Source organism: Streptomyces sp. TRM68416, from assembly GCF_014596915.1.
Classification (GTDB): Bacteria; Actinomycetota; Actinomycetes; order Streptomycetales; family Streptomycetaceae; genus Streptomyces.
In genome coordinates this window covers 1-57246 of sequence record NZ_JACVWU010000035.1, presented here as the reverse complement: position 1 = coordinate 57246, position 57246 = coordinate 1, and the positions used below count along the sequence as shown (strand labels likewise).

Below are 57246 nucleotides of genomic sequence, written 5' to 3'. Positions count from 1 at the left end.
CATGGACGCCATGTGGAGCGCAGCCACGAAGAAGGTCATCGGTGTCGGGATCGACGACGCCAAGTTCGCCCAGGACATCAGCAGCCTGACCGGCGCGCACTACGTCGAGCGCGGCTCCTACTCCAAGAGCAAGGACGGCGGCAGCCGGAGCTGGAGCGAGCAGCGCGAGCAGGTCCTCGACCCCGCCGAGATCCGCGCCATGCGCAAGGGCACGGCCCTGCTGATGTCCACCGGCATGCCGGTCGCGCAGATCAGCCTGCGCCCCTGGTACGCGGAGAAGGCGATGGCGCACATCGGGCCGCAGATGCGCGAGGAGGAGGCCGCCATCACCAAGCGCGCCGTGGGCGCCTACGAGCTGCGGAAGGCGACGCGCAGTGGCCGATGATGCCGAGGACATCCCGGAGCTGGACGTGCCCGTCGGCATGTTCCAGGACATCGAAGACCTCAAGGCCCAGGTCGCCAGCCTGAAGACCCTGGTCAACCAGCTCACCGCGGGAGAGGAGGGAGAGCCGGGCGAGGCCCTGGCCGACGAGGAGGAGACGGCCGGCGGGGAGACCGCCGCCGAGGACGAGTGGCAGTACCCGCCGTTCATCCTGCTGCTCGACCCGCCGCAGTACGACGACGAGCTGAGGGCCCTGATCGAATGGGTCGAGGGCGTCCTCGTGCCCGGCTACCTCGCCGAGCCGTCGGCCGATGCCCGCTGGTGCCACCTCTGGTTCGAGCACCCCGTCGCCGTCGCCCGCCTCCACGCATGCTGGCTGGCCTGGCAGGAACTCACCGACCCCGCCACCTGCGGATACACCGGCCCCAGCGTCTGGCACCGCGACCACCTGGACCCCTGCGTGCGCGAACTGCGCGGCTCCAGCGGCCCCTTCGGCGGATGCACCAAGGGAGAGCATCAGATCGGCCACCGGATGCCCATCACCGTTCCCAGCGCCTGGAGGCACGCCGATGACTGACGAGGCGAACCCGGTGACGTACTGGGCCTGGTCGGTGCGGTTCGACGCGATGACGGCCACGGGGCTGCGGAAGGTCGAGGGACCGCGCGCGGGACTGCCGCAGTCGCTGGTGCCGGGCATCCTGGAGGACCTGTACCGCGAGGCGCCGCAGCTCCGCGAGCAGGAGCATCACGACTTCTCTGCAACGGAGATCAGCGCGACGGAGTATCGCGCCCGGGAGGCCGAGCATCTGCAGGCGCTGGTGGACGGGCCTAGCCAGGTCCCCGTCAACCCTGGGGTTGATAGGCGTTGGGTCTCGACCGCCTGCGCGGTGGACCCATGCGAGGCTGCGGCACCAGCCTCAGCTGATCAGCGCTTCTTGGGGCTTTCGTCTTGGCGCCATCGGGGTGGCAGGCCCGTGTGCACGCCTACCCCCAGGTCTGACGGCACAGATCCACGATCTCGGAGGACGCAACTCCGTCCGCCTGGCGGCATAGATCGCGCATCTGCTGCGGCTGCGGCTGCGGTCGGGCCGGCGGCGTCTTCGGGGCCGGGCGCTGCGCCTTCGGTCGGGGCTGTGTGCGGGGCTGCGCGGGGCGCTGCGGCACGGCCGGGCGGACGCGGGGTGCGGGCCGCTGCGGGGGAGCCTCGGCGCGGGGCCGCTGCGGGGGAGCGTCGATGTGCCGCTCGGGAGCGTGGTCCCGAGCGTGCCTGGGCTTGCTGCGCGGCCGGTCGGGCCCGGTTCGCACCAGAGCGGATTCCCCGGAGGGAGGGGCAACCGGCAGGAGGGGTGAAGGCGATTGCGGCCGGTCGGGAGCGGCCGGGCCCCGCGCGCCCTGCGGGCGGTCGTTCGCCGGAGGGGCGCCGGGCGTCACCGTGGTGCAGCCCGTGACGCTCAGCAGGGCCAGGAGCAGGGAGGCCAGCGGGCGTGATCGCACCGCCCCACTGTGCGCCACCGCGGGCGCCGGCGGGCGGCACCGCGCGGCCGGTCACTGCAAGGAGGGACCGATCCAGGGAGTCTGTTGACGCACCCCTATCCGCCCCCTGGTGACGGCTCGGCCAGCCGCCCAGTGGACCCGAGTTGGGGCAGTGTGCCGCCAACTCACCCCAGAAACTCACCTCTTAAGAGGTGAGTTTTGGCTAGGGTGGAGCCATGTCTACCGAAGCCGTCGCCGTCATCCCCGAGCCCGCGCCCGCCCCGTCTCTGGAGGTCGTGCCCGACCTGCCCGCCGAGGTCACGGTCGCCAAGATTGCCGCCGGAGTCACCTCCGCCCTGGTGGACGCCTGGGGCGCGATCCGCGCCCGCCACCCGGATGTCCCCGAGGCGGTCATCAGCATGGCCACCGGCGGCCGCGTGAGCGCGGTCGAGCTGGCGCACTTCGCGCCCCGCCGGTGGAAGCTGCGCGAGGGCGACGAGCGCCACCACGAGGTGTTCGTCACCGCCGAGTCGCTTGCCGACGGCGCCCCCAAGGTCTTCGGCTACCTCGTGCACGAGGCCGTCCACGCGGCCAACGAGGCGCGCGGCGTCAACGACTGCTCCGCGAGCCAGTATCACAACAAGGAGTTCCGGAAGACGGCCGAGGCCATGGGGCTCGTCCAGCGCCCCGACGTCAGCGAGAAGTGGAAGAAGAAGTACGGGTTCGCCGGTACGGAGCTGGGGGACGAGGCGGCGAAGACGTACGCCAAGGAGATCGCCGCACTCGACAAGGCGATGCGCGCCACCCGCACCCCCGACATCTTCGCTACCCGGACCCGAGGCGGCGGCGGGAGCAAGGGCGGGACCACCGACGATGCGGACACCGCAGACGCCGGCGGGGACGGCGAGGCGCCGACCGGGAAGAAGGAGAAGGAGGACCGCAACTACGTCAAGGCGGTCTGCCAGTGCGAGCCGCCCGCCGTCATCCGGGTGTCCCCGAAGACGCTGGAGCGCCGCAACATCATGTGCGGCGACTGCAAGGAGAAGTTCGCGCCGGAGGAGTCCGGCTGACACAGGTGGTCTATCTGGCCAGATAACCCGCGGGCCCCGGCGGTCCCCTTTCGAGGGGGAGCCGGGGCCCGCGTCGTCGTGTTCCTCACCGCCGTGGTGCACCAGGTCCAGCGCCTACGGCAGGGGGGCACCCTTCTCGCCCGCAGGCGGCTGTGCCACCACGGTGTCGCGGCGGGCGTCCCAGCCGGTGCAGTGCGTCGTCTTCCGGCCGTCCTGGTCGAACCGGACGGTGATGTCCCACACGGGCCAGGTGCCGAGCGGGCGCGGGCCGCGCTCGATCGCGAGGACCTCGTACGCGCTCGCGGCGTCGCCGTGGTTGTACCGGCCGCCGACGACGCGGGGGCCGATCTGGGTGGCGATCCACTCCTCGTAGGTCATCTCGAACCCCTCCTCGCGGTCGCCCAGCAGCTCGGCGGGCATCGTGCCGTCGCACTCGTTGCAGTTGCTGCGGGCGGAGGGGTTGACGGTGCCGCAGGCCGCGCAGGTCCACGACGGGCAGCCGCAGTCGTGGCAGGCGTCGTACGTCGCCGGGTTGTCGGCTCCGCACGTGCAGCCCCACGCCGTGCGCGAGCGCTTCGCGGCGGCAAGGTCGGTCTCGTAGGTACCCATGGATCTCCTTCTCGTGCGGGCCGGGGGAGTCCCGGCCCTGAAATGTGGTCTATCTGGCCAGATAAACCGCGCTACACGGCCCGCAGGCGGCGCGGGGAGCGGGCCGGGGGCGGGTTGCCCGGGTCGGGCCAGTCGTCGGCGGAGAGGCCGTACGTGGGCGGCTTCCAGCTCGCCGGGGCGTAGTGCCGGTAGACGTCCTCCCACGGCGCCTTGAAGTACGACGGCAGTAGACCGCCGCGGTTCGGGATCGGCTCGGGCGCCGCGGCGTTCTGCTCGCGGACCTGCTCGGCGACGCGTTCGGCGTGGTCGACGTGCCGCTTGCAGAACCAGTGCGGGAGCACCCAGCCGGTTCGCGGGTCCAGCTCCAGCACCTTGTGGTGGGAGTCGGCGCCGCAGATCTGCCGCTCGTTGCGGACGTCGACCGGAGGGACGTAGCCCGGGTCGACGTGCACGACCGGCTCGGGCAGTGGCCGCAGCGGCACCGCGGCCGCCGCGTCCCCGCTTGTGGCGGTTCGGCGCGGCCGGTAGACGTACGGCCGCAGGCGCGGCGCCTCGCAGCCCGGCGCCTGCCCGGGGCCCCAGTCGGCCGCCGTACGGGGCGGCTCGTAGCGGGGCGCGTCGTCGGCGACCAGGGCGTCGAACCGGGGGCGTCCGGTCGCTGTGCTCCGGCCCAAGGCCCGGGCGGCGGTGTTCAGCACGCGCCCGGGGTCGCCCGGGGCGACGAAGAGGGCGTACGCCACGGCCAGCAGCAGCTCCCGCGCCGGCGGGGCGGCCCGGCGGTCGCCGTAGATCCGGTGCACGGTCTTCGCGTGCGTCTCCGCCCGCTCCAGCCGGGGGAGTTCGTCCGGCGCGCTCACTCCGGCTCCCCGTCGGCGGGCCGGGCGACGAAGGACAGGCGCGCGGCGCGGTCAGTGGGGCTCTCCTCGGGCGCGCTCACGCGAACACCTCCACCAGCCGGACCGTCACCGCGTCCTCGTGCAGCCGCTGACGCTTCAGGTAGTGGTTCCAGGTGCGGTTGTCGCAGCGCTGGGGGACGCCGTCGCCCGGGTCGAAGTCGACCAGGCAGTCGAGGTGCACGTCCTGTGTGAGGACGGCGGTCAGGTCGTTGGTGTCGTACATCGGCTCCAGGCCGTGGAAGACGCGCTGCCGGTCGACCCGGGCGCGCGCCGAGGCAGTGCGCACCTCCAGGGCGAGCGGGGAGAGCGCGGCCCACTCCAGCAGCACGTCGCCGTGGCACGGCTCGCCGGGCTCGCACGGGCAGGCCAGGTCCATGCCCGACAGCTCCGGCAGCCGGGCGAGGATCTTCTCCCGGCGCCGGTCGCTCTCGTCGGCGGTCCAGTTGGCGCGGCTTCCGCGCAGCCACGGACGGAACTCGGCGACGGCCGTCGCGCGGGCCTCCGGCTCCTTGTAGCCGATGTCCATGAGCTGCGCGACGGTGAACGGGTTGCCGAAGCCGGAGGTGCGGTCCACGATCATGCACCGTTCAGGCTTGCGCCAGCCGCGGTCGCGGCGGCGCTGGATGCGGGTGCAGGTACGCATCGGATACGGTCCTTTCGCTGGTCAGATGCGGGAAGGGTCAGTGCGTCGGCCGCGCGTGGATCGGGATGTGGATCTCCCCGCCGCCGCAGTCGAAGTCGGACCACTCGTGCTCGGGGGCGAGCGCCCATCCGTTGTCCGTCGCGGCGCGCACCGTCTCCTGGACCGCCTCGCTCCTGCTGGCGTAGTCCCCCAGGGCCACGGACGCGAGCGGCATGCCGAGGTCGGCGGTGTAGGTGTCCACCGAGGCCAGCCACCTCCCGCCGCTCTGGAGGAGCAGGAGGTGCGTGGCCACCAGACCGGCGCGGGCGGCGAGTTCGAGGTAGCGGGCGTGGTCGGTCTGCATCACCAGCCCCTCGTACTCCGGGAAGTAGGCGGCGAGGTCCTGGTGCGCGTCCTGGTCGCCTTCCTGCGCCTTGCGCAGTACGGCAACGGCGTCTGCGATCCTCTCGGGGGCGAGGGCGTCGTTGGGGGCAGTGGCTGTTGCCGCCTGCGTGACGCTCTCCCGGAGCAGGGCGGGGACGGGCGGACGCGGAACGGCGGGGAGGTTCCAGTTGACCCACTGGCCGTTCTCGACCGAGCCGACCTGCACCATCACCGGACCGTCGTTCTCCTGCCGGGCGTGGGAGATCCACACCCGAGTCTCGTTGTAGACCGTGGGGTCGATCGTGGGGTCGGCGAACTCCGTCTCGAACGGTGTGACGGTGAGGTCGTCCTCGCGCTGGTACGCGGCCACGAGGCGGTCGAAGTCCTCCTCGGCGGTGGCGAGGAAGTAGGCGTGCCGTCGGGTCGGGTCGGTGACGCAGGCGAAGCGGACGTTCGGTGCGGGAGGCGGGTACACGGTGGCTCCTGTCGGGGTGGGTTCGATGTGGTGCACGGCGGTGAAGTCGTCGGGCATGCGCCGGTTGGCCGGCCGCAGCGCGTTCCGGGTCATGCAGGTGCCGACGTCGGGCACAACAGGAAGCCCGTGGTCGCCGTCACCCCTGCCTTCCGGTCATCCGTTCCACGGCGGCCGCCAGTTCGCCGCGCTCGGCGGCCTCCTCCGCCTCGGTCAGCCGCCGCAAGGCGTCCGCGACGGTGACCTTCGGGTCGACGCGGGCGGCCTCCGTGAGCGGCTGGTTCAGCGCCTCGTACCCGGTGGTGTAGCCCTCGTGGTAGCGGCACAGCCGGTCGAGTTCGCCACAGGCCGGGCAGTTCTCCCAGTCGGCGGCGTCGTACGGCTCGATCTCCATGGGCACGTCGCCGGTGGGCGGCAGCTCCAGCGCGGCGTGCGGCCGGGCAACGCCGAGGACGCGCTGGGACCAGTCCTCGGGCAGGGCGCGCACCTGCATGGCGAGCGCGGCGGCGATGGCGGGCTGGTGCTCGATGAGGTGCTGCCACAGCGTGTCTGCCGTGGTCAGAGCGTCGGTCGATAACGTCATGTCCTCTCCTTCGGGACGGAGTTGGCGGGGGAAGGCAGGTTGATGCGGACCCGGGAGGCCGGGCGGGCACGGCCGCAGACGAGGCAGTCGGCGTCCGCCCGGCGGGCGTTGTTGGTGTCGCAGTCGGGGCACTTCCAGGCGGGTTCCGTCGGCGCCCCCTCCGGCTGCACGCGCAGGTCGGGAAGACCGTGCTCGCGCATCACGTCGGACGCGGTCTCGATCAGGGCGCCGGACAGCTCGATCTCCAGCGCGTCGACCACCTCCGGGTGGTCCTCGGCACGGTGGCCCCACTCGGCCAGGAGGTTCGCGGCGACGTCGCGCATGCCGGTCATCGGCGACCAGTAGCAGGCCCGCAGCCACTCGAACTCGCCCCGGGGCAGGCACACGTACGCCGGGTCTTGGGTGATGTCGTAGGTCATCCCAGCCCCCAGCGGCGCCCGACGAGGTAGCCCAGGACGGCACTGCCGCTGATCTGGACGACCAGCCAGAGCGCGCACCCGAGCAGGAGGCGCGTCCAGGACAGGTCATCGCCGCCGGGCAGCCACACGGCGGCCGCCGCGGCGATGCCGAGCAGTCCGGCTGGCAGCACCGCGAGCAGGATCACGCGGGGGCTCATGCCTGCCCCTCCTTCGCGGTCTCGGGCAGCGGCTCCCACTTGCCGGTCAGCCGGTCCAGGGCCACCCACGTGCCGTCCGCGCGGCGGTCGGCGTAGGCGTTGGTCTGCTGGCTGCTCGCGGTCCACACGGAGACGCCGCCCGGGACACCGAGGTCGTCCAGGAACTTCCGCGCCTCACGGAAGGTGGTGGAGCGCTGCTCGCGCCCGGCGCACCGGATGACCTCCCCGTCCGGCTTGGTCCGGGTCGTGCTCTCAGTGGCGTAGAAGACCCGCTTGGCGTTGCGCGGGATGCGGGTGGTCACGGCTGCTGGCCCTCCTCGTTCTGGTCGTCGTCGGCCGGGGCAGGGAGCGAACCCCCTTCCAGGTCAACGAGGTTGTGGCCCTTGAGCATCGACGGGTCGGGCGCCCAGGACATGGACGTCTTGCCCGCGCCGCTGAGGTGCAGACCCGCCGCCCGGGCGGCCTGCTGCGTGGAGGCGAGGCGGGCGAAGGCCGAGCGGAAGATGGGCACGAGGTCCCGGCTCATCACGTACGCCTCGGCCTTCTGCCAGGACGGGTGATCGGGGTCGTCCACCTTCTCGATCGGGGCCGGGGTGCCCTCCGGCCACCACCCCTCGCGCACCCCGCGCGGCATCGCGCGGGACAGGGCGACGGTGGGACCGTTGAGCTTGCCGAGGGCCGCGCGCAGGGTGTCGGCGTCGGCGCGGCCGTCGCCGTCGACCACGACGAGCCGGGCGAAGGTCCGGGCGCCGGCGGGCAGGGAGCGGAGGTAGCGCTCGGCGCGCTCCGCCGTCCACCCGGTCTCGACCGTGCGGATGGTCAGGTTCGCGCCCTGCTGCGCGGCGAGGCTGAGCACCTCCCGGGCGAATTCCTCGCTCGCGCCCTCAATGGTGATCTTCATGCGAGCCTTCCGACGAATTCTTACCCCGTTCTCCGGGGTCTGCTCACCGAGTCTGCCCCTCCGGCCCCTCCCTGTCTACACCCCGGAGAATCTGGCCAGAAATCTAGACACGTTCGGGTGATGCGGTAGCCGTCGGCATCTCGGCTCGGATAACGTGCCATATCCGAGGCGACAACCCGGACATGACGCCGCGTCAGCGCACCGGCCCGCCGAGACGAGAGGAATCGAACGCCTGTGTCATCCGCTCCCGAACCGCCGCGGCTCCACGTCGTGGACCTCACCGCCGCCGACGGCGAGGCCGTCCTCGCCTTCCTCGCGCCGCGCCTGCGCGCCCAGATGGACGCGCACTACGGCACCGAGACCCACAAGACGGCCTCCGCGCTGGACGCCCTCCTGCGCAGCGCGGAGCACACCGTCCGCCACCAGTCCCAGGCGCTGGCCGCGGACAGCTTCCACGACGGCCGCGCGCGGCTGCGCTGCCTCCACGCCCTCCAGGACGCCTGGAACACGCTGTGGCGGGCCGTCTTCCCGTGGCGGGACGAGGAGGGCTACGACCACGCCCGCTGGGTGCACGTCGAGTACCACGACGCCGAGGACGCCGCGCGCTACGACGCGATGAAGGCGGAGGTCGCCGCGGAACTGGACGCCGAAGCGGCGGCCGCCGACCCGGGGGCGGACACGTTCGGCGCCGGCGAGACCGGCGTGGACACCTACCGGCTGGCCCGCGGGAGGAACGCGTGATGCCGACCTTCCTGATCGTCACCGCCGTGGCGGCCGCCGCGTTCATGGCCTGGTTCTGCGTGGGCCTCATGCGGATGCACTCCGGGCGGGCGAAGAACGTGGTCGAGGGGATGACGCCGCAGCGGATCGTCTACCGCCGCCTGAGCCGCCAGATCCGACGGGAGCACGGCCGATGAGCGCCCCCGCCGCGACGCCGGCGCTGAACGTGCCGCTCATCCTTGTCCCTGGACAGCCGAGCAGTTTCTACACAGTCCACATCCACCGTGTTCGCTGGGATGACGCCAAGCTCAAGGAACTCGGCTCCCGCTCCATGGTGGCGCTGCAGGATGCTGCCCGCGAGGACCTGCCCCGCGTCTCCGGGTGTATCTCCGCGGAACTCATGGATGTCGACCTGGCCGTCATCCACCACCCCGACGGGGCCACGGCCGTGGCGCGCGTGCTATGCGAGTCCGAGTCCTGCACCCTCGCTGCTACGCGCCACCAGCGTGATGCTGGCGAGGAGTCTGCTGCAGAGTCCGCCCGGGATTGGGCAGCCGAGAAGCTAGGGGCTCGCCATCTGCAAATCCTTCGTTCGTGCGATGAGTTGAGCGCCTGATGCCCGGCGAGACGCAGGCAACTCCCCTGTGCCCGGGGCAGCTTGAGCTGTTCCGCATGCGGAGCCGCCCGCACCTCACCCTCGACTACGTCCGCCCCGACGGCGGCCCGCTCACCGCCGCCGACTTCGACCACCTCGCCCGGATCGCCCGGGCCGCCACCACCCGGAAGGGCGACTGACGCATGCCGCTGAACGTGCCCGTGACCCTCACCGTGCCGCCGACAGACCGGTCGTTCACGGTGCACACCGAACGCCAGCGCTGGAGCGCCGAGCAGCTCGCCGCCGAGCCCGACGGCCGCGCCGCGCTGGAGGCGGCGGTCCGCGAGGGTGTCCGCAAGGCCGCCGCCACCTGCGCCTACGCCCAGCTCACCGAGCCGGACATCGACACCGCCGCGCACCCGGACGGGTCGGTGACGATGACCGGCCGGGTGCTGTGCGATGAGGCCGACTGCCACACCGCCGCCCAGCGCCACCACTTCGACGCCGCCGAGTCGATCGAGGCCAGGGCCGCCGCCGACTGGGTCGCGCAGAAGGAACTGGACCTCGCCCCCGGCGAACTCACGGTCGTGCAGGAGCGCGTCGCCACCGGCCACGACCGGCGCCAGCGCCGCGCGTCGTTCGGCTTCGTGCTGGCCGGGGCGGTCTGCGCGGCCGCCGGCGGGGCCATGAGCCAGTACGACTACACCAAGCCCGAGGGCACCTCCCCCGGCACCAGCATCAACGTGTGGATCTGGACGAACGTCGACTCCCTCTGCAACCACCTGGCGTTCCCCGCGGTCATCGCCGGAACGCTCCTCGTCCTGTACGGCGTCGCCCGGCTCGCCGTCCCCAACGCCAAGTAGATCGAGAGGTCACCCCCATGCCGCCCGCACCGCTCACCCCTGACCGCCTCGGCACGGAGACGGACACCGAGGACTTCGCCCTGGCCGTACAGCTCGCCGCCCAGTCCGGCGGGCACGTCTCCCAGGCGACACTGCAGCGCCGCCTGCGCATCGGCTACCGCGCCGCCGCCGCGCTCCAGGACCGCCTGCTGGCCGACGGGCACCTCACCGGCACGGCCCTGGCCGCCGAACGGGAGGAGCACCGGGCCAAGGCGCTGCGGGCCCACTCCGAGGCCACCGCCGCGATGGCCGCCTACGAGGCGTCCGGCCGGTACGACCTGCCCCGCGACGGCTGGAGCTGCTACCAGGACGCCGCCCAGGCGGCCCGGGACGCGCTGGCGGCCGCGCGCTTCTACACCGCCCCCGGCGCCCCGCAGGCGCCCAACGCCGAGAGGCCGATCCCCACATGCCGCTGAGTGTTCCCCTGCTGCTGGTCCCGGGCGAGCCGGACCGCCACTACACCGTCCACCTGCACCGCGTGCGCTGGAGCGTCGGCGCGGTCTCCCGGCGGCTCACCGCCGACCACCTGAAGGCGCTGGAGGCCAACGCCCGCAGGTGCCTGCGGATGGTCTCCGAGTGCATCGCCGCCGAGCTGTCCGAGCCCGACGTCGAAGTCACCGAGAACCCCGACGGCTCCGCCGAGGCCGTGGCCCGCGTGCTGTGCACCGAGGACGAGTGCGCCGCCGTCGCCGAGCGCTACCGCCGCGACGCCGACGAGGACGCCGAGGCCGAGGCCGCCCGCACGTGGGCCGCCGCCCGGCTCCAGGACCAGACCGTGGAACTCCTCAAGCTCCGCGCCGAGCTGGAGAGGACCACCCCCGGCAAGACGGCCGCCGACATGCTCACCGCGCTGCTGGCCGTCCAGCAGGAGCGCACCGGAGGCGCGACCGACCGCGTCGTCCTGATGCTGGACGAGGCCGCCGCCCTGTTCCGGGAGGCCGGGCTGTTCCCCGACCGGTCCCCGGAGGGCGTCCGCAGAGAGCTGGACCGGCTGATCCGGCAGAACCGGGCTCCGTACCCGGTCGCATCCGACGACGACGCGGCCCCGCTCGTTGAGAAGCCGGGCAACGCCCCCCGCCTGGACCTGGACCAGGCCCTCAGCATGCCGAACTGGGCAGGCCCGGCATGGGGGTCGATGACCCCGAGGCTCACCGCCGAAGGGCGGGCCCACCTGGACCTGCCGAACGCCCGCTACATGGCGCCTGAGCACCTGGTGCGCGAGACCGAGACGCTGGCCCGTTCCGTCGCTGCGGGCGAGACCCGCAGCCTCGGCGTGCGGCGGCTCGCGGAGCTGTGCACGGAACTGGCCCGCCGCCACGGCGCCGAACCGCAGCCCCGGCCGTGCCCGGGCGGATGCACCGAGGACGACGACGCGGCCCACGACCTGGTGCACCGGACCGGGTACCGGCCCCGCGCCGTGCGGGCAGGGGAGGTACGGACCGCCCGCATCATCCTCGCGCCGGAGCGACGGGTGGACACCCTCCCGGCCGAACTCCCCGACGACGACCAGGCCTTCGTCCTCGTCTACCGCGAGGACACCCCGGGCCTCGCCCTGGTCGAGGCCATCCGCGCGGGCGACGACGAGGCCGCCCGCGACGCCGTCACCGGCGCACTGCGCTGGCTCACCGCGGACGGGAAGTGACGGCCGATGAGTAGTTCCGACGCCATCGCCGCCCACCTGGACTGGCAGCCGGTCGCCCACCGGGCGGACTGCGCCAAGCCCGTCTGGGAGATCGACCAGCAGACCGAGGCCGACAAGCGGCGCCCCCGCCGGGAGGGCCCGGAGCACTCCTGCCCCAACGAGGAGTGCGCCCACCGCGACCACTACGACCGGATCACCGTGCGGGTGCTGTGCCGGTCCTGCGGCACCGTCCACCTGATCAGCGGCGAGGAGTACACCACCCGGACGACCACCACGGTGCGCACCGGGTACGGCCAGCCCCCGAAGCGGGTGGCCGGGCTGTGGCTCTACCCCGGCCCGCCGCTGCTCGATCTGCGGGGGTACGACTCGCCCGGCGCCTACCTCTGCTCCCGGGAGAAGGTCGACCGGCTGTCGGAGGACGACATCGTCGGTGCCGTCACCGAGGGCCGAGGCAAGCGCGGCGGCACCGTTTGGTACGCGGCCATCGGGCCCGACTTCTTCCCGCCCTCCCGTGGCCTCACGGGCTACGCGACGTGGGCGAAGAACAGCGGCGAGAAGCCGTTCACCAGCGTCACCGCGGCGGCGAAGTGGGTGGCGGCGGAGCTGGACGCGGCCGCCGCGACCGAGACGAAGGAGGACCAGGAGCAGTGAGCGCCACCGAGCAGATCGACGGCACGACCGTCGTCACCACGTACTTCGAGGACCGGATCGCCGCGGCGGAGAAGGAGGTCGAGGATGCCCGGGCCGTGCTCGCCGCCGCCGAGGCCAAGGTCGAGCAGCGACAGACCGAGCGGGACACGTTCGTCCGGGACGGCTCTCTGCCCCCGGCCACGTACAACAGCGACACCGGTCAGCCGGAGTGGGAGTTGTGCCAGTGGGCGCAGACCCGCAGCGCCCGCTTGGCCTTCAAGGACCTGACGCCCGCCGGTGACACCGCCTTCAAGCGGCTGCGGGCCGAGGAGAAGGCGGTCCACCAGTGGCTGCGCGAGCACGGCCGCACCGTCCCCGCACCGTTCGGAGAGAAGGCATGAACGACCAGCACACCACCCCAGACGAGGCGTTCATGGCCGCCGAGATCCACCGGCCCGGCGACGTTCCGGCCGGCACGCCGCTCACCTCCCTCGCGCAGAAGCACGCCGAGGCCGGTCTGCGGCTGCTGAACAACCAGCTCCCCGACGACTTCCCGCACCAGGTCGACCGGGGCGACGCCGGGGACGCCCTGACGCAGCTCGCGTTGGGCGAGGCGATCCGCCGGACCGTCCGCAGCCAGCGCGGCAGCACGGTCGCGCAGGCGTTGCGGCTCGGGGCGACGTGGGAGCAGGTGGCGGCCGCGCTCGACACCACCGAACTCGCGGCGGCGGACGACCTGCGGGTGTGGGCGGAGGGGCAGCGCACCCTCTACCACCAGCTCCTTGCGGAGAACCCGGACAACCGGATCGGGCTGAACGACGACGCGTACCACGAGGTGATGCGCCAGGTGGCGTTCGCTCTGGGACAGGCCGCGGTCGACGCCCGCGACACCCACGCGGAGCAGGCGCCCCGGCTGCGGGCGGCGGTCGCCGCGGCGCCGATGGTCGACACCGTCGGGGAGCTGCGGGCCCTGCTGGAGCAGCTCCCCGACGAGATGCCGCTGTCCCTGGATGACCACCACCGGGCCATGCCCGGCGAGCCGGACCAGGTGCACACCATCCACCCCCGGCTGGTGGCCGTGGTCTCCGGGCTCGCCACCGAGGCGGAGAGCAAGCAGCCCGGGCTGATGCTCACCCAGGTGTACGTGCCCTTCCCCGCCGAGGACGAGGAGCAGGCCGCCGTCGCCACCCGCGACGACCTCCCCGCGTACGGCGAACTCCCGCGCGCCGCCTACCACCTGGAGCGCGGGGAGCTGCGCGCCGGGCTGAAGGACGTCACCGAGGTCCTGGAGGAGCTGGCCCACCTGGTGGGCGAGGTCGCAGCGGACTGCACGGAGCACGACGAGGACGGTTCCCAGCTCAGGGTCGAGGCGAAGCGGATCACCCACGCCGCCGAGCGGGTCGGCAAGCTCGCCGACACGGTGGAGGAGGTCGCCGAGTGACGACCACCCAGGAGCACGGGACCGAGCTGGAGCCGGTGGAGGTGGTCGACGCCGAGCTGGTCGAGGACGACGACGCCCCCGGCGCCGACGCGGTCGCCGTGCCCGACCCGGTGGACGCCGTCCTCAAGGCCCTGGACGCGAACGCCGAGGAGCACCTGAACGACATCCGGCCGAAGAAGACCAAGGACGGCTACGCGCGGGACTGGGAGATCTGGGGAGAGTTCCACGACTGGCTCGCCGAGCGGACCGGCATCCGCCTGCCGCTCAGCAAGATCACCGTGGGCACCTTCGTGTCGTTCGTGACCTACCTCGATCAGGTGGTCGAGGCCCCGCCGAACACCATCGAGCGCAGGATCACCGGCGTCACCTCGGAGGCCCGCAGGCACGGCTACACCGTGCCGAAGGAGGCCACCGAGGCGGCCCGGCGGGCGCTGAAGCCGCTGAAGCTGGACAAGCGGCGCCAGCAGCGCGGCCGCGGCAAGGCCGCCGCCGTCACCCCGAAGGACCTGCGGCAGATGGCCAACGCGCCGCGCGAGCGCGCACCCCAGCCCGGCGCCCGGCGGCGGCGCACCATCGTGGTCCCGGAGCTGACCCGGCTGCGCGACAAGGCGCTCAACTCCCTGAAGTTCGCGGTCGCGGGCCGCAACGAGGAGATGTCCGAGCTGGACGACCCGGACATCAAGCCCGTGGACGAGGGCCTGATGGTGCACGTGCCCTCGGTGAAGGGCCGTCCTGAGCGGGACGTGCCCGTCACCTACGGCGAGGACATCGACACCTGCCCGGTGCGCTGCTGGCGCGCGTACCAGGAGGCCAAGTTGGCCGCCGGTGCCGCCCCGGGGGGACCGGCGTTCCTGCCCGTCGACCAGTGGGGCAACCAGGGCACCGCCCGCCTGTCGCCGGACGGCGTCGGCCGGGCGCTCGCACGCTGCGCGAAGTACGCGGGTCTGACCGGGCGCCGGATCACCGGGCACTCCGCCCGGCGCGGTCTGGTCACCACCGGGCGCAAGAAGGGCAAGCGCGTCGAGAAGCTGCGCCGCCAGGGCGGCTGGTCGCCCAATTCCCCTGTGTTCTGGGAGTACGTGGACGAAGGGGAGGCGTTCGAGGACGCCGCGACCGAGGGGATCGGCCTGTGAAGTCGACTCCATCCCGCTCTGACGCCCGATCACGCCCGCCGGACGGCACAGGCCGCGGTGCCGTCCGGCGCGCACCCAGCGGACCCCCCCACTTCCTGCCCGCGCCGGTCGGTGCCGCGGGGAGCGGGGGTCTGGGGGCCGGCGAAGGCCCCCAGCGACCACTCTCCCCAGCCCACTTGTCAGTGCCGTGCGCTGTGCTGTGCCTACGACCGTCGATCGTCTGGAGGTTCTCGTGACCACGTCTGTGCCTGCAAAGTCGGAGTCCCTGCCCGTGTACGAGCGCAGGGACATCCCAGCGGATCAGCAGCACCTGCGGACGATGACGGAACTCAAGAGTCTGCGGTTGAAGCCAGCTCCCGGCCAGGAACCGGTGGCGTTCGTGCGTGTGTACCGGCGTGGCCACGGATGGGGGAACTTCCCGCTCTACGATCCGGCGGCCGCCGCGAAGATGCGGCCTCTGTCGGCGAAGCAGCAGGCTGCGAAGACCGCCCGCCGAACGTGCCCCAAGTGCGGCGCCGTGCGCAATCACGTCGTGCACGGGCAGTGCGGGCCGTGCCAGGTGCAGGAGCAGCAGGAACGGCAGGCTCTGCAAGCCCGGACCTGCTGGAAATGCCGCCGTGTATCGCTGGCCCCGTTCCGGAGTGGACAGAACGAGGAGCAGGACCGCTGCACGCCGTGCTGGGTGCTGTGGCGGTTGCAGAAGCAGTTCGAGGCTGAGCGGCTGGCCGTGTGGCGGCGTACCTGCCCGGGCCGGGACTGCAACGTGGTGACGGCCACCGACGAGGAGATCGCCGCCGTCCGGGCGGACCCCACCCACCGGGTGGGCTGGGTGCCGCGGTGGTGCCCGCCCTGCGCCGAGCGCGACGCGCGGGAACGCGCTGAGCGGCAACGGGCACAGGAGGAAGCCCAGCGGCAGGCAGAAGAACACCGACGCCGACGGGTCGCCGAACTGGTCGACTGGGCACAGACCCTGGTTGACGATCCGACGGTCGTCATCCTGGATTCGGAGACCACCGGCCTGGAGGAGGACGCCAGGATCGTGGACCTGGCCGTGTACAGCATGGGCGGGGACGTCCTCCTGGACACGCTCATCGACCCGGGCGTCCCGGTCCCCGCCGAGTCGACCGACATTCACGGGATCACCAACCAGATGACGACGGGCGCCCCCTCGTTCGCCGATGTCCTTCCGCGGCTGGGAGAGGTCCTGAAGGGGCGACGCTGCCTGATCTACAACAAGTCCTTCGACGTCGGTCGGCTGCGCCACGAGCTGACCGTGCACCACCGGCAAGCGGGTACCCCCGACCCGGCCGCAGCCGCGGCCGCCTGGATCAGCGGACAGCAGTTCGAGGACGTGATGCTGCCGTACTCCGAGTGGTTCGGCGACTGGTCCGACTACTGGGGCGATTACGCGTGGCAGCCCCTGTACGGCGGGGACCATCGAGCACTGTCGGACTGCCGTGCCGTAGTGGATCTACTGAAAGGGATGGCGAGGCAAGTCGACGCCGAGGCTGCCTGATCCGCGTACGTGGTCAAGGGCGACTGACACGGCGAAGGCCTCCGGGACGTTCCCGGAGGCCTTCGCCGTACGTACGCGCGGCAAGGTCAGAGGACGTCGCCCGACGTGCGGAGCCGTCCGGCTTCCGCGAGGGCCTGGTGCAGCGCGGCGGAGAGCGGGTCAGCCTCTTCCCCGGCGACGTCGGCTTGCTGTGCTGCGCGGCGGAGCCGGTCCTCCAGAAGCGCGCCCCGCAGCGCTGCGGAGGCACCGGCGGGCATCCCGGCGGCGAAAGCGACGACCATGCCGTAGAAGCCGTGCATCAGGTCGTCCAGGCACTTCTCCCCGTCCAGGTCGCCCGGGCTGCTCATGACGCTGCGGGCGAGGATCTCGGCGGCGGCGAGCAGTCGCCCGGCGGCGATGGCGGGCCGCTCGATGGCGCCGCCCCCATCGGGGTCGATGTGAAGCGCCCGCAGTGCATCGCTGATCTTCACGACAGCGTCAGGCAGTTCGGGAGCCTCATCAGCCGCGCCGGGGTGTTCCTGGTAGGTCATGGGCGGCAGCGTAGCGACCCCGCTCCGGCCGGCGCCGAGAGTCAGTGGACGAGGGCCGCTCTTGGAATACTGGCGGGCATGTCCGGCATCACCGACCTCCCGAGTTCCGCGCCAACCGCGCAGGACATCGCTCTCGCCGAGCGACTCGTCACCCTCGCCGGAGAGGCCCTGTCCGGGCCGACCGCACAGGTGGCCGACCAGCTCCGCGCCCACACCACGCACATCGCCCTGCTGGACCGCCAGGGCCCCGTCGTGGGGGCCGTGCTGAGCATGTGCCGGGCGGCGGCCGAACGCTGGCAGGCAGGCGGCTACGGGCACTTCAGCGTCGCGCGGCACATGCCGTCGGTGGCCCCGGCCCTCTCCAGCCTGCTCCAGGCCGCGGTCGACGGCGACGCCGACCCCCAGCTCCAGGACCGGGCCCGGCGTGCGTGCGCCGCCTCCACCGAGGACGCGCAGAAGCTGATCGCGATCAGCGCCGGTGTGCACGCGCTGCTCGAAGCGGGGCCCAGCCGCTTCCCCGCGAAGACCGTCACCGAGCCGATCGACCCGCGGCGCCTGCCCGATCTGCGCGCCCGGCTGGTCAGCGCGCAGCAGGGCAAGCCCGCCGTGAACCGGCTCGCCATCGCGCTGTTCGAGAACACCGGCACCCTCGTGCCGTACCTGGACGCCGCCGACGACGCCGCCCGGGTGCTGCTCGCGCAGGAGAACGACCGGCTCGCCAAGGCCCGGCTGTACCACGTGGACGAGGAGATGACCGAGGCCGCCATCCGCAAGGCGGAGCGCGGCCGCAAGGGGCCGCTGGCCCCGCACCGGGTGCCCGCCCGTCGCGGGTTCATCGCCTTCGGCAAGCCACTCGTGCGGACCGTCCCGGAGGGCGAGGAACGGCCGGCGGACGTGGTCGCGGTGTCCTGGGGGCCGTGGGCCGCCGACTTCGCGCACGCCCCCGCACACCTGCAACCGACCCCGGTGCCGGGGCCGCGTCAGCCGTTCTGGCGCTGGTTCGGCGTCAACGGCGTCCGGCACATCGAGGCCTTCGACGGCCGGGAGCATCCGACGTGGTGGCTGACCTTCTGGACCCGGCCCACCCACGCCGTGCCCGGGGCACCGCCGCTGATGGCCGACAACGAGACCACCATCGGCGCCACCGAGACGCCGGGCCCGATGCAGCTCGGCACCACCGACGAGGTCGCTCACGTCGTCTTCGCGTGCTGGGACTTCATCACCCAGGAGCAGGTCACCAAGCGGCCGATCACCCAACAGCGCGTCCAGCCGCGCAAGCCGACCGACCTGCGGCGCGACCGGCGCAAGGGGGTGGAGGACGACTCTGCCGTCCACCTCGTCACGCTCCGGGGCCGCCGCCCCCAGCCCGCGGAGTCGGCCCCGGCCGCGCCCATGCCGAGCGGGCGGAAGCTGGACTACCGCCAGGTGATCGCGGAGTACGACCGTTCCCACTGCATGAACCCGCGCCTGCACCGGGACGACCCCGACAAGGAACGCCACCACCACGAGGAGATCACCGTGATCGAGCATGTGCGTGGCCCCGACGGCGCCCCGCCGGGAGCGCGCGGGTTATCTGGCCAGATAGACCACCGACGGGGCGCCCGGCCGGAGAGTGGGCCGTCGGCGACCCGTTACGGGCAGCGGTCTCGGATCTCCCGCGCCCACTGCCGCAGCGGGTCGCCCAGGACGAGGTTGTCGCCGCGGTCGACGGTCTGGAGCAGCATGGCGCACACGGTCGCTTCGGCGGCGAGTGCCTCCGGGCCGCCGAGGGCGGGGAAGGTCTCGCGGACGCGGGCGGCGGTGGCCGGGCAGCGCAGGGAGTAGGCGTAGAGCATCGCGGCGTCGAAGCCGACCGGCGCGGCGCCCCAGCCTTCCCAGTCGAGGATGCGCAGCGGGTTGGTGAGGTTGGCCCAGTGCAGGTCTGCGTGGGCCGTGCTCCAGCAGGGCGCCTCCGGGGCCGGGACGCCTACGAACTGGGGGATGGCCCGCTGCATGTACTGCGTGCGGACGGCGGTGCGGTCGGTGGCGGCCGCCGCGAGCTTCTGGAGCGTCTCCGCGAGGTCCGTCCACCACTGGCCGGGCAGGTCGAGGTCCTGGTGGAGGATCGGGTCACTGGAGAGGACCGGTTCGCCGACGCGGATCGACAGCTCCGCCCGGTAGGCGATGCCGTCCTCGGTCACGTCGTGCAGGCCGATCAGCGCGGGGCGGTGCCCGTCGAGGCTGCCCAGTGTGTGCTGGGCAGCCCATGCGCCCTCCCACAGCTTCCCGGAGGCCTTGTCCTCCGGCACGGCCACCAGGCGCAGCCACGCGGGTGCGCCGGCGGCGGTGCGGGCCGGGGCGCCCAGGGTGCGCCCGGCCCATCCCCAGAACTCGCCGCCCTCTTCGACCGTCGCGGTCAGAGCCTTGGCCGCGCGGTGGTGGTGGGCGCGCATGCGCTGCTCTACGGCCGGGTCAGGCGGAGGCGAGTACACCAGTGATCTCCCGTAGTCGGGCGATGTCCAAGGGGGGCTCGGCGAGCGCGTCGGCCGCCTGCTGCCAGTGTGACGCACTGGAGGCGGACACGAGGACGTTCGTCACCCCTGGGCATGACGCCACGGCCAGCAGGCATGCCTGAGCGGGTGTCAGGCCCGGGCGGATGAGGTCGACCAGCTCCTTGCCGACCATCTCCGCCAGCTCGCCGCCGTGCAGCGGTGCGGACGCCATCACCCGCAGCCCGGTGCTGGCCGCGTCCCGCAGCGGGCCGCGCCCGTCCAGCACCTGCTCGATCGGCGCCATGCTGACCAGGCTCACCGGCAGTTGCACGGCCGTCAGATGGTGCCGGGCGCCGCCGGCCGCCTCGGTGGCCAGAGCCACCAGCAGCGGCACAGAGAACGCCCCATCCGTGAAGCCGTTCCAGGTGGCCACCCCGTATCCGCCGACGCGTCCGGCCGCCACCTCCTCCTCCAGAACGGCGAAGGCCTCCCGCAGCGTGCGGTACAGCGCGGCCCGGTCGCCCCGGTAGGCACGCTCGGGGTTGTGCAGCAGGACCAGGTCGAGGCGGGAGCGGCGCAGTTCGAGCCGGTTGCGCGCGACCTGCCAGCGCACATAGTCGGGCGCGAGGCTGTGGCCGGTCACCGCCTCGTCGGCGGTCAGCACTCCTGCCACGGCGGCGGCGCCGCCGGTCGCCGCGGTGAAGCACCCGACCTTGGTGGACACCCGGACGTGCGGGTGGACCGTCAGCACACCGGCCAGCAGGGACTGTGCCCGGCCCGCGCCGTAGTTGGGGGCGGTGTCGATCCACTGGGCACCGGAGGCGGCCGCGTACGCGGCCGCCTCCGCGATGTCCCGGCACCGGTAGGTCCCGAGGGCGATCCGTTCCGTCACAGCAGGTTCCCCACGACGGCGGCCTGACCGGTGACGATTTCCTGGACCAGCCCTGCGACGGCCGCAACGTCCAGGTCGGCGGCGGCCGCGAGGGTGGCCAGGGCCACGGTCTGGCCGTCGACCAGCGGCCGCAGCACCGGCTCGACGGCCGGGGCGAACTCGTACGCGTTGTCGGCGGCCGCCAGCGTCACCGCATCGTTGGAGACCTCCAACACCGCCCGGGCGGTCGTCAGCCGCACCCGCAGGTCGCCGTCGGCGGGGACGGGGCCGACGTACGGCAGGCTCGGCACCATCCGGCCGGGGGCCCGGCCGTCCATGGCCTTGGTGTAGCGGCTGATCAGGTGCGGGTCGGCGAGCCGTTCGGCCAGCAGCTTGCTCAGGCCGTGCAGGGCTTCCGCCTGCTCGGCGGGGGCGCCGAGGCGGGGCAGGTCCCGGCGCCATTCCTCGTGGTCGAGGAGCTGCTCGCACGCCCACGCGACCAGGTCGGTGGCCGTGTGGGTCTGGAGCCCGCAGGTGACGTGCAGGGAGCGGGCGCCTTGGTCGGCGGCGACCGCGTGCCAGATGCCGCGCGGCACGTAGAGGACGTCGCCCGCGTGCAGGACCAGGTCGGCGACCGGCTCCTCGGGCGGCTCGGCGGGTTGGGCGGTGTCGCGGTAGAGGGGGTACGGGCGGGTGGTGCCGTACAGGCGCCAGTGCTTGCTGCCGTCGAGCTGGACGACGACGGTGTCGTGGTCGTCCCAGTGGACTCCGAAGCCCTCGGTGCCCGTCCAGGAGGCGTACAGGTTGGCCTGGATGCGGGTCCGCAGGACGCGTTCGATGTCCTCGGCGAGGCGGGCGAGCGGGCGGTGCATCTCGTCCACGGAGTCCAGGACGAGGGAGGCGCCATCGGCGAGGCGGGCGTGCAGGTCGGCGGGCCGGAGCCGACGCCAGACCGTGTGCCGGCGAGTGGTGACCGGCTCGGTGTAGTCGCCGACGTGCAGGGGCGGGCCGTCGCGGTGCAGCCGCATCCGGGGCGGCTCCAGCCGCTGCGTGGCGAGCAGCTTGTTGAGGTCGTCCCAGGTCATCAGCCCGGCAACGTCTACGGCGGCAGGGAAGTGGCGGTAGTCGCGGTGCAGTGCCTGGGCGAGGAAGTCCTCGCCCAGGCACGCCGCGATCGACGTCGTCGTCATCGCGTGGCAGTCCGTTCCGTCAGTCGTTGCCGTCGCTGCGGCCGGTGCCGCCGCCGTCCGACTCGGCGGAAGCGGTCCGCGCCCGGGCGGCGGTGATCAGCGTCCGGGAGCGCACCAGGCCGCCGGACGTCGGGTCCTGAGCGGACTGGGGCGGGATGGGAACCGGCATGGAGTCCTCCTCCACTTCGATGGGCGGCCGGCGCCTTTCGGCTCGGCCAGGGCTCCGCCAGTGAACCCGCCGCCGACGCGGCCGGTAACCCGCAGCATGGGGCCCCCACCGTGGGGGTATCGTCTGCGCCGACGCTCCGTCACGCTGTGCGAGCTGAGGGGGACTTGTGGACGACTTAGCGCCGTCACCAGCTCAGGTTCCGGACCATCTGCTGCGCGATCCGGTGTTCGCCCAAGCTCTTCGTGAACGTGACTTCACGGCCGTGTTCGCCATGGCTCACCGGGCAGGGGTGAGCTACTACCGGATCGGTGAGGCCTGCGGCATGAAGCCCGAGCGGGTCTCCAAGGTTGCGAGGGGCGAGGCGTCAGTGACCGCCCTTGACACGATCGAGCGCGTTGCGGACGCACTTCGGGTTCCCGGTGCCCTTCTCGGCCTTGCTGCGCGACCCTGGGAGTACAGCTCCCCGACGTCCCTCCCGGAGCCCGACGATGGAGACGACCCCATGAACCGCCGCCAACTGCTGCGCGGCGGGCTCGCCGCCGGTCTCACCGGAACGGCGCTCGCCGCCCTGACCGACACCCGCCGCTCGGTGGACATGGCGCTCATCGCCGACAGCGCCCCGGCCGATCTGTCCGACCTGGAAGCGGCCGCCGAGACGTACGGCTACGGCTACCACGGCCAGCCGCCGACCCGGTTCCTTCAGGATCTGGTCGGCGACTTCGCCGACCTCCAGCCCTATCTGGCCAGCCCGCAGCCCGTCGCCACGCGGATGCGGGTCTGCCGTACCGCCGGGCAGATGGCTGGCATGGTGGCCGTGGTGCTGCACGACATCGGGGTGCGGAAGGAGGCTCGCGGCTGGTTCGCCACCGCAGCCGCCGCCGCAAAGGAGTCCGGCGACCGGCAGTTGCACGCCTGGGTGCTGGCCCGGGAGGCGATGGTGCCGCTCAACTACGGCGCCCCGAAGGCGGCGGCCGCCATCGCCGAGGAGGCCCGCCAGGTCGCCGGGGGCCGACCGACCGCCGCCGCCACGTTGGCCGCCGCCGTCGCGTCCCGGGCCTACGCCCTGTCCCACCGGCCGGAGCAGGCCCGCCGCGCACTCGCGGCCGCCGACACGTTCATGGAACGGCTCGACGCCGGCGCGCGGGCCGACACCTGGCTCACCCACGGCGAGCAGAAGCACCACGTCCACCTGTCCCATGCGCTCACCGCGCTCGGCGACACCCGGCGAGCCCGCGAGAGCCAGCAGCGGGCGCTTCAGCTCTCCGCGCCCACCAGCACCATGACCCGCGCCCTGCTGACCATCGACGCAGCCACCTGCACCCACCACGACGGCGACACCGAGCAGGCATGCGAACGCACCGTCGCCGTCCTGTCCGGCCTCCCGGACGCCTACCGCACCGGGCTCGTGCGCCGTCGCGCGCTCGACCTCTACCAGTCGATCCCCGCCCAGCACCACCAGGAGGCCGCCGTGCGCGAGCTGCGCGAGGCCCTGGTGGCCTGAGCCACGAAGCGACGAAGGCCCCGGACTCCGTCCGGGGCCTTCTCTCTGCTGCCCTGACCACTCCCCCGCGCGATTCACCTCTTAAGAGGGGAGTTGTGCGGGGTGAGTCCAGCCGAGCCGATCGCCTACCGCTGGGTGGGCTTGCGTGCCTGCGTCTGCTCGGCGCCGCCGCGGCGCAGGTGCCCGGCCTGCTCGGCGCTGCCGCCGGGTGCGGGCTTCTTTCCGCGCTTCGTGGTGGTCGATCGGCCACGGGCGGCGGCCGCAGACACACCGCGCTTGGCCCCGGGCATCGGCCGGCTCAGCGCCTCCCCCATCTTGCGCATCTCCGGGATGTCCACCGGGGCGGCGCCGTTCGCCGACGGCGGCGGGGTGCTGCCGCCCGCCCGTCGCGGTCCCCGATACTCAAGGGCCGCGTCTCCCAGCCTCAGCAACGCCTCCGCGGTGGGCAGCTCCTCGCGCCGGTCCGTGCCGCGTTCGTCGGGGCGGCGCAGCTTGTCGGCAGCGGCCTGCGCCCACCCGGCGACCTTCTCGCACGCGGCGATCGAGACCCGGCGCACGAAGTCTCCAACGCGCCCGTCGGCCATGAGCTTGCCGAAGTGCTCGCCCGCCCGCTCCTTCATGACGTGCATCAGGTGGCCGAAGGCCCCCCGCACGCTCTGGATGCGCTGCCACTCCGGCAGGTCCTGGAGTGCGGGCGCGTGGGTGTCCGCCTCCCGCAGCGCCGCGTTGACCGCGTCCGCCGACTGCTGCGGGTCGCGGTCCGGTGCCTTCTCCGGCTCGGCGGCCCGTGTCGGCGCGGGGGCGGGGGCGGGCTGTGGCTCGGCGGTCGGGGTCAGGTTGGCCACGGCCTCGGCGAACAGTGCCTCCAGCCGTTGGAGTTCGTCCTCCACGGTGGCGAACAGGTCCGCGCCCGTTCCCTTGTCGGCGGGCACGTGTTCGTCCCACGCCTCTTGAACGGCTGCGAAGTCGGCGACGACGTCGAGGGGACGGTCCGACTCCGGGACGGAGGCCTCCGTTGGGCCGGTCCACAGCGGCAGGTCGGCCTCCGACTCCGGGGCGGGCGGCGCGGGCTCGGCGGGCCCGGTGCGTTCGACGCGGCCCTCGCGCTGCGTGATGTCGGCCGGTGCCTGCTCCTTACCCGGTTCGGCGGCGCCCTCCGGGCCGGGGGTCGCCGGGCTCTCGGGGGTGGCGGGTCGGGGGGGCGTGGCCATTTCGGTGTCCTCCGGGGCGTCGGGGAGCGGGGCGGGCTGGTCGGGAGCCCGCTCCGGGCCGGGTGTGTCGGCAGGCCCGGGCGGTTCCGCCGTCTCGGCGGCCGCCGAGTCCGCAGTGGGCTCCGGCTCCGCCGCCGGGCCTGCCTGCTGCGCGGTGTCGTCGCGGACGGGTTCGGTCTGCGCGGCGGCTGCGGCCTCCCGCTCCCGGGCGGCGGCGCGGTCGGCCACCATCGCGTCCAGGGTGGCCTGGAGGCGCACCTGCATGCGCGTGGTCTCGTGCAGCAGATTCATGAGCGGGAAAGCCAGGTGCTGCCGCTCATCGAGGGCGGGGTCCGCTGGCAACGCGGCGCCCCAGGCGTTGACCGCTTCCTGGACGGCGCGGAGGTTCGCGGCCATCTGTTGCGAGCCGTGGTCTTCCACGTCGGCAGCACCGAGGCGTCCGAGTTGGACGCTCAGGGCCTGGAACAGGGGATTCTGCCCGTAGTTCTCGCCCGCTCGCGCGGCCGCCACGGTGATGACGCGCAGGTGCTGCTCGGCGGCGGTGCGCAGTTCGACGCGCAGCGCGTCCGCCCGCGACTGCGACCCCCGGACGTTGACCGCGGCCGGTGGGTCGCCGTACGGCTCCCCCGTGACGACCGCGAACATCACCGCACCCTGCCGTGCGGCGTCCATCGGCGAGCCGTTGAGTTCGGTGACGTCGGCGGGCATGCCGTCGACCGCCAGCCGGGCGAACCAGCGACCGGAGGCGGACAGGCGCACGGTGGCGACGGTGGCCTCGCCGTACAGCAGCTCGCCGTCGCGGGGGCCCTCGCCCTCCACCGTGGTCAGCCGGAGCCGGTAGCGGGCATCGGCGGGCAGCGGGAACGTCTCGATGAAGGCCCGGGGCGCGGGCGGGTCTTCGACGTCCACGGCAGGCTCCGCTTCCTCCTGCGCGTCGGCTTCCGCCGGGAGGTCTTCCACGGCCGGGGGGGCGGCCGGGACGTCCGTCGCGACGGAGGTGGGCTCCGGCTCGTCTGCCACTACTTCCTCCTGGTCTTGCTGGTCGGGTTCCTGGTCTGCGTCCTGCGGCGCGGGGGCGTCGTCCGGCGACACGTCGGGGGCGGTCTCCTCGGCGGGCGAGGCCTCGGGGGCGGTCGGGTCCTCTCCGGCCGCCGTGTCCGGGCCGGGGACGGTGTCGTCGCTCCCGAGGAGGGGGAGCTGTTCGTCCTCGGCGGCCGCGATGTCTGCCGACGGCTCCGGTGTGGCGGTCTGCGGGGCTTCACTCCATGCACCGTCACGGAACACGTAGCCGGTCTGCTGCCTGGAGGCGTGGGCCCGCAGCCAGGGCATGATCTCTTCCGCCTCCTCGAACCGGCGCAGCCGCTTCGGGGACATGGCATCCGGGTCCTCGTTCGATGCGACGGCGAACTTCGTGCGCCGGTACTCGATGGAGGGCAGGAACAGTAGGTAGCTGGTGCCCGGGAGGGTGATCTCGTAGCGGCCGTCCCAGTGGCCGCGGTACGTCAGTGTCTCACCGTCGACCAGGCCGAGACTGCCCTCGCGTGGCGTCTCGGTGTCGGAGGCCGTGGTGTCGACCGGGTCGGCCACCGGTGCCGCCCCCTCCGGGGCGGCGGGTGGCTCCGGGGCCCCGGCAGCGAAGAGGTCCAGTTGCTCCTCGTCCAGGTCGGCGGGCGGGCTCTGCGGCCACGCGGGGGCGGGCTCGGGCACCGGCTGCGGCGGCATGCCTAGGAGGTCCCGCCGCTCCTGGTCCGACGCCCTCGGCTCGCCAGGGGCGCGGGAGGGCTGTTCCTGCCAGGGCAGATCAGCGTGCGGCCCGAGGTCGGTGGGCTGCACGACGGTCTTGGCGTCGCCGGTCGAGCCGGACTCGACGTGGATGCCGTCCGCCCCGATCGCGGTGACCTTCATCCAGAAGCCCTCGGACTCGGGCACGAAGCGGTGTCGGGCGCGGACGTAGTCGCCCACCGCCGGCCGCCAGCCCGCGCCGCCCGGGTAGAGGACCTCGTCCACCGCGTCGTGGAATCGGCGCACCGCGTCCATGAGCGGCTGGAAGTCGGCGTGACTGCTCTCCCGGTACCGGGCCAGGATCGCGTGACTGCGCGCCGTGGCGAGGTGGCCGTCTCCCTCGGCGAGCCGACCGGCCTCGTAGTGGGACCGTGCCCGCTCCCAGGCCTCGCGCGCCTGAGCCAGGGCCGTGGTGGTGCTGCGGCGCTGGACGGCTTCACGGATGCCCTCCGCGGCGGTGAGGGCTTCCTCAACCTCGGCCAGCGGCGCGGCCAGTGCTGCGGCCGCCCGCTCCGGCTCGGGGGCGCGGACACGTTCGCGCGCCCACTCCAGCACGCCGTCCCATTGCACGTGGCGGGCGCTCGTGCCGTCAGGCGCGGTGACCTCCAGCCGGTGGCCGTCCTGTCCAGGCTGGCCCTGCTGGTAGACCATCTCCACCTGGTAGTCGGAGCCGCCGACGGTGATGCCCCAGCGCGGGCCGTACTCGAACGGGGCACCGCTGCGGCGGGGCCCGTTGGGGTGGTCGGTGTTGATGCTCTCGCCCTCGTGGAGCGTCAGCTTGCCCGCGTCGGAGCGGTAGCTGAAGAACACCCAGTCGTCACTGTCGTTCGGGTGGGTCTGTGCGGTGCGCCCCAGGGCCGCCCGCTCGGCCAGTTCATAGCCGGAACTCGTGGAGATGCCCGTGCCCTGGGAGATGCCGTACAGGTCCCGCAGGACGAATCCCCGGTATCCGCTCGGGGTTTCCTCGGCGAGCCGGTACCGCTTGCCGGTGGGCTGGTGGACGTAGGTCCACTCGTTTTCGGCCGTGCGGCTGCCGATGACGTCACCCTCGGCGTGCGGGGTCGGCACGATGCGCCGGCCGCCGCGCCGGGCCTCGGCGACGTCGGCCAGGCGCCGGTACTCCTTGTAGGTCAGGCCGGTGGTCAGCTCGACACAGCTCCCGCACTCGGCGGCCATGGCGCCGCCGGTCTCGGTGCCGGTGTACCAGGTCCACACCATCGTGTAGCGGTCGGTGTCAGGGGTGCCGCACCGGTCGCACTCGCCGTGCCCGGCGTGCCCGTAGACGCCCAGGCGGCCGTCTTCCGGGCCGCCCTCGGCGCGCGGGTGGATGGCGGGCTCCCTCCGGCTGACGCGCCGCCGTCCGCCGGGCCGACGCGTGGGCGCCGGGGGCTCCGGCGTCTCGCTGGGGAAGAGGTCGAGCTGCGTCTCGTCGTCCTCGGCTCCCTCGCTCTCCGGTGCTGCGTCGGTCGGCGGCCCGGGGGCGGCGGCCTCCGTGAGTGCGGGGTCCGGCGCGGGAGCGTCCACTGCCGCGGTGTCCGGTGCCGCCTGAGTGCTGTCCTCGGTCTGCGGGTCGGCGGGGGCGGCCTCCTCCGGGGCTTCGGTCAGTGCCGGGGCGCCGGTGTCCGCCGGGGCCCCAGGGTCCGCCTCGTTCGCGACGGAGTCCTGCGTCTCGATGTCCGCGGGTTCAGGGGCCGGGGCGGGCGCCCCCGTCGTCTGCTGCTCCCCCTCGGGCGCCTCCGGCCGGGGGTGAGGCTGGTAGGGCCCGGCGTAGGGGTCCGTCTCCCCGATCGGCGGGATGGTGGCCCGCCACCGGGCGGTGTCGTACACCTCGAACTCGAAGCGCTCTGCGGCGTTGCGCAGCACGCGGGCGGTGCGTCGTTCCTCGGCGGTGACGCCGGGGAAGGCGTCGGCGGCGGCCTGCGCCGCGTCGCCGAGGGCCTGCATCTGTGCGGTGTTCAGGACGTACTTGCGGTGCGAGGCCACCCACTCCGGCGGCTCGATCGGGGTGCCGTCCGAGTAGGTGGCATCGAGTACCAGGCGGCGCAGCTCCCGGACCTGAGCCGTGGTCAGCCGCACCTCGCGGGCGGCGTACTCGGCAGGGATGGGGCTGCGGTGTGCCGGTTCCTTGACCGCGTGCAGCTCGGAGCGGATGCTCCCGGCCGCCCGGATCGCCGGTACGCCCGCTGTGGGCGGCAGCGACTCGTGGTAGGGCATGTCGTCGGGGGAACCGCCGCGTGCGTCCTGCGCCCACCAGTAGCGGCGGCCGTCGTCGCCGATGCGGGCACGGACCCAGCCGATCACCGCTCCGTCGGCGTCGACCACGGTGCCGTGTCCGGCCTCGGTGTCCAGTTCGACCAGCCGGTTGCCGTTGCCGTAGCGCAGCTCGATGCCCTCGGAGGTCGCGGCCTGCGCGGCGTCCGCGGCGTTCTGTCGCTCCTTGACGGCCCGGGCGGTGTTCTCCGGCTGGACCGAACCGTCGGGCCACTGCACCTCACCGCGTTCCCAGACCCGTGTGCCGGACTCGGTAGTGACCAGCACCAGGTCGCCGTCGTCGGTGCCGATGACCGTGCCGGGCCCGTCCGGCGTCTGCACGACCACCGCGTCCTCACCGATCGGGACGGTGTCGGTGTCGTCGGCCTCCGGCTCCTCCGGCCCGTTCTCCGGCACCCCCGTGTCACCGGGTGCGGCGGGCTCGGTCTGCGATTCGGCGGCGGCCGGCGGGGCGGGCTCAGGGCTGACTGTGCCCGGCTCGGGCTCCGCGTCGGCGGCCGCAACCGGGGCGAACTTGGCCCGTGCTTCGGTGAACTGTTCGTCGGTGGGCGGGGCCATCTCGCGCAGCGCGGTGGCCAGGGCGCGAAGCGCCAGGGCCGCGGACTCGTTGCGCTCGTCGATCCGGAAATGGATCTCGTGGTCCAGACGGCCATAGCGCCACGCAGGCAGGTCACTGGAGCGGGTGGCAGTGTCGTGCGCGACGGCGGCGTCGATCCAGGCAGGGAGGTGTTCCCACGGGGTCCGGAAGGACACGTCACCCTGGTCGATGGTCAGCCCGTTGATGTGGGTCGACAGGCGCACGTCGCCGGCGCCGCGCAGGGCTGAGGGCAGCTCGCTGCTGTCCGAGGCGTAGAAGGCTGTCGTCGGCGTTTGCCGCTGCTCGGCGATCCACTCCCGTACCCGGCCCCCCGGCAGGCGCCGGGATTGGGTGCTGACCGGCTGGCCGTCGACCGCGACGGCACTGACCAGCCCGCGCACCTGGTCGTCGCTGAGGACCGCCATGATGGCCCATCCGGCGGACTGGCGGGCGGGGGCGAGGGCCGCGTCATGCGTGGCGGAGACGCCCGCAGTGGGCTCGGTCTGCACCGGCCCAGTCGGGGTTTCGGTCTCCTGCGGGGCGGCCTCCGTGGTCTCTTCTGTGTCCTGCTGGTCGGGGCCGTTATAGGTGTAGGCGACGCCCAGCCGCTCGAAGGCGACACGCAGACCGCGTACCGCCGTGTCGCGGTCCTCGAAGGGAGTGGCGCGGCGCTGGTACCACTTCTGCTGACGGCGCGACCACTGGAAGTCCAGGTCGTTCAGCGCGTCCCGGATGCGCTGGTCCCCGCCGCGTGGGGTGTTGCGGACCTCGGTGCCCTCCGCGTCGTGGTCGATCACGATGCGGGCCGCGGCCGCCTCCTCCGCCTCGATCTGCGCCTCGGACGGCAGCTCGATGACGGTTCCGGGCGGGGCGGCGAGAATCGCCTCCAGGTCGACCATGAACAGGGGGTCGGTCTCCCCCTGGTAGAGGGTGAGCAGGTCCAGGTTCAGGTTGGTCAGGTCGTTGCTCTGCTGCTGGCGGCGCTCGCCGACCTGGTAGTTGACCCACTCGTTGTAGCTGACGCGGTAGGACCCGCCGACGCGTTCGGCGACCTTGCCGATCTGGTGGATCAGCTCGGGCAGCGGGTTGTCCGGATCGTAGGAGAACCCGACGCCGGGCTGGTCGATGTAGGCGACGACGTCACGGCCGGACAGCTTGTGGCGCTGCAACAGCGGCTCGTAGTACCGCAGGACGGCCGCGCACCGGGCCATGGCCGGCGAGGGGCCGGTGTGTTGCTCCGGCTCCGGCTGCGGGGCAGGGGTGTCCGGCTCACCGGCGGGCACCTCGGTGGCAGACTCCGCCGGGGGCTGCGGGCCGCCGATGTGCGTGACCGAGCCCCGGTCGCCGAACAGGTCGACCAATTCCTGGAGCGGTGCCGTCTCCTCGGGAGAGGCAGGCTCCTCCGGCTCCGGCACGGCGCCGGAGAAGAGGTCGTCCACCGCTTCCCTGAACCGCTGTTCCCGGTCCTGTTCGTCGTCGGCCGCACCGTCGCCCGAGGCCTCGGGCGTCACCGGGCCGGGGGACGGCTCCGCCTCGGTTTCACCGGGACCAGCGGGCTCAGGGGTGCTCTGTCCGGGCCCGGCGTCCGGGCTGGACTGATCCTGCGCTTCAGCCGCCGGGTCCTCCTGCCCGGGCTCGGCGCCGCCCGCGGACGGACGCGCAGTCGGCCGTTCGGCCCTGTCCTCATCGGTCATGTCCTGCGCTTCCCCCGCGGTGTTCTCCGCAGGGGCAGGCGCGTCGTCGGACCGACTCTCGTCCTGCGTCAGGCCCCGGGCCCGGGCCTGGATCTCGTGCTCATCGGCAATGGTCTTGCGCAGGTTGGCGATGTGCTCGCGCAGCGCTTCGAGTTCCTCGTTGACTTCCTCGGCCGCGTCCTCGTTGACGCTCGCGGCCCGTTCGACCCGCTCGGCGAGGGCGGCCTCCTTCTCGTTGGCGACGACCAGCTTGCCCAGCGCCTTCTCCTCCCGTTCCTTGGAACGGGCCTGGATGCGGTAGGGGTTCTCGTCCTTCGGGCGGAGGTTGGAGGCGATCTCCTCGCGGCGGGCACGCAGGGACTCGGCCGACTGCTCCAGCTTGGCGAGGTCGTCGTCCAGGTGGTTGAGGAAGTGCTCCAGGCTCTGGATGGCGCCGCGGCCGTTGGACTGGGTGACGGATGAGGCCTGCCACTGCGCACGGTCCTCGCGCTGGCCCAGCGGGACGACGTACCCCCAGGCGAAGCGCAGGCGCATCTGACGGCGGCCGCTGGCCCCGTAGGCGACCTCCGCGTGGAAGTCCTGCCCGCCGAAGGTGCCGACCGGGACGCGCTCGCCGGGCCGCAGCGACTGGTCCTGGGCGATGGCGACCATCGCGGCCCCGAGCGCGTTCGCGGCCGCGTCGCGGCTGCGGTAGGTGGCGTCGCCCACGGTCATGGCGAAGTCGTCGCCGGTGGTCGGGCGCCGGTTGGGGGCCGCCGCCCGCATGCCTTCCAGGGCGGTGTCCGCACGGGCGAGGAAGTCGTCAATGTCGCCGAGCTGCTGCGTGCGGGTGTCCTGCTGGCGGTCCCAGCTTCGGGCCAGGCCCTGGAGCCGGGCGCGTTCGGCGGTGGCCTCCGCCAGTTGCAGGATCGCCGGGTCACCGGAGGCCAGGGCGGAGAGCATGCCGAGGTTGATCGCATCGGCGCCGATGTCCTCGATCTCTCGGGCGCTGAAGTCCTTGCGCTGGATCTGGCCGATGAAGCGCGCCTTGCGGGCGAGGGTGGTCAGCCGGAACTCATCGAAGGTCCGCTCGGTGATGTAGTACAGGATGCGGACGTGGTCGGGGGTGTTCTCGATCCACGGGGCGTTGAGGTTGCCGCGCCGCTCGATACGGCCGTCGCGCTGGGCCATGTCCGCCGGCCGCCACGGGTAGGACAGGTGGTGCAGTGCGACCGCCCTGTCCTGGATGTTCGTGCCCGTGCCCATCTTCTGTGTAGATCCGACCAAAACGCGGACGCGTCCGGAGCGGCAGTCGGCGAATAGCTTCTCCTTCTTGCGGTCGGTGGCCGCCTCGTGGATGAAGCGGATGGACTCGCGCGGCATCCCCCGCTGCACCAGCTCGTCACGCAGGTCCGCGTACAGGTCGGCGGCGTGCTTGGCGGTGCTGCCGGGGGTGCCTTCGTCCAGGAAGACGAGCTGGAGGCCGCCGGGCAGTTCCTGCGGGGTCGGGTCGTCCCCGGAGACCGGGTAGACGATGTCCTTCGTCTCCTGCCAAATCTCCGCGATCTTCTCGGCCGCATACGGGATCTTGCTGCCCATCTCCTTGCTGCCGCCGATGCTGCGCATGTCGACGGCGGCGGCGTCGGCGAGGTCGGCGACCTTCTCCATGTCCAGCACGCGGCCGCCGCCCGCCGGGTCCTCGCTGGAGATCTGGTCGGCCGTGATGCTCAAGCCGAGGTTGCGCAGCGCCTCGGTGGCGTCGACCAGGTCCAGGTCGACGGAGGCGCGCAGGCCCTCGCCGAGGGCCTTGAGGACGCCGCCGGGCTTGCGCACCCAGGGCTTGTGCGGCAGCTCCTTGATGAACTGGCGCTGCGCCGGCGTCGGCGGGATGAGGACGGTCTCGCCGCGCTGCCCGTCCTCGTTCTCCAGCACGGGCGGCGTGGGCAGGTCCAGGTCTTCCGCCATCTGCACGTCGGCGAACGTCCTGTAGGCCGCCATCAGCTCCGGCACGTTGAAGAAGCGGCTGAAGCGCGCCTTGTACTTGTACCCGTCGCCCTTGGGGTCGGGCTCCAGTTGGGAGACGACCTCGCCGAACGTCGCGGCCCAGTTGTCGAAGGCGTCGAGCCCCATTTCCTCCAGGATCTGAGGGGCGAGGTAGCGCTTGAGGACGTAGGCCTCGGTCACCGAGTTGGCGATCGGGGTGCCGGTGGCCAGGGTCGCCACACGGTCGGACTCGTTGGTCGTGCGCAGGTAGTCCAGCACCATGTGGAGCTTGGTGGCCTTCGCCGAGCCCTGGATCGCGGCGCCGGGGATCGCCGAGACGGTGCGCAGGTTCTTGTACTCGTGCGCCTCGTCCAGGAACACGTAGTCGACGCCGGTGTCCTCCAGGTAGACGCCGTTGTCGTCGCCCATGGACTCGATCTGCTGCTGGAGCTTGGCCTCCGCGTTGGCCAAGCTCTCCTCGATCTGCTTGACCGTGTTGCGGTGCATCCCGGCCTGAGCGGCGATGTCGAGCTGGTCGCGCAGCGACTTCATCTCGTGGTCGAGGTAGTTGCGCTGGGTGTCCGGCCGCAGCGGCACCCGGTTGAACGCCTCGTGCGTGAGGATCACGGCGTCCCAGTCACCGCCCGCGATCCGGCCCATGAACTTGGCGCGGCGCTTCTTGTTCAGGTCGCTCGCGGTGATCGCCAGGATCTTCGCGTTCGGGTAGAGCTGCCGGAACTCGCGCGACCACTGCTTCAGCATGTGGTTGGGCACGATCAGGCACGGCTTCTTCGCCAGGCCGGTTCTGCGCAGCTCCATCGCGCCGGCGGCCATGGTCGCCGTCTTGCCCGCGCCGACGACGTGGGCGAGCAACGCCGTCGGCTCGTTGACGATCCGGCGGATCGCGGCGTTCTGGTGCTCCTTCATCGTCCAGCCGCTGATCAGACCAGGAAGGGTCAGCGCGGAGCCCGAATACTCGGGCAGCACCAGGTTGTTGAACTGCTCGTTGTAGATCTTCGCGAGGTTGGCGGCGCGGGTCTCGTCGGCCCACACCCAGTCCTCGAAGGCCTCCGCGATCAGCCGGGCCTTCTCCTGCGCCTCGTCCGTGGCGGCCTTGTCGACGTAGGTCCGGCCCTCGTTGTCGCGGTAGGTGACCTGGATGGTCGAGTCGGCCTGCCGCAGCAGCGCGGTGAACAGGTCCTGCGTCGGCCGCGAGCCGGTGCCCCACTCGGTGCGCGCCAGGTCCCCGTTCTTCGCGCCGCGGACCTCCCACACGGTGCCGCCCGCGTGCAGCACGCTGGCGTCCTCGAAGCCCAGGTGGGCGAGGAAGTCGTTGTAGGTCTCGACCGGAATCCACGGGGCGCCGATCTTGGCCTTGATCTCGGAGGGCGCCAGGTCGGCGGGCTGGACCCGTTCCAGGGCAGAGACGTTGCCCTGGAACGTCGGGTCCTCGGCGGCCCGCTCCCGGGCGGCCGCGAGCTTGGCGCGCACGTTGCCGGACAGGTAGCGGTGCCGGGGCTCCCATGCATCGTCCTGAAGCGGGTCGCGGTAGGCGAGCCCGGCGTCCGCGCACTGCGCGGCCGCGCTCTCCTCGTCCAGCCCCAGGAGGCTGGCGACCCGGCTCATGTCCAGGCGCCCGCCGTCGTACTCCATCGCCAGAGCGATGGCGTCCTCGTGGCTGTTGGCCCGGGTCGGCAGGATGCGCGGCTCCAGGACGCGGGTCAGCAGCACCTTCTGCTCGGTGCCCTTGCCCGTGCGCTCGTCCCACTCCTCCAGGCCGAACAGCAGCGAGGCGTCGGGATCGTCGTCAATCCAGGCGAACGCGGTGCGCTGCTTCCACGCGGCCGGGACCTCCTTCAGGCCCTGCGCCTTGGCCTGCTCGCGGGCCTCGGGAGGCGTGAAGACGTAGTGCTGGCGCGGCTTGGTCAGCGGCGGGTGCTTCTTGCGGTAGTCCCTCCAGGCCACCCGCAGCTCCGCGCGGAGCGCCGCGAGCTGCGGAGTCTCCCCCGGCTCGGGGGTGTCCGCCTCGGTCTCGTACAGCTTCAGGGTCAGGCCCTTGAGGCGGATGAGCTGGACAAGCTGGTCGTGCTGTTCGGGGTGGATCTCCAGTGGGACCGGGCGGCCGCCGTCGATGATCGTGGGGGTGCCCTCGGCGTCCAGCCCGAGCGCTCCCTCGGTGCCGCCGGTGACGATCGTCTGCACCGGCTCGGTGCGCTGGTCGGCGGCCGCGGTGAGCCCGGCGGCCCGGGCCTCCACCGCGATGGCGGCGGCCGCGGCCGTCAGGGATTCCGCCGGCGTCTGGTCGGTACGGCCGACGACGGTGACCTCCGGCCCCCATTCCCGGGAGCCCGCGCGCAGCTCGCCGAGCACGTACTCGGGGTGCGCGTCGAAGTAGGTGTTCACCGCGAGTTCGTCGTCGTGGCCGGGCAGCACCCGCTTGCGGGAGGTCAGCCACGTCTTGTCCCCCGGTTCCTCGCCGGGCATCCGGCGCCGCAGGAACAGCACGTCGGTGACGACGTCCGTCCCGGCCGCCGCCGCGTGCGCCCGGGCGGGCAGGCGGACCGCGCCGACCAGGTCGCCGAGCTGGTACATGCGCTCCCGGGCGTCCGGTTTCTCCGCGTCCATGGTGTAGCGCGAGGTGATGAGCGCGACGACGCCGCCCGGCCGGGTGGCGTACAGCGACTTCAGCACAAAGTGGTCGTGGATCGAGAGCGACAGGTCGGCGTTGTGGACCTTGTCGAACCGCTTGTAGCGGCCGAAGGGCACGTTGCCGACGACGCCGTCGAAGCCACCGTCGGCGAGCAGGACCTCTTCCAGGCCGCTGGTGATGATCTCGGCGTCCGGGTACAGGTGGCGGGCGATGGCCGCAGTGGTCGGCTCGACCTCCACGCCGGTCATCTGCACCGGGGTCGAGGTCAGGATCGGTGCGAAGCCGATGAAGTTGCCGCTGCCGGAGCCAGGTTCGAGAACGCGGCCGCCGGTGAAGCCGAGACCGCGGACCGCGCCCCAGATCGAGCGGACCAGGTCGGCGTCGGTGTAGTGCGCGTTGATGGTGTTGCGGCGGGCGGCCGCCCATTCGTCCTCGGTGAGCAGTTCCCGGATCTGCTCGCGCAGGTCACTGACCGCGTCCCAGCGGGCGACCGCACGCTCGAAGGGCTCGTCCGCGTCGAACGCGGCCCGCGCCGGCCGCGGGTTGAAGATGACGGGCAGGGCGCCCCAGCCGGACCAGCGCGCGAGGGTGCGTTGTTCCTGCTCGGTGGCCGGGCGCTGCTCGCGCTCCAGGACGCGCAGCGTCTCCAGGGCCGCGAGGTTGGCGCGGGCCCGCTCGCCCTGCCCGGCCGGCGCGAGGTCCCGCTGGCTGTCCGGCCGGAAGCGGGGCGGGGTTACATCTCCCGGTGCTCCGTCCCCGGCTCCTTCTCCAGCCAGATCTCCTCCGCGTACACCAGCTCCTGCGCCTGCGACCTGGTCGCCCGCCGGGCCGCCGCGCGCTGCTCCATCGGGAGCTTCTGGAGGAGTTCGGTCGTCATCTGCCCGATCCTCTCCGTCACCCGCAGGTCCAGCTCCTGGAAGAACGCTGCCTGCTGCTCCGGGCTCCCCAGCGACTCCAGGGCCTGCGGCCGGTACGTCTCCCAATACTCCCGAGCCATCTGCCCGTGCCTGCTGAGCTGCGTCACTACGGTTCTCCTCGTCCTCGCGGAGCGGCGGCTCCACTCCCCCGATGCTCATACGCGTTCTCCCCCGCGGTGCTGGTAGGGCACAGGCCTTCGACCCGGTCCAGCACACCGTCCCCACGGACGGGCCCGGGGGCTTCCCCCGGCCTCGCCCGGATGCTCAACGGCGGCCGGACATGATCCATCCTCTTTGACCCTACGACTCACCAACAGCGGATTTCCCCTGCCGCACCGCCGGGCGCCCCACGGCGCCCCACGTCACTGCGGCAGCAGCACGCGGCCCAATTATCTGGCTACATTTCCACCATGGCGAGGGTGAACATGAAGTTCCACGTGGCGGTGACCGAGAGCGCACTGAAGGCACTCAATGCGCGCCGCAAGGACGAGCGGGACCGCGAGGACGAGTGGATCGCCGCACGCCGGAAGGAGCTGATCCTGCCCGGCATGTCGCGGCGGACGGCCGCGGCCGTCCGCCGCGACATCCGGGCCCGGGCCGCACGGATGCGACGGACTGGCGAGTTCGGCGGCACCCGGGACGACATCGTGACCCGGGCGGTCCGCGAGGAGCTGCGCGCCCGCGGCCTGGACCGCAAGTGGCCCAAGCCCCCGGAGGGCGAGGTCGAGGCGCCGGGCCGCCCGTGGGGTACCCCACCGAGTGCACCCATGGGTGAGGGCGGGTACACCGAGCGCGTGTCGGTGAACCTGCCGTACAACCTCGGCGACACCGTCCGCCGCGCCGCGTACTGGACCAGCAAGGAAGCCGTCGAGGCACTCCAGGACTGGGCCGACCGATGGGGCGATGGGGTCGACGTCGCCCTCCGGGAGGCCGAGCGTGACGGCATCCCCGCCGAACTGGCCCTCATGTCCGCCGCCGGACGCCCCTCTGCACCACAGTCCGCACTGGAGATCCGTGACCGCCTCCGCGCCAAGGTCCTCACCACCGGCGACCTACTCCGCGCGGCAATCGACCGGGCGACGGGAGCAAGCCAGCCCGAAATCCCCGAGCAGCCCTGAGAGTGGAAACAATTGTTTCCACGCCGTTCCAATTGGAACGGTTTCGTTCGACTGGAAATAGAACAACAGGCGCGCTTTCGCGGGCTCAGCTCACCCTTGACAGCCGATGCTCGGTCGACGGCTCGACCTCTGGCAATATGACCGCGTCCGAGTACCCACCAGGGGAAGCCCACGGAGGTCACATGCCCCCCCATGACAGTCCCGAGCCAGAGCACCGCGCCAAGGTCATCACCACCTTCCAGCAGAAGGGCGGCGCCGGGAAGTCCACCATCGGCGTCAACGTGGCGGCCGTTCTGGGCGAAAACAACCCCCCTTCCAACCCAAATGATCCTGACTGCCCGTGCCCAATCGTCGCCGCCGGCATCGACCTCCAGGGCTCCCTTGACGAGTGGGCACGGAAGGTGCCAGAAGCGCGACTTCCGTTCGACTACGTCATCACGCGCGGCAAGTTGGGCGAACTGCCCGCCCTCGTGAAGGACCCCGCGGTCACCAGGATCGTGGTCGACACCCCCGGCTTTGCCGACATCGACCCGACGAAGGACCTGGACGCAGAGGACCCTCTGGGCGCCGGACCGGCGGCCGAAGCGATGCGCGAGATTCTGAGCCTCACTGACCTCGCCCTGGTGCCAGTCGTCCCAGTGGAAACCCTGACCCATGGCCCAGCCGAGTACACCATCGAGCGCCTACTACGCCCGCACGGGATCAAGTTCCGGGTGGTCATCAACAACTGGGATTCTGGGGCAGACCGCACACGGGCCGACCTCAAGGACATGCAGGAGTGGTGTGAGGTGCGCGGCTACCCGTACATGCCCCAAGCCATCCGGCGCTACAAGATCCATGCGAAGGCACCCGAAGCTGGACTGACCGTGATCCAGTACCCGGAGAGCGGCACGGCGCTCCGGGCGCGCGAGGACTTCTACAAGTTGGCCCTGGCCGTGGAAGGACTGATCTGATGGGACGCCAGCGCGGCGGGTCGGCCCAGGAGCGCTTCGAGTTCAAGAGCGCCATCGACATGGCTCGGGCCCTTCCGAACCTCTTCCGCCCCATCTCGGGACAGCCCAAGACCCTCACCTCAGACGAGCGGCAGTCGCTTGCCCAATGCGAGGCGGCCGTCGACACGCTGAAGTGGGCCTTCTGGCTGGCCGGTAAGGCGTTGCAGATCATCCGCGACAGTCGGCTGTACCGCGCGGAGCACGCCAGCTTCGAGGACTACTGCTGGACCCGTTGGGGGATGAAGGCCAACTACGCAGGGAAGCTGATCCGCACATGGCAGGTCGCGGAGGCCCTGTTCGATTTGGCGTCGAACGATTCAGTTCCAATTGGAACGCCTCGCCTCTCCCTGGAGCAGGCCAAGAAGGCCAACCAGGCACAGGTGTGGGAGCTGGTCTCCGTACGTGAGACATGGGACGTGGAGCACGCCGTCTTCGTCTACGCGACGGTGGCCGCTTCGGACGTCCCGGTCACAGCCGAGGTCCTTCGAGGAGCGGTCGACGCCCTCCCGAAGGGCGAGGAGTTCGACAGGGAGACCGCCAGGGCGGCCATCCAGGCCTTCCTGGACAACTGGAGCGACGAGAAGGGTGAGGCGGAGGTCGACATCACCGCCAAGGCAGAGAAGGCGGTCTCCGTGCCCTGGGTGCGACGCCTGGCGCGGAGGGACCGGGCAGCCGCTGAGCGCTATCTCGATGCACTCGAAGCGGAAATCGCGAAGTGCCGGGAACACCTCACCGAACCCACGAAGCCGAAGCGGGACTCAGGGGCGGCGACAGAGGCGCAAGAGCAGACCGCTGAAGCCACAGAACAGCCGAAGGCCCTGGAGCCGGGCACTGAGAGCCCTGAACCTGCGGCAGCGTAAACGGCCCTGAACGCAAAGAAGCGGGCCCCGTCCGAGGACGGGGCCCGCTTCGTGTGTCAGCTCAGATGTCGTGCGCAGGCCGCGGCGAACATTTTGGTGAACGGATCGTCGCTCGGGTCCTGGAGGAGTTCCCACCAGGCGAGGGCGACCAGGGGTCGGCGAGTTCGTCTGCATGGTCGGCGTCGAGCCGGATCGGGGCGGCGCCGGTTCCGCAGCGGGGGCCAGCGGTGGTGAGCCAGCCGGGCAGCCCTCCGCGCGGGAAGCAGACTTGCAGCGCGGCGTACAAGTCGGCGGGCACCGCGCGGCCAGTCACCGGTCAGGCCGTCCGGGAGTGCTGGAGTCGCGCCGTGGGCTGGACGAGGCGGCGCAGGATCGGCGCCCGGCGGGCCCACGCGCGCCAGCGGGGCGGGTGGACGTGGCGCCAGGCGCTGGCCCTCATGCCGCCCTCGTCGGCGAAGCGCTGGCCGATCCCGCAGGAGCATTCCCAGCCGTACGGGAGCGGGGCGGAGTCGTCGCGGGTGGCGATGGCGACGACGTGAGTGCCGTCGTGGCCGCCGTGGAAGGTGCCGATCACCCAGCCTCCGGCGCGGCGGGCGGCGGTGGTGGGGTCGAGGTTGGTCGTCATGCGTGTCTCCAGGGTCGGGTCAGGCAACGAGGGCGGCGAGCAGTGCAACGCCGAGGGTGACGAGCGATGCGCCGGTGATGATCCCGGCGAGTCGCAGGCCCGCGTACTTGCGGCGGGCGATCTGCGAGAGGTGGATGACGTGGGCCACGCGGTCGTCCGGGGTCTGGAGGTCCTTCACCAGGTCCTGGGGCGTGCAGAGCGACCAGTAGAGGAAGCTGCCGCGGGCAGCGCCCGACAGGCGCGGGTGGACGACGACGAGCACGACGAGCATGGCGGCGATGAGGCCGAGGGCGCCGGCGCCGACGAGGAGGCCGACGATGGGCGGTAACTCGTGCCCTGGGACCACAGCGACGAGCGCGGCGAGGGGCAGGGAGAAGCTGGTGAGCAGGACGCCGGACTTGGCGTCCGTACGGGAGATCTCGGCGAGGACGGTGGCGTTGGCCGCGTCCAGGCGGGCGTCGAGACTTTCGGGCGGGGTCATCGAGTCCCTTACGTGGTTGCTGAGCCGGTCGGGGGAGCACAGGAGCGCCGCGCATCCCGTGGGGTGCGCGGCCGCTCCTGTGTCGGTGGATCGGGGTGCTACGCCGCGGCGTCGGTGTCGATGTCGAACAGGCCGATCTGCGCGTCCATGAGTTCCTGGCCGCGCTGATCGTTGGCGCGGGCCCGCTCGACGGCGAGCGCATCGCGCCAGCAGGGCCAGCACCAGGGCCGTAGCTCCTCCAGCGGCGCGGCGGCGTTCTGCACGTCGGTGGCGTGCGGGGTTCGCGGAGCGGCCAGCAGGGGCTTGTTCTTGCCGCTGCTCGTGGCGTTGCAGCGCTCGCCGTCGCCCGTGTGCGTCTTGCCGCAGGCGCCGTTGCAGGCGCAGCGCCCGCCGTGCTGTTCGAGGACGGTGGTCAGGACGTTCCCGGGTCGAGTCACGGTCGGTTCCCCTCAGCGGTCGAAGCGGTTGTGGGTGCGGGCGATGACGCCACGGGTGTGGGTGTTGATCTCGGTGGTCTCCTGAATGACCGTGCCCTCGTAGTGCTGGTGGATGACGGGCGGGGCGGCCTCCACGACCTCCTTGGCCCGGCGGACCAGGCGGCAGAGAGCGAGGACGGCGACCGTGGGGCCCCCGAGGACGATGCCGCAGACGACCGGGTCGGCGTACTGGGACAGGTACATCAGGATTCCGGCGGACACGCTGACCATCGACACCGATCCGGCGCCAGCGAGCATCAGGACGCTGGCATCGGTGGCGCGCTGGCTCATCGGCGCCCGGCCGTCTTGCTGGACGGGCAGGGCGTAGCCGATGGGCGGCACGGGCGCCACGTCCTTGTAGGAGGTGGCGACCGGGGCGTTGGCGCTGTACCCCTCGGCGATGAGGCGGGCGGCTTCGGCCTCCGCTTCGGCTTCGCTGAGCGCGCGGCCGGCGGGGCGTTCGGGGTGGTTCACTAGGGTGGCTCCTTCGATGCGTTGGGGGAGTGGGCAGGGGACCGGCCGGTCTTGACGGAGTAGCCGGTCCCCTGCCGTTTCGTGGGTCAGGGCAGGCGGTAGACGCCCTTGCCGAGCGGGACGAGGCCGCCTTCGTTGGCGAGCGTGCTGACCTCGTTGTTCACGCTGCGGGTGGCGGGGCCGCCCTCGGTGCCGCAGCCGACGGCGGTGCGGATTTCCCTGAGCGCCAGGCCCTCGGGGTGGCCTTGGAGCGCGGCGAGAATCCGCTCACGGATCGTCGGGGCCTTCGCCTTGGCGGCCGCCATGGGCGACGGTGCTTCGGGGAGGTCCTCGGCGCCCTGCTTCGTGGCCTTGCTGTCGGTCTCCAGGGGGGCCGTGGCAGGCTCCGGCTCGGCGCCGATGGCGCCGCTACCGACCGGCCCCCGCGAGGGCCCTGACGGGCCCCCTGTGGCCTTTGCTGCTTCCTTGGCGCCCGCGGTGCCCCGGTGGGCGTACGCGGCGCCAGCGGCGCGAGCTTCCTCCGGGGTGAGGGTCGGCATCGGGCGGCCGTCCATCAGTTCTTCGAGCTGGGGGTACAGGCCGTCGACCTTCTTCAGGACGAAGGTCCGGAAGAGGATGGCCTTGCCCTCCGTGATCAGCCAGCCCATGCCGGGGGTCGGCACGCCCTCGGTGGCGGCGGTGCCCTCGAACAGCTCCTTGGCCCCGGCACCCTCGTAGATCCGCTCCGGGATGGGGGAGACGTGCGCGCCGACCGGCGCGATGCCGTCCAGGCCCATGCCCTGTGTGGACGAGGAGGCGGTGCGCAGCAGGAAGACGTGGCCCTCCTTGCCCTTCTCGCGGATCTCGTGGTTGTCGCCCAACTCCTTGAGGTGGAGCGACTGGACCGCGAGGTCGACGCCGATGCCGACCTTCTGACCGGTCTTCTGGAGGTCGCCGATCATCCAGGCGGCTTCCTTGCGAACCTCCTGATCCAGGGAGGAGAGCAGGCGGTTGATCTCGTCGCCGGTCCACTGGATCAGGCGCCACCGGCCATGGAAGTCGAAGTCGCCGCGGCCGCGCGAGTGCGCCTCGCGGTACTCCTTGACCGCGTGCAGCGCGCGGAGTTGCTGCATCGTCTCGACAGGCCCCTTGGCCATCCAGTCGATGCGGCCCTCCATCTCCGGCATCGACATGCCGCCCTGGACGTCGGCCATCCAGGAGATGACGCCCGAGATCCGCTGAGCGGCGCCGAGGATGCGCATCAGGCCCGACTTGCCCGCGCCGGTGGTCCCGGCGGTGATGCCGTGCTGAGCGCGGCCCGTGTCGAAGTTGAACAACTGGATGCGGGCGACCGTGCCATCGTGGGCGACGCCGATCGAGATGCGCCCGCGGTCGTCCATCGTCAAGTCCTCGACCGTGGGAGACCGGACGTGCAGCAGCGGGTTGGCCCGGTAGATGTAGACGACCGCTTCGCGCGGGCCCGCACCCTCCATGACGAGGCGGGAGATATCGTCAATCCCGAGCGCGGAGCACAAGGCCTCGTGGTTGACCCGCAGCGTCTTGCCGCGCGGGGCGGCGATCCGCAGCCGGATCTGGTCCTCGCCGATCGCGTACGCGACCAGGTCGACCCCCGGGGCGGCGCCGCCGGTGCAGTTGACGTGTTCCGCCCAGATGCGTTCCAGGGCGGTGCCCGGGTCCTCTGCCTCGACCTCCAGCGCTTCCCGTGCGCGCCGGGCCTCGGCGAGGCGGGGGGCGACCTGGATAGCGAGGCGGCCCGGGCCGTACCCGTCGACCGCCGCGGTGCGGACCGCGTCGACCGGGACGTCGAAGACTCCGGCGATGGCCCGCTCGTCCAGGGTGCGCGGCACGGTGTGGCCGGCGGGGGCCAGGACAATCGCTTCGAAGTCCGGCTCGTTGGGGTCGTACTGGCGGATGCCCTCCAGGGTGGTGTCCCCGGTGGCCTGCGACTGGTTCCACAGGGCCCGCATGTGGTCGGCGAAGGTGACAGGCTCCGCGTCCACGACCTCCGGCTCACCGGCGAGGACCGGGAGGTTGTCGACGGCCCGCTTCAGGCCCTTGGAGCGGGTCCAGGGCGTCATGGGGATCATCACGGCCGTCCAGGCGGCCGCGCCCAGCATCGGCCACCCGTTGGGGTAGTCGAAGACGGGGACCAGGAGGCCGCCGGTGTAGGCGGCCGTCCAACCGAGCACGGGCAAGGCCCGCAGCGACGAGGTGAGCCGTCGCGTCCAGTCGTCGGTGTCGCTGCGCTTCCACAGGCCGACGCCGGTGAGGGCGCCGGTGGCCAGGGCCGCGCCGTGCGCCCACCACGGAACGTCCATCTGCGGGCCGACGGCGGCCCAGGTACCGGCGGCGCCGTACACGGTGCGCTCCGCCCAGGCGAGGCGGCGGGCAGTCTTGCGCGTCAGCCCCCGCTCACCGGCGGCGGCATCGGCTTTCACGACGTCGGTCGTCGTCATCGTCATTTCCCCTCCGGGAGGAAAGAAGGGGAGGGGCCCGGCGAATTCGCCGGGCCCCTCCCGAGGGGGCTTTCCGCCCCGGCGCTTTCGCGGCCGGGCGGTTATTCGGTTACTTGACTTCGTTGAAACCGGGCTTGGGCTGCTGCACGCCCATCGACTGCACGGTTTCGTAGATCCCGCCGTATTCGCCCTGGTGGGCGTCCGCGAAGCCCTGCGCGTCCATCTGCATCGCGTCGGCGGCACTGACCAAGTCGCCCGAGGCTTCGGCGACTTCCCGCAGCGAGGTGGCGCCCTCCATGATGAGGGCGGTGAATCGCGGCTCGACTTCCGCCGCATCGCACATCTCCGACATGTTGCTCGCCTTTTCGGCGTTGCGGCGAAAGAGCGTCTGGAGAATCCAGACTTTCTCTTTGAGCCACAGCGCCCGCGCGGCGAGCGTAGTGACGGCGAGTCCGAGGCTGAGGAAGCCTAGGTTGCTGTCGGGGATGGACGGGAGGTTGTCGCCGCTGTCTGGGACCGCGGGAACGTAGCTCTCGCGGGGGACGATCTCCCCGGACACGACCTTCCCGGGCACGAGTTCTCCGGACAAGGGGTGACCTCCTAGTTCTCGTTGTGCACGCGGGCGGACGGGGTGCGAAGGCCCGCGTCCGCGGTCGCCTGGGTGAGCGGCCGGTACGCGTCGTCCAGCTCGGTCTTCGCGACCTCGCAGGTCTCGGCCGCGTGGAGCGACTTGATGGACATCTCCTCGGCCTTGCGGGAGAGGACCTCCATCGACTCGGCGAGCTTGCGCATCGCCCAGGCCGTGATGGTGCCGATAATGTTGTGCTTGGCAGCCAGTCGAGCGGCCACCTCATCCAGCGCGTACATCAGCTCCTTGGCCTTCGCGGCGAGCTGGAGGCATTCGTCGTGCGCGGCGAAGGCCTCCGAGACCACCTCGTCCAGGAACTCGGTGACGTCATCAAGCGTCACCTCCGTCGCATGCTCGGGGTTCATGCTGCCGTCCATCGCGGTCGTGACGGCTCCGGTCTGCACGGCGGGCGAGTTACCCACGGGCGCCTCCTTCGGGGTGTTCATGGTGGGGCTGCCGGTTCCGGCGGGGAGGCCGCGGGCCCCAGTGGTCAGGGGCTCGCGCGAGGAGGCCTGGTAGCCGGGCGGGAAGACCTGTTCCGCCGCCCACACCTCCTGTTGCTGCGGGTCGGTGTCCCGCATGGAGTCGTAGGCACTGCGGCGTTCCTCGCGCGGCGGCGGGGTGTAGAACTCCCAGCCGCTCCCGGAGGAGTCGCCGCCGCCCTCCGCCCTGGCCCGGGCCCGTTCGCTCGCGCGGCGGGCCCGCTCCTTGCGGCTGGCCTTGCGCCGGTCGGCGGGGCCGGTGCCCGAGGCGGAGCCGCGCCTCTTCTTCTTCGACTTCGGCTTCACCCGGACCTTCTTCTTCCTGCTGGGCCCGGAGGCCTTCGCGCCGCCGCCCGGCTTGGGCTTCTTGGTCAGGTCGACCTTCGGCCCGGCGCCCGTCGCGGAACCGCCGGCGGGCTTGGGCTTCTTCGTGAGGTCGACCTTCGGCGTGGCCCCCGGCTTCGGCTTCTTGGTCAGGTCGACCTTCGGCCCGGCCGGTGTGGACCCGCCGCCCTTGCCTCCCTTCTTCTTCGACTTCTTGCGCTTGACCGTGGTCAGCATCGGCGGGGAGAGGTTCTTGCGGCGCTTCTTCAACCGGCGCCGCGCAGTCTTCGCGACGGCCTGCCCGAGGGTCGTACGGTCCGCGTCGGCGGCGGCCGCCGTCTCCTTCTTCTTCCGGCGGGCCTTGGCCCGGGCCTTGCGCGCCTTCTGCTTGGCCTCGAACCGGTCCTGGCGGACCTGCTCCCGGCGGGCCTGCTTCGCATCGGCCCGGGCGGTGCGGACCCTGTCCTTGGTGTCCTGCCGGGCGTCCGCCGCGCGGGTCTTGCGGTCGCGGGCGGCGTCCCGGTCCTTGGCCCGGTTCTCTCGCCGGGCCGCCTGCCGATCCGCGCGCCGCTGGTTCCTACCGTCCTGCCGGGCGGCGGCCCGTTCCTGGCGGCCGCTGGCTCGCACCAGCGCCGGGCTGGACTTCTTCGAGCTGGGGGACTTACCGCCCGAGGGCGACTTGATCCCCGACCCCGAGCCGCCGTTCTTCGCGGACCCCGGCGACTTCGAGCCGCCCTTGCCCTTAGTGCCGAGCGAGCCGAGTCCGTTCGACGTCTTCGGCGAGGTCTTCTTGCCGCCCGGCGTCAGCCCGCTGCCGGAGCCGCCCTTGCCACCGCGGCCGGGTCCGGTCCCCCCGGCGCCCTTGCCGCCGGGCCCGCTGCCCTTGCCGCCGCCGCCCATCAGGGAGCCGCGGCCGCCGCCGAGGGCCTTGCGGCCGTAGTCCTGGCTGGAGGGGATGGACTTGCTGCGCTGCTGCGCCGCCTTGTCGCCGATGGTCTGCATGGCGAGGGCGTGCTTGGCGGCGGCCTCCTCGCCCGCGAGCCGGTGCTTGAGGCGGGCCTCGCGCAGCGGGGCCAGCTCCTCCGCTCGCTCCTGGCGCCGCTCGCGCCAGTCCGTCAGCGCGGTCGCGGTGCCGCGCAGCGCGGCGAGCGCGATGGCCAGGGTCGCCGCGAGACCGAGGGCGGCGACGCCGGGGCCGTCAGCCTCACCGTCGCCGTCGTCGTCCCGACGGGCGGGCGCCGTCCCCTCCGAGCGGAGAGCGACGGTGCCCGCCGTGCCGGTCGCCCCGGGCGCCGGCGGGAGTGTCGGAGTCAGGTCGGCCAGGGAGTCAGCCACCGACCGGCGCCGCCGGGCGGGGACCACCATCCCGTCGTCGCCGCCCGTCTCCGGCCCGGAGGCCGGGGGAGGGGGTTCGGCGGGCGGGGCCGGGGGCGCCGGGGGAGGGGCGCCCGGGATCGGGGGGAGCCCCGGCGGGGCCCCTCCCCGAGATCGGAAAGAGACGACGTTGCCGTTCCGGTTGTCGTCCCGAGGGTCATCAGCCACGTGCTCTCCAGGGTTGACAGAGGGTGACCGGATAGGAGATCCTCGCGCGCCCGCGCGCCCGCGCGCCCGCGCGCCCGCCTTGGCCCCCAAAACCGGTCCGCCCCCGGGTGATGATGATGGTGATGACGCTTACGCGCCGTGACTGCCGTCGTGACGGCCGGTCCAGTTCTCCAGCGTCCGCGCGAGGTCATTCCACAATTCCGGATTGGCCTTGCAGATCGCGCGAGCCCGGTCCCACCAGGCGTCGGCCAGACCCGCTTCGCCTCGCTCGGCGACCTGCCGGGCCTGCCGCTCCTTCCAGTGGGCGGAGCGGCGGGCCCGGCGGACCTCGGAGATCGAGGGCACCTGCTGCACTGATCAGGCTCCCTTGCGGTCGAACAGGTCGTTGACGCCCCGGACCGTACGGCCCCCGGACGCCTTACCGGCGCTCTGACCTGTGGTTTCTCCGTCCTCCTCGGTGTCGCTGTCGGGCCGGGCGGTCATCGCGGCGACCGTCTTGTTCAGCGACTTCGTGGCGAAGGCGTTCACCTGGCCGCGTCGGTCGGCTTTCGCCTTAGCCTTGGCCGCCCGCTGACCGGGCAGCGCGGCGACGGTGCGGACGTGGTCGGCGTACGCGGTACGCAGGCCCTCCGAGGCCTGCGCCGCGTCCCGCGAGGCCTTGACCAGGCGGTCCAGGTGCTTCTCGACCTTCCTGGCCCGGCGCCGGGCCGACCACCTGCCGTCTCCCTCCACGACCTGGGAGCGCAGGACGGCCTGGAACATCGCCCGGGCCGCCTCGTAGTCGCCGTGGTCGGCGTTGTGCTCGCGCTGCCGGTCCAGCGTCCAGGTGGTCAGGTGCTCCAAGTTGAGCAGGGGCCGGAACTCCGCCGGCACCCGGTTCAGGACCTCGTTGTTCATGTGCTCGATCTCGGGCACGGGGGATCTCCTCTCGGGGGAAGGGGCCCGCCGACTCTCGGGGGCAGTGGCGGGCCCGGCCCGCGACGTACGGCGCCGCGCGGGTCAGCGAGCGGCGAGGTGCTTCTCTCGGTCCGCGGGGCTCAGGAGCCCCGCCTCGTCCAGCAGTCGTACGGCCCGGTCGCGGTTGCAGCCGACGGCCGTACGGGCGGCGTTGACGGTGACGAACCCGTCGGCCCCGGGGGGCAAGTCGTTCAGGATCTGAATCGCCTCGGCGTCCGTACGGGAAGCCGCCGTACGGCCGCCCGTACGGGGGGCGGGCGTACGGCCGCCCGTACGGGGGGCGGGCGTACGGGTCGTACGGGGCTTTGCCGTACGGGCCGCCGTACGGTCCGTACGGGGTGCGTCCGTACGGTCGTCCGTACGGACTGTACGGGCGGGGTCCGTACGGCCCGGGTTCGGGTCGGCCGTACGGTGCGGCTCGCCCCGTCCGGCGGACGGGGCGTCCGCGTCCGCCTCGGGCTCAGCGGGCACCGCCGTCTTCTCCTCGTGGTCGTTCTCCAGGAGGCGGTGAACCCGCCAGACGATGGCGACGACGACGAGGACCGCGACGACGATGAGCCCGATGCTCGGGTGCTGCTTGCCGTCGACCACCGTCACGCCCGTGCCCGTCATGTCGGCCACGTGGTACGTGATGTTGGTGGCGGCCATCAGCCCGAGTGCGTACGGCACGTCCTTCCGCATGCGGAACGCCGTGACCGCGTAGACATCCAGGCCCACCGGCATTGCCCACCCCAGGTCTCCGAACGGGGTGCTGCCCAGTCCGACCATCCGGGCGAAGGCCCACTCACCGGAAGCGGTCAGGGCGATCACGGCCGCGAGCGCGATCCAGATGCTGCCCTGCTTGATGACCTCCCCCCGGTCCCGGGTCCTCTTGAGGCTGGCCGCGCGCTTCTCGGCAATGCGGCGGGCCTCGCGGGCGGCGTCCAGTTCACGGTTGGCTTCCGCGAGCTTGGCGTCCGCCTCCCTGCGCACCGCGCCCGCGGCCGTCCGGGCTTCCTTCTCCGCCTCCCGGCGCAGCTCCTCGAACTCGGCTGCGAGCCGAGCCCGCTGCGCCTGCCGCTCCCGCTCGTGCTGCTCGCCGAGCTGACGGAACTCGATCTCGATCTCCGCTCGGGCGGCATCCACCTGCGCCCGGTACGCGGTGAGTTCGGCGTCGATCTCCGCGCGGCGGGCGCTCAGTTCCTCGTCCAGGTCGAGCCGGGCTGACCGGCGGGTCAGGTCCAGCTCCGAGTCGAGGGCGGCCCGCGCCGTCCGGATCTCCACCGCCTGGTCCTGCGCCTCACCGACGATGCGGGCGGCGTCCTCCAGGGCCTTGCGGTAGGCGGCCTCCGCCGAGGTGCGGCGCAGCTCCACCAGGGCGTTCGCCCGGTCCTCCGCCTCGGCGAGCACGACGCTCACCTGCTTCTCGGCGGCGGCGAGCAGGCTCTTGGCCTGCTCCTCGGCGTCCGCCATGACCTCCTCGGTCTCGACGGCCGCCTCGGCCCGGGCCCGGTCGAGGATCGCCTCCGCGTCGCTGCGGGCATCGGCGCGGATCGTGTCCGCGTCGCCCTCAGCTCGGCGCAGCCGCTCCCCGACCTCTTCGGCGGCTTCCACCAGGACGCGCTTGGCGTCGGCGGCCGCCGCCCGGCGGATCTGGTCCACCTCGCTCTTGGCGGCCTGGATCAGCGCCGCCGCTTCCTGAGCCCCGGTCCACCGGGCGCCGTCGATCACGTCGGCGGCGCGGTCACGGAGATCCGCGTCCAGGGCCTCGCCGTCTTCTCGCGCCTCCGGCTTCGGCGGCGGGGCCGCCGCCTTGGCCGGGCGGCGCGGCGTCGTCGTCTTCCGGGCGTTGGCGTTGCGGGCTGGCTTTCGGGCCCCCACACCGACCTCCTCTCATGCAGGTGGCCGCCTCCCGGCGGCCACCTCGGTGTTTCGGTCCGTCAGCCCCGCACGCGGCGGGCGGCGATCCGGCCAGCGGAGTTGGCCGCGGTCGAGACCCACTCGACGGCGCTACTTGCGCGCTCGACCAGCGCGTGGTCACCGGCCCGCTTGCACGCGGACTCGATGGGAGAACAGCGGTCGTCCACCCAGTCCATGACCTTCTCCAGCCACTCCGGGATGCGGTTCTGCACCTCCCACAGCAGCTCGCCGAGGACGTAGAACGGCATGGTCGCGCCGGTCCACATCAGCAGCGTCAGCCGCAGGCGGAGCCGAGCCAGCGGGCCGGGAGTGTTCACGATGACGAGCAGGTCCAGCAGGTGCTCGAAGTCGTCGGCGGACCAACCGTCCATCGGTCCGTGCTGGTCGTGGAAGCGCCGAACGGCCGTCTTCTTCGGCCGGGTGGACAGGTTGATCGTCACCGTCGTCCTCCGATCCTGGTCATGGTCTGGCCGTGGCGCTGCAAGTCGGCCTGCGCCTGCTGTCGGGCTTCCTCCGCCTTGCGGGCCGCCTCGGCGGCCTCGGACGCGGCGCTCACAGCAGGTGGGAGGGGTCGGCGTCGGCAGTGCCGGTCAGCACGGCCAGCTCCTCGGGGGTCACCCACTCCTGCGGGATCAGCACCCGCAGGGTGACGTTGCCCTCGCACATCGAGCCGGTGACGACGAGCTTCCCGTCCGGGAGCGAGCCGGGGCGGGCGTCGTCGATCTCCTCCAGCAGCGCCGGCAGGACCTTCACCGCGTCTGCGGTGACGGTGATCGTGGCGACGATGCGCGAGGGCGCCACCTCAAAGGCGATGCGCACGCCGAGTCGGGCGAGCTTCTGGATCGACTGGAAGAGTGGGAAGACCTCGATAGCCGTCTCCCGGACCTCCTGGGCGATCCCGGTGGCGGACAGGGGCACGTTGGCGGGCATGATGGTCATGCGGATCGGTTCCTTTGCTGGTAGATCCGTGGACCCCCGGCACACATGGCGCTGCAACGCCGTGCCGGGGGTCGCGCCGTACGGGGGACGGCGCGGTAGGCGAGCGGGGACTCGAACCCCTGTCTCCGGAGAGCCCGAACCAGTCGGGCACGCCCCTCATGACCTGTGCCTTAAATTCCGCCGGGCGCCCCTCCCTGGGGAGGAGGCCCGGCGGAATTCGGCCCAATTACTCATCTTTGGCACGCTGTTGAGTTCTCAAGCAACGGACGCTCCCGCACCGGCCTTCCGTCATTCGACGTTGGTTCCGAACCGCTATGCGGCGTAGCAGTGCGCATCATCCATGCATCACAGATCATCCGGCCCGATTACATTGACCAGACAATGCGTTGCGAGGATGACTCTGACACCCCCCGGGCGCCACGTCAAGCACATCAACCAGTCCGCACACATTGACTGGACAATGCGCGGCGCAGGGCTGTACACATGACGGCATGAAGCCCACGCCCGTCTACCAACAGATCGCTGATGATCTCCGCCGCCAGATTTCCGACGGCACGTTCCCGCCCGGCTCCCAGATGCCCACCGAGGCTGAACTCCTTGAGAAGTACGGTGAGCTGCACGGAGTCCGCTCCCGGCAGACCATCCGGCAAGGCTTGGGCGTGCTCGTGCACGAAGGCCTGATCGAGGCTCGCCGCCCGAAGGGCTACTTCGTCATCCAGCGCAAGCGGCTCGTCTACCGCCCCCAGGCGGAGCTGAGGCAGAAGCCGCCCGAGGTCGACATCTTCACGAACCTGGTCCAAGAGGAGGACGGTCGAACGCCGTCACAGGACATCGAGGTCTCGATCGTGGACCCGTCTCCCGTGATCCGCGAGCGTCTGGGCCTTGAGCCGGGCGAGCTGGCTGCGGCCCGCCGGCGAGTGCGCAAGCTCGATGACGTCCCGTACAACCTCAACGACTCATACGTGCGTCTTTCGCTCGTTCAGGGGACCGACTTCATGCACCCCGGCGACGTTGCGCGCGGTACGAACGCAGTGCTGGGTGAGCTGGGGCACGAGCTGGTCTACGGCTTCCACGAGTTCTACCTCCGGATGCCCATGCCTGACGAGGTGCAGCGCCTTCAGCTCGGTGCGGGCGTCCCTGTCGCCGAGCACCTGTCGACCACCTTCGACAGCGAGGGCAACGCGGTTCAGGTCACCGTGAACCTCATCCCCGGCGACCGGCACGTGATCGTGTTCGAGACCCATCGCGGGGCTGAAGCGAACGCGCCTCGCATCCCGTGGGGGAACCCGTGATCATCGCTCCTGCCGAGGAGGCCGACCTTCCCCGGCTGATCAAGTTCCGCACCGACGCGTCTGCGTGGTTGCAGAACCTCGGCACCGACCAGTGGGCCAAGCCTTTCCCGGCTGACCACATTCTTGGCTCAATCCGCCGCGGCGAGGTCTTCATGATCCGCGAGAAGCCTCATGCTGACGCTGCGGCCACGATCACCCTGGACCGTGACGCTGACACCCGCCTGTGGACTCCGGAAGAGATCGCAGAGCCTGCCCTGTACGTGCACAAGCTCGCCGTGGACCGTGCTTACGCCGGCACGGGACTCGGCAGCGCGCTCCTGGACTGGGCCGGTGAACAGGCTGTCCAGCAGGGGGTCAAGTGGCTCCGGCTGGACGCTTGGAGCACGAACCGGCGGCTCCAGGCCTACTACCTCGAACACGGCTTCACCCACGTCCGGACCGCCGACGATCCGGAAGTGGTCTCGGGCTGGGCAGCGCAACGACCGGCCGAGTTCCGGTCCGGTCTCGGTGCGACACACCGGCTGATGTCCCCTTCGGTGCCATCGCCGAACGGGAGAGGGCATGATGGCACCGCATCCGAGTAACCGCATGCGCGCGGTGAAGCCCACGGAAATTGAGGCTCCTGACATGATGTGCACCCCGGCCGCATCGCCCTTCGCCCCCACGTCGCAGGCGGCGGTCCGTCCGCTGCCGCCCCGCTCCGACTCGCGGAAAACGCGTTCACCAGAGGGCAGGGGGCGAGGCAAGACCGATGGATGTCACGTACACATGCGCCGTCGCGTCGCCGGTTCATCCGCCAGCGCAGCCGCCCGCCCGGCCGGACCCGCGCCCTGATACGCCGATGGCCGCCCTGCCTGCCAGCAGAACGGCCATCTAGATCGACTCCCAGCCTCCACAGCTTGAGTCGTTAGGTCGGCGATGACGCCGGGGCCCGAGCCCTGCCACAGGCCCGAGGTCACCACTCCCAGGATAGAACGAGTAGCGCCCAGCACGCAGCAGCGTGTCCCAGCTCAACGTCTCTTTTCTGTCACTTGCCGGTCTGCGACTCCCCAAACCTCCAGGGGAGACCCCAGACGATGTTCGAGATCCACCCGACGACACGCAGCGTCGCGGAGCCGACCCTTACGGTCGCGTTCGCTGCGGACTCAGCCACCGAGGCGGTGGCACCGTGAAGCGCCCGCAGAAGGCCCTGGCCGCCGCCGCTCAGCCGGACGGCGAGGAGCTGTTCGAGTTCTCCGGCACCATCACCGACTACTGGTCGTACACGCAGGTCCGCGACTACCTGATGCTGATGCCGGGGATGACGCACACCGCGTACCGGCTCTACAGCCTGCTGCGGTCGATGATCGCCGAAGCCTCCCGCCAGTCGTGGAACGGCATGCGGCGCATGACGATCGACCAGCTCTGCTGGCTGCTGCCCGGCCCGAAGGACAAGCCCACCAGCGTCTCGACCATGTACGAGGTCTTGGGGACGCTGGAGGAACTCAACCTCGTCGTGCCCAAGGACACGCTGGAGCTGGAGGGCATCAGCCAGCTCAAGGGCAAGGCGCGGGCCGCCAAGGGCATCTCCCGCGGCTTCATCGTCAACGACCTGCCCCCCGACGCCGCCTACACCGGGTGGCGCAACGCGTGGGACAAGCTCGACGCCTACCGGCCGGACTGGCGGGAGAACCCGCCGGCGCCGCCCACCCACCTCACCGACATCGAGACCACGCCGAACGGTCAGATCCGGGCCCGGGTGCGGCTGGTCGACGCCAACGGCGAGCCGTTCCAGAAAACTGGAACGCCGCAGGTCGGAGCCCCTGAGACCCCTTCGTTCCAGAAATCTGGAACGCCCTTCCAGAAAACTGGAACGCCAGCCCAGATTTCTGGAACGGATCTTCCCCTGACCAGCGAAAACGATCGCCCTCTAAGAAGCTCTCTCAAAGAAGCCTCTCTCTCTGGTGACCCAGGTGCCCCAACGGACCCCACCGTCACGGCCGAGGCCCGGACGGGACGAGGAGAGGAGACTTTGGCTTCGCCGGAGAACGACACCGCCCCCTCGGCTGCCGCCGAGGAGCCGGACACCCACGACGACGTGCGGGTGGCGGAGGCCTGGATCGCCTCCCGCCAGAAGCACGGCCACGGTGTCCCGGCCCGCAGTCGGATGGCGATGGTCCGCGACGCGGCCGCGCTGCTCGCCGAGGGCATCGACGTTGAGCACCTGGTCGCCGCGGCCGCCGACATGGGCAGCCGGGCCAACTGGTACTCGCTGGAGCGCCACCTGGAGAAGTTCGTCCCGCCGAAGACCGCGGTGCCCGGCCAGCGCCCGGCCCTGCCCGACTGGTGCGGCAAGTGCAACGACGGCATCGAGCCCCGCCAGCCGGGCCAGCGGATGCGCGAGGCCGACGACGGCCGCCTGGTCCGGTGCGAGTGCCACCCGAGCCACCCCAGCAACGCCAAGAAGTCGGTGCTGGCCTAGACCCTCCGCAGCACAACGGCGGCAGGGGAGCCCGTGGAAAGGCCCCTGCCGCCGCTCGAATCATCCAGTTCAGAAGGGATTCACCGATGAGCGTACCCACTCAGCACGACGGCATGGAGGACGGCGGCGGCTCGCTGTTCGATGAGGGGCCGGAGACCGTCCCCTTCGAGCGTGTCCCGCCGAACGACCTGGAGGGCGAACAGTGCGTGCTCGGCGGCATGCTGCTGTCGAAGGACGCGATCGGCGAGGTCAACGAGGCCGGGGTCACCAACGAGGCGTACTACCGCCCGGCCCACGGCGTCATCCATGACGCGATCATGGACATGTACGGCAAGGGACAGCCCGCCGACCCGATCACGGTCGCGGCGTACCTGACGAAGTCCGGCGACATCGAGCGGATCGGCGGTGCGTCCTACCTGCACACCCTGGTGCAGGCGGTGCCGACGGCGGCGAACGCGGCGTACTACGCGGAGATCGTGGTCGAGCGATTCAAGCTGCGGCGCCTGATCGAGGCGGGCACCCGCATCGTGCAGATGGGCTACGCCGCCGAGGGCGAGGTCTCCGACATCGTCAACGCCGCCCAGGCCGAGATGCAGGCGGCGGCCCAGCTCGGCGCCGGTGGCGGACTGGAGCGGGTCTCGGACCTGGACGACATGCTGGAGGAGTACCTCGTCAGCATGGACGCGCCGCCGCCCGAGCGTCTACCGCTGCCGTACGCCGACCTCCAGGCCATGCTGCCGATGGAGCCCGGCGACCTGGTCGTCATCGCGGCCCGCCCGGCGATCGGCAAGTCCGTGGTGCTGCTCGACATCGCCCGGCACGTGGCGATCAAGCACCGGATGCAGGTGCTGATGTCGTCCATGGAGATGAGCCGCCCGCAGCTCATGGAGCGGATCATCGCCGCCGAGGCCCGCGTCCCGCTCAACCGTGTCAAGGACCGGCACTACGAGAACGACGACCGCCAGCGCATCCACGATGCGGCCCTGACCATCGGAGGGGCGCCGCTGGTCGTGGACGACGGACCGGCCGCCACCACGGTGCAGCTCCGCTCGCGGCTGCGCTGGCTCCAGGCGCAGGGCAGGCTCCCGCGCGTCCTGGTGGTGGACTACCTCCAGATCATGAAGGCCTCCGGCAAGCGCGGGCAGAACCGCACGGGCGAGGTGGACGAGATCTCGCGGGGCTTGAAGGAGCTGGCCGGCGAGTTCGGGATCATCGTGATCACGGCGGCCCAGCTCAACCGGGAGGTCGAGAAGCGCGAAGACAAGAAGCCGATGATGGCCGACCTGCGCGAGTCCGGCTCGATCGAGGCCGACGCCAACGCCGTGATCCTGCTGCACCGCCCCGATGCGTACGACAAGGAGCACGAGCGGGCGGGGGAGATGGACTTGATCATCGGCAAGAACAGGCAGGGGCCGACGGATACCGTCACCGTCGCCTTCCAGGGCCACTACGCCCGCGCCCGCGACCTCGGTACGGGCTTCTGACCTGCGGAAAAGGGGAATCCGACATGATCGCCACCGACGTACGGAACAGGTTCGTCACCTCGTCCCGGCCTCAGCGTATCGCTAATCGCTGGAACGCGGCATACCCCGCGATGGGGACCATCCTGGACACCGTCATCCAGGCCCAGCGCGCCGCCCAGCAGCCCACGGTCGATGTCGCCCGCCTGGAGCGGGTCCGGCGCGAGCTGGGGCAGCAGGACCGGGGTACCTTCAAGGCCTGCACCCGCAGCCCGGGCGGGTTCAGCATCATCGACGCGTTCAGCCAGGTCCGCGAGGTCGTCAACGTGACGTCGATCGACCACGCGGACGCCGGCGCAATCCTGCGGCTGTGCGCCGAACTGGCCGACGCGGTCGCCGAGACGGCGGTTGCCCACCGGGCGGAGCGGCCCGCGGTTCCCGTGCAGTCGGTCGACGGCGGCCGCCCGGAGCGGGCAGACTCGGAGCAGACCGAAGGGGGCACGCGATGACCGCACAGCCGATCCACCCGCACGAGCCGGAGCGGGTGCCGCGCAACGCCGAGGGCATCGCGGCCGCGCTGGACGGCGCGCGCCGCATGGAGTTCTACCGCGAGCTGCTGGCCGCCGCGCCCGAGGAGGCGGAGGGCGTCCTGCGTCACTGGTGGTGCGAGGCGATGCTCGACACCGACCCGGCCGGGGACCGGCTGACCGTGGCCGCGCTGGACGGGACGCTGCCCACGACCGCGGTCGGCGAGCTGATCGAGCGCCGCCGCGCGGCGGGCCTGCCCGTTGAGTGAGCCGTACGGCGAGGAGCCGGCGGGCCTGCCCTGCGTGCTGTCGGAGGAGGTCACCGAACTCCTCATGGACAAGAGCCTGTCCGGCGCGGTGTTCGGCGCGATCGTGGCCGCCACGGTCGTGATCAACGAGACGCGCGGCGAGGTCCAGGGCAGCACCGCGTCGGCGAAGTGGCCGCAGCAGCGGCGCATGCCGCTCGGCGCGGACGGCTCGCTCGGCATCGCCGAGTACGTCATCGCCGCCGACGCCGATCCGCCGCACATCGTCCTCACCCGCGTGCAGCTCTACTGACCCGACCAGCCCGACCCGGGCCCGGCGAGACACCCGTCCGCCGGGCCCTTCGGCGTTCACGGCGGCGACGCCGGCGGGGGCGGTGCTCGAGGAACGCCGCTCCGCGCCGTGCCTCGTGCACGGCGGTCGTCCGGCCCCTGGGCCGCCTCACCTCTTAAGAGGTGAGTTCGTGGCGGGGCTGACGGAGTGGGTGCGGGTTCAGGCATGCGGGGGCTCCGCCCCCGCACCCCCGGGCCCTCCACAGAGGGGAGGGGGCGCCGCTTTTGATCTTGCGGCCCGTGGGTGGTGCTGGGGTGGGTGGGGTCGGGGGGG

Annotated in this window: 53 protein-coding genes and 1 pseudogene (1 of these 54 only partly in view); 27 read left to right on the top strand and 27 right to left on the bottom strand. The window is 72.0% G+C overall.

All coding sequences use genetic code 11. The features are described from left to right. The 3 genes from ICC28_RS37030 to ICC28_RS37020 form a co-directional block, all read left to right on the top strand. Positions 1-385, top strand: the end of a protein-coding gene (locus ICC28_RS37030) for a type IV secretory system conjugative DNA transfer family protein (protein ID WP_188293237.1). Its footprint begins 1361 nt before the window's first position; only the last 385 of its 1746 coding nucleotides appear in the window; its start codon lies off the left edge, out of view; the stop codon is at positions 383-385. Further along, entirely contained in the window at positions 375-959 is a 585-nt protein-coding gene (locus ICC28_RS37025; RefSeq protein WP_317454163.1) for a DUF4913 domain-containing protein, read from the top strand. The genes ICC28_RS37030 and ICC28_RS37025 overlap by 11 nt, the downstream gene beginning before the upstream one ends. A 1132-nt stretch (positions 960-2091) precedes the next feature. Next, positions 2092-2925 carry a hypothetical protein gene (locus tag ICC28_RS37020; protein ID WP_188293236.1) on the top strand — a complete coding sequence of 278 codons (834 nt, stop codon included), beginning with the start codon at positions 2092-2094 and terminating at the stop codon, positions 2923-2925. A 114-nt stretch (positions 2926-3039) separates the two neighbouring features. Here ICC28_RS37020 and ICC28_RS37015 read toward each other — a convergent pair whose 3' ends face one another. The 9 genes from ICC28_RS37015 to ICC28_RS36975 all read right to left on the bottom strand — a co-directional run bounded on the left by ICC28_RS37015 (position 3040) and on the right by ICC28_RS36975 (position 8008). Further along, a complete protein-coding gene (locus tag ICC28_RS37015; protein ID WP_188293235.1) occupies positions 3040-3534 on the bottom strand; it encodes a hypothetical protein in 495 nt (164 codons plus the stop codon). 71 nt (positions 3535-3605) lie between these two features. Beyond that, the gene (locus ICC28_RS37010) at positions 3606-4391 is read right to left on the bottom strand and encodes a hypothetical protein (protein ID WP_188293234.1); all 786 of its coding nucleotides are present in this window, start codon (positions 4389-4391) and stop codon (positions 3606-3608) included. A gap of 76 nt (positions 4392-4467) precedes the next feature. Beyond that, positions 4468-5073: a DUF4326 domain-containing protein gene (locus ICC28_RS40925; protein ID WP_223190494.1), complete on the bottom strand. Its 606-nt coding sequence runs from the start codon at positions 5071-5073 to the stop codon at positions 4468-4470. Between the two features lie 37 nt (positions 5074-5110). Further along, complete coding sequence (locus ICC28_RS37000) at positions 5111-6004, bottom strand: hypothetical protein (RefSeq protein WP_188293233.1); 894 nt, start codon at positions 6002-6004, stop codon at positions 5111-5113. A gap of 43 nt (positions 6005-6047) precedes the next feature. Continuing rightward, entirely contained in the window at positions 6048-6491 is a 444-nt protein-coding gene (locus ICC28_RS36995; RefSeq protein ID WP_188293232.1) for a hypothetical protein, read from the bottom strand. Beyond that, on the bottom strand, positions 6488-6910 hold the full coding sequence (locus ICC28_RS36990; protein ID WP_188293231.1) for a hypothetical protein: 423 nt from the start codon (positions 6908-6910) through the stop codon (positions 6488-6490). Before ICC28_RS36990 ends, ICC28_RS36995 begins: the two co-directional genes overlap by 4 nt. Further along, complete coding sequence (locus ICC28_RS36985) at positions 6907-7107, bottom strand: hypothetical protein (RefSeq protein ID WP_188293230.1); 201 nt, start codon at positions 7105-7107, stop codon at positions 6907-6909. The genes ICC28_RS36990 and ICC28_RS36985 overlap by 4 nt, the downstream gene beginning before the upstream one ends. Continuing rightward, positions 7104-7409 carry a hypothetical protein gene (locus tag ICC28_RS36980; RefSeq protein WP_188293229.1) on the bottom strand — a complete coding sequence of 102 codons (306 nt, stop codon included), beginning with the start codon at positions 7407-7409 and terminating at the stop codon, positions 7104-7106. Before ICC28_RS36980 ends, ICC28_RS36985 begins: the two co-directional genes overlap by 4 nt. Beyond that, on the bottom strand, positions 7406-8008 hold the full coding sequence (locus ICC28_RS36975) for a hypothetical protein (RefSeq protein ID WP_223190492.1): 603 nt from the start codon (positions 8006-8008) through the stop codon (positions 7406-7408). The genes ICC28_RS36980 and ICC28_RS36975 overlap by 4 nt, the downstream gene beginning before the upstream one ends. Before the next feature lie 234 nt (positions 8009-8242). Here ICC28_RS36975 and ICC28_RS36970 point away from each other — a divergent pair, with 234 nt between their 5' ends. From ICC28_RS36970 to ICC28_RS36915, 12 genes are all read left to right on the top strand, one after another. After that, entirely contained in the window at positions 8243-8749 is a 507-nt protein-coding gene (locus tag ICC28_RS36970) for a hypothetical protein (RefSeq protein WP_188293228.1), read from the top strand. Beyond that, entirely contained in the window at positions 8749-8925 is a 177-nt protein-coding gene (locus ICC28_RS36965; protein WP_188293227.1) for a hypothetical protein, read from the top strand. Before ICC28_RS36970 ends, ICC28_RS36965 begins: the two co-directional genes overlap by 1 nt. Then, positions 8922-9344, top strand: a complete 423-nt coding sequence (locus ICC28_RS36960; protein ID WP_188293226.1) for a hypothetical protein — start codon at positions 8922-8924, stop codon at positions 9342-9344. Before ICC28_RS36965 ends, ICC28_RS36960 begins: the two co-directional genes overlap by 4 nt. Beyond that, positions 9344-9523 (top strand): hypothetical protein, encoded by a 180-nt coding sequence (locus ICC28_RS36955; protein ID WP_188293225.1) that lies wholly within the window; start codon positions 9344-9346, stop codon positions 9521-9523. The genes ICC28_RS36960 and ICC28_RS36955 overlap by 1 nt, the downstream gene beginning before the upstream one ends. A gap of 3 nt (positions 9524-9526) precedes the next feature. Continuing rightward, a complete protein-coding gene (locus ICC28_RS36950) occupies positions 9527-10186 on the top strand; it encodes a hypothetical protein (RefSeq protein ID WP_188293224.1) in 660 nt (219 codons plus the stop codon). A gap of 17 nt (positions 10187-10203) precedes the next feature. After that, positions 10204-10641 carry a hypothetical protein gene (locus ICC28_RS36945; protein ID WP_188293223.1) on the top strand — a complete coding sequence of 146 codons (438 nt, stop codon included), beginning with the start codon at positions 10204-10206 and terminating at the stop codon, positions 10639-10641. Continuing rightward, on the top strand, positions 10632-11867 hold the full coding sequence (locus tag ICC28_RS36940) for a hypothetical protein (protein WP_188293222.1): 1236 nt from the start codon (positions 10632-10634) through the stop codon (positions 11865-11867). Before ICC28_RS36945 ends, ICC28_RS36940 begins: the two co-directional genes overlap by 10 nt. Before the next feature lie 6 nt (positions 11868-11873). Next, on the top strand, positions 11874-12518 hold the full coding sequence (locus ICC28_RS36935; protein ID WP_188293221.1) for a hypothetical protein: 645 nt from the start codon (positions 11874-11876) through the stop codon (positions 12516-12518). After that, positions 12515-12898 (top strand): hypothetical protein, encoded by a 384-nt coding sequence (locus tag ICC28_RS36930; RefSeq protein ID WP_188293220.1) that lies wholly within the window; start codon positions 12515-12517, stop codon positions 12896-12898. The genes ICC28_RS36935 and ICC28_RS36930 overlap by 4 nt, the downstream gene beginning before the upstream one ends. Further along, on the top strand, positions 12895-13938 hold the full coding sequence (locus ICC28_RS40920) for a hypothetical protein (protein WP_223190490.1): 1044 nt from the start codon (positions 12895-12897) through the stop codon (positions 13936-13938). The genes ICC28_RS36930 and ICC28_RS40920 overlap by 4 nt, the downstream gene beginning before the upstream one ends. After that, the gene (locus tag ICC28_RS36920) at positions 13935-15071 is read left to right on the top strand and encodes a hypothetical protein (protein WP_188293219.1); all 1137 of its coding nucleotides are present in this window, start codon (positions 13935-13937) and stop codon (positions 15069-15071) included. Before ICC28_RS40920 ends, ICC28_RS36920 begins: the two co-directional genes overlap by 4 nt. A 232-nt stretch (positions 15072-15303) precedes the next feature. After that, positions 15304-16587, top strand: coding sequence for an exonuclease domain-containing protein (locus tag ICC28_RS36915; protein ID WP_188293218.1), 1284 nt, complete (start codon positions 15304-15306; stop codon positions 16585-16587). 86 nt (positions 16588-16673) lie between these two features. On the opposite strand, the gene ICC28_RS36910 is transcribed toward ICC28_RS36915, so the two are convergent. From ICC28_RS36910 to ICC28_RS36890, 5 genes are all read right to left on the bottom strand, one after another. Next, a complete protein-coding gene (locus ICC28_RS36910) occupies positions 16674-17117 on the bottom strand; it encodes a hypothetical protein (RefSeq protein WP_188293217.1) in 444 nt (147 codons plus the stop codon). Positions 17118-18748: 1631 nt separating this feature from the next. Then, complete coding sequence (locus ICC28_RS36905) at positions 18749-19549, bottom strand: hypothetical protein (RefSeq protein ID WP_223190488.1); 801 nt, start codon at positions 19547-19549, stop codon at positions 18749-18751. A gap of 19 nt (positions 19550-19568) precedes the next feature. After that, a complete protein-coding gene (locus ICC28_RS36900; protein WP_188293215.1) occupies positions 19569-20480 on the bottom strand; it encodes an aldo/keto reductase in 912 nt (303 codons plus the stop codon). Beyond that, positions 20477-21649, bottom strand: coding sequence for a cupin domain-containing protein (locus tag ICC28_RS36895; protein WP_188293214.1), 1173 nt, complete (start codon positions 21647-21649; stop codon positions 20477-20479). Before ICC28_RS36895 ends, ICC28_RS36900 begins: the two co-directional genes overlap by 4 nt. Positions 21650-21668: 19 nt before the next feature. Next, positions 21669-21818 carry a hypothetical protein gene (locus tag ICC28_RS36890; protein WP_188293213.1) on the bottom strand — a complete coding sequence of 50 codons (150 nt, stop codon included), beginning with the start codon at positions 21816-21818 and terminating at the stop codon, positions 21669-21671. Positions 21819-22089: 271 nt separating this feature from the next. Here ICC28_RS36890 and ICC28_RS41615 point away from each other — a divergent pair. After that, positions 22090-22236, top strand: a pseudogene (locus tag ICC28_RS41615) (helix-turn-helix domain-containing protein); the annotation flags it as partial. Positions 22237-22320: 84 nt separating this feature from the next. After that, complete coding sequence (locus ICC28_RS36885; RefSeq protein ID WP_223190486.1) at positions 22321-23319, top strand: hypothetical protein; 999 nt, start codon at positions 22321-22323, stop codon at positions 23317-23319. Positions 23320-23444: 125 nt separating this feature from the next. Here the strand turns inward: ICC28_RS36885 and ICC28_RS36880 are convergent, their stop codons facing one another. Next, positions 23445-36542 carry an SNF2-related protein gene (locus tag ICC28_RS36880; RefSeq protein ID WP_188293211.1) on the bottom strand — a complete coding sequence of 4366 codons (13098 nt, stop codon included), beginning with the start codon at positions 36540-36542 and terminating at the stop codon, positions 23445-23447. A gap of 251 nt (positions 36543-36793) precedes the next feature. On the opposite strand from ICC28_RS36880, the gene ICC28_RS36875 reads away from it, so the two are divergent. The 3 genes from ICC28_RS36875 to ICC28_RS36865 all read left to right on the top strand — a co-directional run bounded on the left by ICC28_RS36875 (position 36794) and on the right by ICC28_RS36865 (position 39353). After that, positions 36794-37501: a hypothetical protein gene (locus ICC28_RS36875; protein ID WP_188293210.1), complete on the top strand. Its 708-nt coding sequence runs from the start codon at positions 36794-36796 to the stop codon at positions 37499-37501. 182 nt (positions 37502-37683) lie between these two features. Continuing rightward, entirely contained in the window at positions 37684-38454 is a 771-nt protein-coding gene (locus ICC28_RS36870) for a ParA family protein (protein WP_188293209.1), read from the top strand. Further along, positions 38454-39353: a hypothetical protein gene (locus tag ICC28_RS36865; protein WP_188293208.1), complete on the top strand. Its 900-nt coding sequence runs from the start codon at positions 38454-38456 to the stop codon at positions 39351-39353. Before ICC28_RS36870 ends, ICC28_RS36865 begins: the two co-directional genes overlap by 1 nt. 316 nt (positions 39354-39669) lie before the next feature. Here the strand turns inward: ICC28_RS36865 and ICC28_RS36860 are convergent, their stop codons facing one another. From ICC28_RS36860 to ICC28_RS36805, 12 genes are all read right to left on the bottom strand, one after another. Further along, entirely contained in the window at positions 39670-39978 is a 309-nt protein-coding gene (locus tag ICC28_RS36860) for a hypothetical protein (protein WP_188293207.1), read from the bottom strand. Positions 39979-39997: 19 nt separating this feature from the next. Next, a complete protein-coding gene (locus ICC28_RS36855; protein WP_188293206.1) occupies positions 39998-40459 on the bottom strand; it encodes a Pycsar system effector family protein in 462 nt (153 codons plus the stop codon). Between the two features lie 98 nt (positions 40460-40557). Further along, a complete protein-coding gene (locus ICC28_RS36850) occupies positions 40558-40896 on the bottom strand; it encodes a hypothetical protein (protein ID WP_188293205.1) in 339 nt (112 codons plus the stop codon). Between the two features lie 12 nt (positions 40897-40908). Next, a complete protein-coding gene (locus ICC28_RS36845) occupies positions 40909-41409 on the bottom strand; it encodes a hypothetical protein (protein ID WP_188293204.1) in 501 nt (166 codons plus the stop codon). 86 nt (positions 41410-41495) lie between these two features. Further along, positions 41496-43865 carry a hypothetical protein gene (locus ICC28_RS36840; protein WP_188293203.1) on the bottom strand — a complete coding sequence of 790 codons (2370 nt, stop codon included), beginning with the start codon at positions 43863-43865 and terminating at the stop codon, positions 41496-41498. A gap of 109 nt (positions 43866-43974) precedes the next feature. Beyond that, entirely contained in the window at positions 43975-44454 is a 480-nt protein-coding gene (locus ICC28_RS36835; protein WP_223190485.1) for a conjugal transfer protein TraB, read from the bottom strand. Positions 44455-44465: 11 nt separating this feature from the next. Further along, positions 44466-46634: a hypothetical protein gene (locus ICC28_RS36830; RefSeq protein WP_188293202.1), complete on the bottom strand. Its 2169-nt coding sequence runs from the start codon at positions 46632-46634 to the stop codon at positions 44466-44468. A gap of 336 nt (positions 46635-46970) precedes the next feature. After that, positions 46971-47195, bottom strand: a complete 225-nt coding sequence (locus ICC28_RS36825) for a hypothetical protein (RefSeq protein ID WP_223190484.1) — start codon at positions 47193-47195, stop codon at positions 46971-46973. A gap of 3 nt (positions 47196-47198) precedes the next feature. After that, on the bottom strand, positions 47199-47756 hold the full coding sequence (locus tag ICC28_RS36820) for a hypothetical protein (RefSeq protein ID WP_188293201.1): 558 nt from the start codon (positions 47754-47756) through the stop codon (positions 47199-47201). A gap of 84 nt (positions 47757-47840) precedes the next feature. Continuing rightward, the gene (locus ICC28_RS41385; RefSeq protein WP_188293200.1) at positions 47841-49658 is read right to left on the bottom strand and encodes a hypothetical protein; all 1818 of its coding nucleotides are present in this window, start codon (positions 49656-49658) and stop codon (positions 47841-47843) included. 59 nt (positions 49659-49717) lie between these two features. Further along, positions 49718-50137 (bottom strand): hypothetical protein, encoded by a 420-nt coding sequence (locus tag ICC28_RS36810; protein WP_188293199.1) that lies wholly within the window; start codon positions 50135-50137, stop codon positions 49718-49720. Positions 50138-50249: 112 nt separating this feature from the next. Further along, positions 50250-50636: a hypothetical protein gene (locus ICC28_RS36805; protein ID WP_188293198.1), complete on the bottom strand. Its 387-nt coding sequence runs from the start codon at positions 50634-50636 to the stop codon at positions 50250-50252. A 491-nt stretch (positions 50637-51127) separates the two neighbouring features. Here ICC28_RS36805 and ICC28_RS36800 point away from each other — a divergent pair, with 491 nt between their 5' ends. The 7 genes from ICC28_RS36800 (at position 51128) to ICC28_RS36775 (ending at position 56934) form a co-directional block, all read left to right on the top strand. Next, on the top strand, positions 51128-51928 hold the full coding sequence (locus tag ICC28_RS36800; protein WP_188293197.1) for a GntR family transcriptional regulator: 801 nt from the start codon (positions 51128-51130) through the stop codon (positions 51926-51928). Continuing rightward, the gene (locus tag ICC28_RS36795) at positions 51925-52512 is read left to right on the top strand and encodes a GNAT family N-acetyltransferase (protein ID WP_188293196.1); all 588 of its coding nucleotides are present in this window, start codon (positions 51925-51927) and stop codon (positions 52510-52512) included. Before ICC28_RS36800 ends, ICC28_RS36795 begins: the two co-directional genes overlap by 4 nt. A 584-nt stretch (positions 52513-53096) precedes the next feature. Further along, positions 53097-54389, top strand: a complete 1293-nt coding sequence (locus tag ICC28_RS41195) for a hypothetical protein (protein WP_262928527.1) — start codon at positions 53097-53099, stop codon at positions 54387-54389. A gap of 86 nt (positions 54390-54475) precedes the next feature. Beyond that, entirely contained in the window at positions 54476-55873 is a 1398-nt protein-coding gene (gene dnaB, locus ICC28_RS36790; RefSeq protein ID WP_223190476.1) for a replicative DNA helicase, read from the top strand. Between the two features lie 23 nt (positions 55874-55896). Then, positions 55897-56358, top strand: a complete 462-nt coding sequence (locus tag ICC28_RS36785) for a hypothetical protein (RefSeq protein WP_188293194.1) — start codon at positions 55897-55899, stop codon at positions 56356-56358. Continuing rightward, the gene (locus tag ICC28_RS36780; RefSeq protein ID WP_188293193.1) at positions 56355-56645 is read left to right on the top strand and encodes a hypothetical protein; all 291 of its coding nucleotides are present in this window, start codon (positions 56355-56357) and stop codon (positions 56643-56645) included. The genes ICC28_RS36785 and ICC28_RS36780 overlap by 4 nt, the downstream gene beginning before the upstream one ends. Beyond that, on the top strand, positions 56638-56934 hold the full coding sequence (locus tag ICC28_RS36775; protein ID WP_188293192.1) for a hypothetical protein: 297 nt from the start codon (positions 56638-56640) through the stop codon (positions 56932-56934). The genes ICC28_RS36780 and ICC28_RS36775 overlap by 8 nt, the downstream gene beginning before the upstream one ends. The last annotated feature ends 312 nt before the right edge of the window (positions 56935-57246 follow it).

Bases quoted from the DNA above. Each gene is read 5' to 3' on its own strand.
- ICC28_RS37020 (WP_188293236.1), top strand. From the start codon at position 2,092: ATGTCTACCGAAGCCGTCGCCGTCATCCCCGAGCCCGCGCCCGCCCCG.
- ICC28_RS37015 (WP_188293235.1), bottom strand. From the start codon at position 3,534: ATGGGTACCTACGAGACCGACCTTGCCGCCGCGAAGCGCTCGCGCACG.
- ICC28_RS40925 (WP_223190494.1), bottom strand. From the start codon at position 5,073: ATGCGTACCTGCACCCGCATCCAGCGCCGCCGCGACCGCGGCTGGCGC.
- ICC28_RS37000 (WP_188293233.1), bottom strand. From the start codon at position 6,004: ATGACCCGGAACGCGCTGCGGCCGGCCAACCGGCGCATGCCCGACGAC.
- ICC28_RS36995 (WP_188293232.1), bottom strand. From the start codon at position 6,491: ATGACGTTATCGACCGACGCTCTGACCACGGCAGACACGCTGTGGCAG.
- ICC28_RS36990 (WP_188293231.1), bottom strand. From the start codon at position 6,910: ATGACCTACGACATCACCCAAGACCCGGCGTACGTGTGCCTGCCCCGG.
- ICC28_RS36985 (WP_188293230.1), bottom strand. From the start codon at position 7,107: ATGAGCCCCCGCGTGATCCTGCTCGCGGTGCTGCCAGCCGGACTGCTC.
- ICC28_RS36975 (WP_223190492.1), bottom strand. From the start codon at position 8,008: ATGAAGATCACCATTGAGGGCGCGAGCGAGGAATTCGCCCGGGAGGTG.
- ICC28_RS36965 (WP_188293227.1), top strand. From the start codon at position 8,749: ATGCCGACCTTCCTGATCGTCACCGCCGTGGCGGCCGCCGCGTTCATG.
- ICC28_RS36960 (WP_188293226.1), top strand. From the start codon at position 8,922: ATGAGCGCCCCCGCCGCGACGCCGGCGCTGAACGTGCCGCTCATCCTT.
- ICC28_RS36955 (WP_188293225.1), top strand. From the start codon at position 9,344: ATGCCCGGCGAGACGCAGGCAACTCCCCTGTGCCCGGGGCAGCTTGAG.
- ICC28_RS36950 (WP_188293224.1), top strand. From the start codon at position 9,527: ATGCCGCTGAACGTGCCCGTGACCCTCACCGTGCCGCCGACAGACCGG.
- ICC28_RS36945 (WP_188293223.1), top strand. From the start codon at position 10,204: ATGCCGCCCGCACCGCTCACCCCTGACCGCCTCGGCACGGAGACGGAC.
- ICC28_RS36940 (WP_188293222.1), top strand. From the start codon at position 10,632: ATGCCGCTGAGTGTTCCCCTGCTGCTGGTCCCGGGCGAGCCGGACCGC.
- ICC28_RS36935 (WP_188293221.1), top strand. From the start codon at position 11,874: ATGAGTAGTTCCGACGCCATCGCCGCCCACCTGGACTGGCAGCCGGTC.
- ICC28_RS40920 (WP_223190490.1), top strand. From the start codon at position 12,895: ATGAACGACCAGCACACCACCCCAGACGAGGCGTTCATGGCCGCCGAG.
- ICC28_RS36910 (WP_188293217.1), bottom strand. From the start codon at position 17,117: ATGACCTACCAGGAACACCCCGGCGCGGCTGATGAGGCTCCCGAACTG.
- ICC28_RS36905 (WP_223190488.1), bottom strand. From the start codon at position 19,549: ATGCGCGCCCACCACCACCGCGCGGCCAAGGCTCTGACCGCGACGGTC.
- ICC28_RS36895 (WP_188293214.1), bottom strand. From the start codon at position 21,649: ATGACGACGACGTCGATCGCGGCGTGCCTGGGCGAGGACTTCCTCGCC.
- ICC28_RS36890 (WP_188293213.1), bottom strand. From the start codon at position 21,818: ATGCCGGTTCCCATCCCGCCCCAGTCCGCTCAGGACCCGACGTCCGGC.
- ICC28_RS36885 (WP_223190486.1), top strand. From the start codon at position 22,321: ATGAACCGCCGCCAACTGCTGCGCGGCGGGCTCGCCGCCGGTCTCACC.
- ICC28_RS36880 (WP_188293211.1), bottom strand. From the start codon at position 36,542: ATGAGCATCGGGGGAGTGGAGCCGCCGCTCCGCGAGGACGAGGAGAAC.
- ICC28_RS36875 (WP_188293210.1), top strand. From the start codon at position 36,794: ATGGCGAGGGTGAACATGAAGTTCCACGTGGCGGTGACCGAGAGCGCA.
- ICC28_RS36870 (WP_188293209.1), top strand. From the start codon at position 37,684: ATGCCCCCCCATGACAGTCCCGAGCCAGAGCACCGCGCCAAGGTCATC.
- ICC28_RS36865 (WP_188293208.1), top strand. From the start codon at position 38,454: ATGGGACGCCAGCGCGGCGGGTCGGCCCAGGAGCGCTTCGAGTTCAAG.
- ICC28_RS36860 (WP_188293207.1), bottom strand. From the start codon at position 39,978: ATGACGACCAACCTCGACCCCACCACCGCCGCCCGCCGCGCCGGAGGC.
- ICC28_RS36855 (WP_188293206.1), bottom strand. From the start codon at position 40,459: ATGACCCCGCCCGAAAGTCTCGACGCCCGCCTGGACGCGGCCAACGCC.
- ICC28_RS36840 (WP_188293203.1), bottom strand. From the start codon at position 43,865: ATGACGACGACCGACGTCGTGAAAGCCGATGCCGCCGCCGGTGAGCGG.
- ICC28_RS36805 (WP_188293198.1), bottom strand. From the start codon at position 50,636: ATGACCATCATGCCCGCCAACGTGCCCCTGTCCGCCACCGGGATCGCC.
- ICC28_RS36800 (WP_188293197.1), top strand. From the start codon at position 51,128: ATGAAGCCCACGCCCGTCTACCAACAGATCGCTGATGATCTCCGCCGC.
- dnaB (WP_223190476.1), top strand. From the start codon at position 54,476: ATGAGCGTACCCACTCAGCACGACGGCATGGAGGACGGCGGCGGCTCG.
- ICC28_RS36785 (WP_188293194.1), top strand. From the start codon at position 55,897: ATGATCGCCACCGACGTACGGAACAGGTTCGTCACCTCGTCCCGGCCT.
- ICC28_RS36780 (WP_188293193.1), top strand. From the start codon at position 56,355: ATGACCGCACAGCCGATCCACCCGCACGAGCCGGAGCGGGTGCCGCGC.